The 57671-nt window shown below is 40.7% G+C and carries 59 protein-coding genes and 4 tRNA genes (2 of these 63 cut by a window edge); 17 read left to right on the forward strand and 46 right to left on the reverse strand.

The window, feature by feature from the left end:
* Positions 1-106, forward strand: the 3' end of a protein-coding gene (locus GC093_RS19125) for an ABC transporter substrate-binding protein (RefSeq protein ID WP_171653488.1). 953 nt of this gene lie to the left of the window's left edge; 106 of the gene's 1059 nt are visible here — the last part of the coding sequence; the start codon falls outside the window, past its left edge; it ends in the stop codon at positions 104-106.
* Positions 107-278: 172 nt separating this feature from the next.
* Here GC093_RS19125 and GC093_RS19130 read toward each other — a convergent pair whose 3' ends face one another.
* From GC093_RS19130 to GC093_RS19165, 8 genes are all read right to left on the reverse strand, one after another.
* Complete coding sequence (locus GC093_RS19130; RefSeq protein ID WP_171653489.1) at positions 279-2603, reverse strand: DUF4962 domain-containing protein; 2325 nt, start codon at positions 2601-2603, stop codon at positions 279-281.
* Positions 2596-4689 carry a heparinase II/III domain-containing protein gene (locus GC093_RS19135; protein ID WP_171653490.1) on the reverse strand — a complete coding sequence of 698 codons (2094 nt, stop codon included), beginning with the start codon at positions 4687-4689 and terminating at the stop codon, positions 2596-2598. The genes GC093_RS19130 and GC093_RS19135 overlap by 8 nt, the downstream gene beginning before the upstream one ends.
* Positions 4686-5453 (reverse strand): SDR family NAD(P)-dependent oxidoreductase, encoded by a 768-nt coding sequence (locus GC093_RS19140; protein WP_171653491.1) that lies wholly within the window; start codon positions 5451-5453, stop codon positions 4686-4688. The genes GC093_RS19135 and GC093_RS19140 overlap by 4 nt, the downstream gene beginning before the upstream one ends.
* Before the next feature lie 54 nt (positions 5454-5507).
* Positions 5508-7358 carry a sensor histidine kinase gene (locus tag GC093_RS19145; protein WP_171653492.1) on the reverse strand — a complete coding sequence of 617 codons (1851 nt, stop codon included), beginning with the start codon at positions 7356-7358 and terminating at the stop codon, positions 5508-5510.
* Entirely contained in the window at positions 7358-8395 is a 1038-nt protein-coding gene (locus GC093_RS19150) for a response regulator (RefSeq protein ID WP_171653493.1), read from the reverse strand. Before GC093_RS19150 ends, GC093_RS19145 begins: the two co-directional genes overlap by 1 nt.
* A 161-nt stretch (positions 8396-8556) precedes the next feature.
* Complete coding sequence (locus GC093_RS19155; RefSeq protein ID WP_171653494.1) at positions 8557-10119, reverse strand: extracellular solute-binding protein; 1563 nt, start codon at positions 10117-10119, stop codon at positions 8557-8559.
* Between the two features lie 159 nt (positions 10120-10278).
* Positions 10279-11157 (reverse strand): carbohydrate ABC transporter permease, encoded by an 879-nt coding sequence (locus GC093_RS19160; RefSeq protein WP_171653495.1) that lies wholly within the window; start codon positions 11155-11157, stop codon positions 10279-10281.
* Between the two features lie 13 nt (positions 11158-11170).
* Positions 11171-12127, reverse strand: coding sequence for an ABC transporter permease (locus GC093_RS19165; protein ID WP_171653496.1), 957 nt, complete (start codon positions 12125-12127; stop codon positions 11171-11173).
* Between the two features lie 253 nt (positions 12128-12380).
* Here GC093_RS19165 and GC093_RS19170 point away from each other — a divergent pair, with 253 nt between their 5' ends.
* The 3 genes from GC093_RS19170 (at position 12381) to GC093_RS19180 (ending at position 14958) form a co-directional block, all read left to right on the forward strand.
* Positions 12381-13010 (forward strand): YktB family protein, encoded by a 630-nt coding sequence (locus GC093_RS19170; protein ID WP_171653497.1) that lies wholly within the window; start codon positions 12381-12383, stop codon positions 13008-13010.
* Between the two features lie 99 nt (positions 13011-13109).
* Positions 13110-13856, forward strand: a complete 747-nt coding sequence (locus GC093_RS19175; RefSeq protein WP_312886564.1) for a hypothetical protein — start codon at positions 13110-13112, stop codon at positions 13854-13856.
* 166 nt (positions 13857-14022) lie between these two features.
* Positions 14023-14958, forward strand: a complete 936-nt coding sequence (locus tag GC093_RS19180) for an S-layer homology domain-containing protein (RefSeq protein ID WP_171653498.1) — start codon at positions 14023-14025, stop codon at positions 14956-14958.
* Between the two features lie 119 nt (positions 14959-15077).
* Here the strand turns inward: GC093_RS19180 and GC093_RS19185 are convergent, their stop codons facing one another.
* Positions 15078-16286, reverse strand: coding sequence for an MFS transporter (locus GC093_RS19185; RefSeq protein WP_376768665.1), 1209 nt, complete (start codon positions 16284-16286; stop codon positions 15078-15080).
* 257 nt (positions 16287-16543) lie between these two features.
* Between GC093_RS19185 and GC093_RS19190 the strand changes: the two genes are divergently transcribed.
* Positions 16544-18013 (forward strand): aminotransferase class I/II-fold pyridoxal phosphate-dependent enzyme, encoded by a 1470-nt coding sequence (locus GC093_RS19190; RefSeq protein WP_446686372.1) that lies wholly within the window; start codon positions 16544-16546, stop codon positions 18011-18013.
* 98 nt (positions 18014-18111) lie between these two features.
* On the opposite strand, the gene GC093_RS19195 is transcribed toward GC093_RS19190, so the two are convergent.
* The gene (locus GC093_RS19195) at positions 18112-18930 is read right to left on the reverse strand and encodes a Cof-type HAD-IIB family hydrolase (RefSeq protein ID WP_171653500.1); all 819 of its coding nucleotides are present in this window, start codon (positions 18928-18930) and stop codon (positions 18112-18114) included.
* 115 nt (positions 18931-19045) lie between these two features.
* On the opposite strand from GC093_RS19195, the gene GC093_RS19200 reads away from it, so the two are divergent.
* On the forward strand, positions 19046-19465 hold the full coding sequence (locus GC093_RS19200; protein WP_171653501.1) for a DUF1885 family protein: 420 nt from the start codon (positions 19046-19048) through the stop codon (positions 19463-19465).
* 110 nt (positions 19466-19575) lie between these two features.
* Here GC093_RS19200 and GC093_RS19205 read toward each other — a convergent pair whose 3' ends face one another.
* Both GC093_RS19205 and GC093_RS19210 read right to left on the reverse strand, forming a co-directional pair.
* Complete coding sequence (locus tag GC093_RS19205) at positions 19576-19875, reverse strand: DUF1292 domain-containing protein (protein WP_171653502.1); 300 nt, start codon at positions 19873-19875, stop codon at positions 19576-19578.
* A 96-nt stretch (positions 19876-19971) separates the two neighbouring features.
* A complete protein-coding gene (locus tag GC093_RS19210) occupies positions 19972-20589 on the reverse strand; it encodes a stalk domain-containing protein (RefSeq protein WP_171653503.1) in 618 nt (205 codons plus the stop codon).
* 391 nt (positions 20590-20980) lie between these two features.
* Here GC093_RS19210 and GC093_RS19215 point away from each other — a divergent pair, with 391 nt between their 5' ends.
* Positions 20981-21727 (forward strand): MBL fold metallo-hydrolase, encoded by a 747-nt coding sequence (locus tag GC093_RS19215; protein WP_171653504.1) that lies wholly within the window; start codon positions 20981-20983, stop codon positions 21725-21727.
* A 233-nt stretch (positions 21728-21960) separates the two neighbouring features.
* On the forward strand, positions 21961-23574 hold the full coding sequence (locus GC093_RS19220) for an ATP-binding protein (RefSeq protein ID WP_171653505.1): 1614 nt from the start codon (positions 21961-21963) through the stop codon (positions 23572-23574).
* An 88-nt stretch (positions 23575-23662) separates the two neighbouring features.
* Here GC093_RS19220 and GC093_RS19225 read toward each other — a convergent pair whose 3' ends face one another.
* The 4 genes from GC093_RS19225 to mobA all read right to left on the reverse strand — a co-directional run bounded on the left by GC093_RS19225 (position 23663) and on the right by mobA (position 27454).
* Entirely contained in the window at positions 23663-24160 is a 498-nt protein-coding gene (locus GC093_RS19225) for a divergent PAP2 family protein (RefSeq protein WP_171653506.1), read from the reverse strand.
* Positions 24161-24218: 58 nt separating this feature from the next.
* Complete coding sequence (locus tag GC093_RS19230; protein ID WP_171653507.1) at positions 24219-25694, reverse strand: hypothetical protein; 1476 nt, start codon at positions 25692-25694, stop codon at positions 24219-24221.
* A 219-nt stretch (positions 25695-25913) separates the two neighbouring features.
* Entirely contained in the window at positions 25914-26825 is a 912-nt protein-coding gene (locus tag GC093_RS19235) for a sugar phosphate isomerase/epimerase family protein (protein WP_171653508.1), read from the reverse strand.
* 59 nt (positions 26826-26884) lie between these two features.
* Positions 26885-27454, reverse strand: a complete 570-nt coding sequence (gene mobA / locus GC093_RS19240) for a molybdenum cofactor guanylyltransferase (protein WP_171653509.1) — start codon at positions 27452-27454, stop codon at positions 26885-26887.
* A gap of 208 nt (positions 27455-27662) precedes the next feature.
* Here mobA and GC093_RS19245 point away from each other — a divergent pair, with 208 nt between their 5' ends.
* A complete protein-coding gene (locus GC093_RS19245; protein ID WP_171653510.1) occupies positions 27663-28379 on the forward strand; it encodes a Crp/Fnr family transcriptional regulator in 717 nt (238 codons plus the stop codon).
* On the opposite strand, the gene GC093_RS19250 is transcribed toward GC093_RS19245, so the two are convergent.
* Positions 28376-28675: a DUF1811 family protein gene (locus GC093_RS19250; protein WP_171653511.1), complete on the reverse strand. Its 300-nt coding sequence runs from the start codon at positions 28673-28675 to the stop codon at positions 28376-28378. The two genes, GC093_RS19245 and GC093_RS19250, sit on opposite strands and share 4 nt — an antisense overlap.
* Entirely contained in the window at positions 28672-29691 is a 1020-nt protein-coding gene (locus GC093_RS19255) for a phosphotransferase (RefSeq protein WP_171653512.1), read from the reverse strand. Before GC093_RS19255 ends, GC093_RS19250 begins: the two co-directional genes overlap by 4 nt.
* Positions 29692-29798: 107 nt before the next feature.
* Here GC093_RS19255 and GC093_RS19260 point away from each other — a divergent pair, with 107 nt between their 5' ends.
* The gene (locus GC093_RS19260; RefSeq protein ID WP_171653513.1) at positions 29799-30026 is read left to right on the forward strand and encodes a hypothetical protein; all 228 of its coding nucleotides are present in this window, start codon (positions 29799-29801) and stop codon (positions 30024-30026) included.
* Positions 30027-30038: 12 nt separating this feature from the next.
* On the opposite strand, the gene GC093_RS19265 is transcribed toward GC093_RS19260, so the two are convergent.
* Complete coding sequence (locus GC093_RS19265; RefSeq protein WP_171653514.1) at positions 30039-30977, reverse strand: hypothetical protein; 939 nt, start codon at positions 30975-30977, stop codon at positions 30039-30041.
* 178 nt (positions 30978-31155) lie between these two features.
* On the opposite strand from GC093_RS19265, the gene GC093_RS19270 reads away from it, so the two are divergent.
* Positions 31156-31228 (forward strand) — tRNA-Val (locus GC093_RS19270).
* Positions 31229-31272: 44 nt separating this feature from the next.
* Here the strand turns inward: GC093_RS19270 and GC093_RS19275 are convergent.
* From GC093_RS19275 to GC093_RS19300, 6 genes are all read right to left on the reverse strand, one after another.
* Complete coding sequence (locus GC093_RS19275; protein ID WP_171653515.1) at positions 31273-31593, reverse strand: hypothetical protein; 321 nt, start codon at positions 31591-31593, stop codon at positions 31273-31275.
* A gap of 47 nt (positions 31594-31640) precedes the next feature.
* Entirely contained in the window at positions 31641-32756 is a 1116-nt protein-coding gene (locus tag GC093_RS19280; protein WP_171653516.1) for a tyrosine-type recombinase/integrase, read from the reverse strand.
* A 3-nt stretch (positions 32757-32759) separates the two neighbouring features.
* Positions 32760-32960, reverse strand: a complete 201-nt coding sequence (locus tag GC093_RS19285; RefSeq protein WP_171653517.1) for a helix-turn-helix domain-containing protein — start codon at positions 32958-32960, stop codon at positions 32760-32762.
* Positions 32961-33416 (reverse strand): hypothetical protein, encoded by a 456-nt coding sequence (locus GC093_RS19290; protein ID WP_171653518.1) that lies wholly within the window; start codon positions 33414-33416, stop codon positions 32961-32963. It abuts the gene before it with no gap.
* A gap of 41 nt (positions 33417-33457) precedes the next feature.
* Positions 33458-34582, reverse strand: coding sequence for a replication initiation factor domain-containing protein (locus GC093_RS19295; protein ID WP_246314782.1), 1125 nt, complete (start codon positions 34580-34582; stop codon positions 33458-33460).
* A gap of 366 nt (positions 34583-34948) precedes the next feature.
* Entirely contained in the window at positions 34949-35209 is a 261-nt protein-coding gene (locus GC093_RS19300; protein ID WP_312886565.1) for a helix-turn-helix domain-containing protein, read from the reverse strand.
* A gap of 123 nt (positions 35210-35332) precedes the next feature.
* On the opposite strand from GC093_RS19300, the gene GC093_RS19305 reads away from it, so the two are divergent.
* Positions 35333-35794: a helix-turn-helix domain-containing protein gene (locus GC093_RS19305; protein WP_171653519.1), complete on the forward strand. Its 462-nt coding sequence runs from the start codon at positions 35333-35335 to the stop codon at positions 35792-35794.
* 213 nt (positions 35795-36007) lie between these two features.
* Here the strand turns inward: GC093_RS19305 and GC093_RS19310 are convergent, their stop codons facing one another.
* From GC093_RS19310 to GC093_RS19330, 5 genes are all read right to left on the reverse strand, one after another.
* Positions 36008-37699 (reverse strand): AIPR family protein, encoded by a 1692-nt coding sequence (locus GC093_RS19310; RefSeq protein WP_171653520.1) that lies wholly within the window; start codon positions 37697-37699, stop codon positions 36008-36010.
* Positions 37700-37900: 201 nt separating this feature from the next.
* On the reverse strand, positions 37901-38197 hold the full coding sequence (locus GC093_RS19315) for a hypothetical protein (protein WP_171653521.1): 297 nt from the start codon (positions 38195-38197) through the stop codon (positions 37901-37903).
* A 513-nt stretch (positions 38198-38710) separates the two neighbouring features.
* Entirely contained in the window at positions 38711-41833 is a 3123-nt protein-coding gene (locus GC093_RS19320; protein WP_246314803.1) for a hybrid sensor histidine kinase/response regulator, read from the reverse strand.
* 219 nt (positions 41834-42052) lie between these two features.
* Positions 42053-42208, reverse strand: a complete 156-nt coding sequence (locus tag GC093_RS19325) for a hypothetical protein (RefSeq protein ID WP_171653522.1) — start codon at positions 42206-42208, stop codon at positions 42053-42055.
* Positions 42209-42347: 139 nt separating this feature from the next.
* Positions 42348-42578 carry a helix-turn-helix domain-containing protein gene (locus GC093_RS19330; RefSeq protein ID WP_171653523.1) on the reverse strand — a complete coding sequence of 77 codons (231 nt, stop codon included), beginning with the start codon at positions 42576-42578 and terminating at the stop codon, positions 42348-42350.
* Positions 42579-43501: 923 nt separating this feature from the next.
* Here GC093_RS19330 and GC093_RS19335 point away from each other — a divergent pair.
* The 3 genes from GC093_RS19335 to GC093_RS19345 all read left to right on the forward strand — a co-directional run bounded on the left by GC093_RS19335 (position 43502) and on the right by GC093_RS19345 (position 44950).
* Positions 43502-44005, forward strand: coding sequence for a C40 family peptidase (locus GC093_RS19335; protein ID WP_171653524.1), 504 nt, complete (start codon positions 43502-43504; stop codon positions 44003-44005).
* 110 nt (positions 44006-44115) lie between these two features.
* Complete coding sequence (locus GC093_RS19340) at positions 44116-44568, forward strand: hypothetical protein (protein WP_171653525.1); 453 nt, start codon at positions 44116-44118, stop codon at positions 44566-44568.
* Between the two features lie 124 nt (positions 44569-44692).
* Positions 44693-44950, forward strand: coding sequence for a hypothetical protein (locus GC093_RS19345; protein ID WP_171653526.1), 258 nt, complete (start codon positions 44693-44695; stop codon positions 44948-44950).
* Between the two features lie 64 nt (positions 44951-45014).
* On the opposite strand, the gene GC093_RS19350 is transcribed toward GC093_RS19345, so the two are convergent.
* Entirely contained in the window at positions 45015-45218 is a 204-nt protein-coding gene (locus GC093_RS19350; protein ID WP_171653527.1) for a hypothetical protein, read from the reverse strand.
* Positions 45219-45786: 568 nt separating this feature from the next.
* Positions 45787-46017 (reverse strand): hypothetical protein, encoded by a 231-nt coding sequence (locus GC093_RS19355; protein ID WP_171653528.1) that lies wholly within the window; start codon positions 46015-46017, stop codon positions 45787-45789.
* Positions 46018-46314: 297 nt separating this feature from the next.
* On the opposite strand from GC093_RS19355, the gene GC093_RS19360 reads away from it, so the two are divergent.
* Entirely contained in the window at positions 46315-46743 is a 429-nt protein-coding gene (locus GC093_RS19360; RefSeq protein WP_171653529.1) for a PilZ domain-containing protein, read from the forward strand.
* A gap of 105 nt (positions 46744-46848) precedes the next feature.
* Here the strand turns inward: GC093_RS19360 and GC093_RS19365 are convergent, their stop codons facing one another.
* The 11 genes from GC093_RS19365 to GC093_RS19415 all read right to left on the reverse strand — a co-directional run bounded on the left by GC093_RS19365 (position 46849) and on the right by GC093_RS19415 (position 53411).
* Positions 46849-47109, reverse strand: coding sequence for a hypothetical protein (locus tag GC093_RS19365; RefSeq protein ID WP_171653530.1), 261 nt, complete (start codon positions 47107-47109; stop codon positions 46849-46851).
* A 190-nt stretch (positions 47110-47299) separates the two neighbouring features.
* The gene (locus GC093_RS19370; protein ID WP_171653531.1) at positions 47300-47506 is read right to left on the reverse strand and encodes a hypothetical protein; all 207 of its coding nucleotides are present in this window, start codon (positions 47504-47506) and stop codon (positions 47300-47302) included.
* Between the two features lie 69 nt (positions 47507-47575).
* Positions 47576-48724: an acyltransferase gene (locus GC093_RS19375; protein WP_171653532.1), complete on the reverse strand. Its 1149-nt coding sequence runs from the start codon at positions 48722-48724 to the stop codon at positions 47576-47578.
* Positions 48725-48770: 46 nt separating this feature from the next.
* The gene (locus tag GC093_RS19380) at positions 48771-49163 is read right to left on the reverse strand and encodes a VOC family protein (RefSeq protein WP_171653533.1); all 393 of its coding nucleotides are present in this window, start codon (positions 49161-49163) and stop codon (positions 48771-48773) included.
* Positions 49164-49384: 221 nt separating this feature from the next.
* Positions 49385-50173 carry an anti-sigma factor gene (locus GC093_RS19385; RefSeq protein ID WP_171653773.1) on the reverse strand — a complete coding sequence of 263 codons (789 nt, stop codon included), beginning with the start codon at positions 50171-50173 and terminating at the stop codon, positions 49385-49387.
* A gap of 6 nt (positions 50174-50179) precedes the next feature.
* On the reverse strand, positions 50180-50758 hold the full coding sequence (locus tag GC093_RS19390) for an RNA polymerase sigma factor (RefSeq protein WP_312886566.1): 579 nt from the start codon (positions 50756-50758) through the stop codon (positions 50180-50182).
* Positions 50759-50935: 177 nt separating this feature from the next.
* Positions 50936-52546 carry a plastocyanin/azurin family copper-binding protein gene (locus GC093_RS19395; RefSeq protein WP_171653535.1) on the reverse strand — a complete coding sequence of 537 codons (1611 nt, stop codon included), beginning with the start codon at positions 52544-52546 and terminating at the stop codon, positions 50936-50938.
* 277 nt (positions 52547-52823) lie between these two features.
* Positions 52824-52908 (reverse strand) — tRNA-Leu (locus tag GC093_RS19400).
* A 91-nt stretch (positions 52909-52999) separates the two neighbouring features.
* A tRNA-Ile gene (locus GC093_RS19405) sits at positions 53000-53073 on the reverse strand.
* A 9-nt stretch (positions 53074-53082) separates the two neighbouring features.
* Positions 53083-53159, reverse strand: a tRNA-Met gene (locus GC093_RS19410).
* Positions 53160-53246: 87 nt separating this feature from the next.
* Positions 53247-53411, reverse strand: coding sequence for a hypothetical protein (locus GC093_RS19415; protein ID WP_171653536.1), 165 nt, complete (start codon positions 53409-53411; stop codon positions 53247-53249).
* Between the two features lie 355 nt (positions 53412-53766).
* On the opposite strand from GC093_RS19415, the gene GC093_RS19420 reads away from it, so the two are divergent.
* Positions 53767-54279, forward strand: a complete 513-nt coding sequence (locus tag GC093_RS19420; protein ID WP_171653537.1) for a 2'-5' RNA ligase family protein — start codon at positions 53767-53769, stop codon at positions 54277-54279.
* A 118-nt stretch (positions 54280-54397) separates the two neighbouring features.
* Here the strand turns inward: GC093_RS19420 and GC093_RS19425 are convergent, their stop codons facing one another.
* The 3 genes in view from GC093_RS19425 to GC093_RS19435 are tightly spaced (at most 37 nt apart) and all read right to left on the reverse strand, a layout consistent with a single transcriptional unit that may run on beyond the window.
* Positions 54398-56131 carry a hypothetical protein gene (locus GC093_RS19425; RefSeq protein WP_312886567.1) on the reverse strand — a complete coding sequence of 578 codons (1734 nt, stop codon included), beginning with the start codon at positions 56129-56131 and terminating at the stop codon, positions 54398-54400.
* A gap of 25 nt (positions 56132-56156) precedes the next feature.
* Positions 56157-57407, reverse strand: a complete 1251-nt coding sequence (locus GC093_RS19430) for an efflux RND transporter periplasmic adaptor subunit (protein ID WP_171653538.1) — start codon at positions 57405-57407, stop codon at positions 56157-56159.
* A 37-nt stretch (positions 57408-57444) separates the two neighbouring features.
* On the reverse strand, positions 57445-57671 hold the 3' end of the coding sequence (locus GC093_RS19435) for an efflux RND transporter permease subunit (protein WP_171653539.1). It continues 2887 nt past the right edge of the window; only the last 227 of its 3114 coding nucleotides appear in the window; its start codon lies off the right edge, out of view; its stop codon occupies positions 57445-57447.

Raw genomic sequence — 57671 nt, forward strand, 5'->3', positions numbered from 1 at the left:
AGTGTCCATCGATGCTGGTTATATCAAAGACATCAAAAAAGAAGAATTGGATTTGAGTAAGTTTTTGGATCTGAGCTTACTCGAAGAAGTAAAAGCTGGAAAATAATTAGCTCATCATATTAGCTCTTAGTTTCACCGCTTTTACATCAAAAGCACTCGCATACCATCATCTTGCTGGGGGCGGGTGTTTTTTCCATATTAAAACAGCCCCAAATTTGCATGAACAAGCAAATTCGGGGCTATTCAATACTGCAGGCGCTATTCAGCACCCCTTCGTTCTAGTACGGCTTTGGCACTTCAATCTTATGCGTAATGCCGTCCTCAGTGAAGTACAGATGGACACCATGTCCCTGATCGTCCATAAAATAGGATACGTATTTCGGTTCATTCTTACGGATTGGTACAAGCAAGGTTGCAATACGATGGCTTCGAGCGACACGGGTTGAAGCTGACAAATGCCATTGGCGATCCAAGCCTTCAATTTCTGAAGGGTCCACATCGGTAAATTCGCTAGTCTGTGATAGCTCCAGATCACCGGAGGAGCTGTATACAAAGCGTCCGTCCATATCGGCCTTCTGTCCTTTAACTTTGAACGACTGTCCATCCAGCTTCATCTCATATAAGGTATGGAATAACCAATCAATCTTGCCAGGCTGCGAGAGATCCACTTGATCAACAACTACGATATAAGACTCGTTGATGAAATACAGCTCTCGTACATAGCGCTCCAGGTAAGGCACATTTTCCTTATAAGCCGCTGTTGCATTACAACGAGAATAAGTATAAGCCGGATGTGTCTGCACATCCTCCACTATTCCGGATGCGGCCATATTCAGCACTTTATTCGTTCCCGCATATTGCCCTAAACCGTCAATGAGCAGGTTATTCGTTGAGCGTGTCTGCCTGCGCCAATTCATATGCATCGTGCTGTTAAAAGCAACATAATAGCCGCTCTCAATCGCAAGCGGTTCCCCATATGCATGGAGGAGGAAGCCGTTCTGATCCCCATGACTGTGACTAATGGAACCATATGGACTGCTTTTGGTCAACAGCATGATATGACGGTCAGGTTGGTCCATCTTGGCATGAAAAGCTACCCATCCAATATCACGGAACCATTTGACCGGTTCAATTTCCTTAGGCTGCTGGGCAGGAACAGATGGATAGTCATTCAGGTAAACCATCTCGTCAAATCTGAAATCCCACCATCCGTAATTGTAGAACTTCATCTCTGAATCCGTATCGATGGATTTGGTTTGCTCAAAATACCATTGATACAAACCATTCCCCGTAATACCTGCAAACTGACGAATGTTGAAGCCTGTTTTCAAGCTGACCGGATCCCCCAATGTTGACTGATCGCCAAAGCTTGTGCGGAGTGTGTCCGGACTAAAGCAATATAGAGGGTAATCGCCGGTTTTTTGAAAAAATGGACGTTGGTAAAAATCAACTCCCGTATATTTTTTCAGCAAGTTGATCGCTTCGGTTACGAAAGCCATTCCTGTAGTCCAGTACATCGGCCCTTCGGCCCAACCACCGTCAATCCCTCCCCATGGAGAATAGAGGCAAGCGTAGTACTCTAAAGTGTAGTTAAGCCATTGCTGTGCCTTCTCTTCCTCACCAAGCATTGCAATACAGCCGGGAACAAGTACAGAAGATAAGGAGCGTACGGCATGGCTGTCAAACGGTACATGATGGATCTTGCTGCGCTCGATAACATGAAATGCAATCTGCTCTGATCTTCGCAGCAGGTTCTCCCTTACTAGCTCACGCTCTTCCTGAGACAACTCGTTGTACAGCCAATCGTAACCCCATGCCAATGCTCCAGTAATACGAAAGGACGCTTCATCGTTGTAATCACGGCTTGTAGTTCCGTTAACATCCCAGCTTGTTAGATGAAACAGCCAAGCTTTGGCGCGCTCTATCAGGTTCTGATCCTCAAGAACTACACCAGCTACACTTAGATGGCGAACCGCATAAAGTGCTTCTTGACAGTCAATATACATTTGACGCCACAGATTAGCTACTCGTTTATTGTTAGGATATGGTTGTGGCTCGGAGATAAGCTCACGTTCGATCCAAGGCTTAACAGAACGCTCGTAAAAGACATCCCATCCTACAGAAGCAGGGTTTTCATTGACTTTACGTCGAAAATCTGGCAATTCCTTAGCTTGCAGCCACAGCCTTGGATGCTCCTTAGCCGCTTGCGCGTACCGTTCCCCTCTGCCAGCCAAAGGCGTTTCAGGTAAACCCTCAGTAACCGTAAAACAACGAACCGTACTCCATTCGGTTTGAATATCCGATATATCAGTGCCAGGAGTCCCCTCTTCTTGTTCAAGAAGAAGGGCATAGCGCCAGTAATAAACTCCAGGCTCCAATACATGATCTGGTGTGTATAAATTATAATCAATCGAGAGAACCGTTACAGTTGCCTCCAAGTCGAATTGTGATGACTGTGAATACTGCAAAATATAGCGATCATGCTCCAATTGAGCAGGTATCCAAGTAAAGCGCGGCGGGTTTTCAATCAGAACCGATTGCTCATTCGGGGCATATTGTACAGTTAATACGCCGCTCTGCGGCTGATATAAGGGTTTACTCATTGTCTTCCTCCCATGTCACTTTCAGTCCTTGTTCTGCATCCAATTCACAAACAGCTCTCTTTTGTTGATCCCCAATAATAATTCGCCCTGCACCTATCCCACCATAAGCAGCTGCTGACTGCCAGCTTACAGCAGGAGCAGAACCAAGCTTATAAAGATGAATAAAGCTGACCTTACGGCCGTTACGCCGATGCAATAATCCGCTCAGCTTCTTGCTAGGATCAACGGACGTTCCCGGTGTTTCGACCCGGTAAAGTGCATCTACTTCTCTATCGAACATTACTGTCGATTGATACAATGTACCAGATTCTGAGTTGTCAAGGTTATAGCGAACTGTTAACAAGGAAGTCGTATCTTCCGTCCCTGTTCTTGCGTTTGGCTCGTAGCGTCCCAGCAGCTCAATGCGGTCATAGCCGCTTTCCTGAGAGCCTAATATTTCTCTAGCGTCACCCTCTATACTTGCCCATCTTCCACCGATAGCTTCTGGTGCAGCAATCGCGTGCATCCACCAATCAATCGTCTGCTCGCTATTCAGATTAACTTCAAACCAGTCCAACAACCATTCATCCGTCAATAACAAATGGCGTTCAAGCAAGCCTCCCTCATAAGCAGCGTCAGATTGCAGCCAAGCATAGACAGAATCTTGGCTTTCAGTGAATTGCTTGCAGCGGCCTTCGTGAATAGCTTGAGACTTACCTCCAACGGACACTGTGTTATGGCTTGCCGTTTCTGCAAACCATTCTTTACGCAGTGAGGAGCCATAAGGAACCATTCCAAGATCAGGTGTAAACGCTCCTCCTTGATGCTGCAAGCTCAAGTGCAGCTTGTCATAGTGCCCATGAGAGCCGCCATGCGGACCGAAATCTACAAGAAATGATAACCCGTTATTCGGATTCCTGCCGACAGCAAATCCGGAATCAGCTAGAAGTAATGAGCTTCTTCCAGGCATAGGTCCAGTCAAATCGGCATTTCCTTCACCGTAAACCAAAGCTTCCAATGAGATACGGCAGCGTTCTCCATCCATTTGCCGATAGGCTTCTCCCAAGATTGGCGCATAGGCTTCGTTGCCATATGCAGCAAGTCCTATCTCCATAATCTCTGCAATCTCTCTAGCGAATGGTACTCTAGCTAGCGGACCGTCATGCAGTGCAGGTAGAACACCTTGATCATCGGATAATCCAACAAGTACGTCGAACATTCCCTTCATCGACTGCCCCTGTTCACCTTGGGCATGATACAAGTCAATACCGAAACGCTCCGCCATTTCTGCAGAGATCAAATAAGCGCGCAATACAAAAATATGATAATAAGTGCTTCCTTCAAATTCGAATTGATCCGGCTTTACACCTATGGATAAATGATGCTTCCAACCACCCTCACTATCAATGAGGTCTACTAGCTGCTCACGCTGCCCTCTTATTGTGTAGACGCAGGAAAGGGCAGCATTTAACCATGCTGTATAATTGTTCTCGGCATTTTTACGTTCATGGATTAATATATAACGATATTGTGTCATGCTGGATTCCAGCATGGAAAGAAACATATCCAATGCGGCTTGTTCTATCTTATTAAGAGTTATGCCTTCATCCTGCAGCAGCACATAGGCACGCAATAGCGTTGTAGACCATATAGCTTCCGTAAGCGCTTGATGAAATGCTCTACCCTTAAGCATCCAAGGCTGAGCGTCTGGATGCACCGGATACTGCGGAAACTGATCCGCATAGCTTACAAGGATCCGCTTCGCTAGATCCGCATACGCTTGCTCCTTCGTTCCCGCGTACACCGCTGCCGCTTGGAGTGCGACCCGCGCCATGGACTGGTGTTTGAACACCAGCCATGCGCCGCGGTAAGCGTCTCCCTCTATGCGGCACCCATGAGGGCAGAGGAACACTTGAGCATCGCGTTCAGTCGGGTCAAACTCGAGCTCCGTGTGATGAGTCGGGCATACATACTGATGCCACCAACCACCGGGCTCATTAGGGATATGCAGGCTGCCGCTGGCTTCCAGCTGATCGAGCTCTGCTTTCAATGCTTGTAACGTTGGGGCTGCCCAAGTTGTGTTAGTTAGCTTCTCTGATATTCTCATCGCATGAACATCCCCCCGTTGATTTCTAGCGTCTCACCTGTCAAATATGATGCCAGATCAGAGACCAAGTACAATACGGCTCCGGCAACATCCTCCGGTGTACCCTCCCGCTTCAAAGGAATACCGTTAACTGTTGATTTTCTAGCATCTTCACTAGTAAATGTAGAATGGAATGCTGTCTGTCCAATAAAACCAGGAGAAACAATGTTTACAGTAATCCCGTCGCCCGCAACTTCCTTAGCTAAGCCTTTGGAATAACTAGCTACTGCCGCTTTGCTTGCCGCATAAATGCTGGCACCAGGTCCACCGCCATTGTAAGCAGCAATAGATGACATGTTCACAATTCGACCTGTCCCCTTAGCTTTCATTCCTGGAAGCACACGCTTGCACATGAATACAGTACTCTTCAAATTAACATTCAGAATTTTATCGTAAAGCTCCTCAGTCATTTCCGCATTCGAGATACGTTGAACCAAATGACCTGCGTTATTAACAAGAATATCAATAGTGCCTCCAAACGCACTTTCCACTCCGCTAACCAAGCCTTCGATTTGTGCCGCAGCAGTCACATCTGCTTGAAATAGTTCAGCTTGTCCTCCTGCTTGACGGATCAGATTTACCGTTTCTTCCCCCTGCTCCTTGTTATTTAAGTAACTGACACCTACTTTGGCACCATTCGCCGCTAACAGCATCGCGATGGCACGGCCGATTCCTGCATTCGATCCGGTCACAAGTGCAATTTTTCCATGTAATTGTGTATTCATTTACTACTTCCTCCTATTATATGAGCTGTCCTATAAGCAGCATTTTCTTTATATTTAAATAGATCTCTTATTGGGCTTATCGGGCATTGTTAATATAAATCGGCTCCCCTTACCCAACTCACTTTCTACGCTCAACCCGTATTGCTCACCAAACACCATTTGAATTCTACGGTGAACATTCATCAAGCCTATACCGCCACGGCGATAGTAGCCGGACTGAGTTTCTTCCTCAGCCAATCTATTAAGCATTAATTGCTCCTGAAGCTGCCTCAGTCGATCGGGTGCAATGCCAACTCCATTATCTTCAACAATGACCTTGAACAATCCATCCCCCTTATGTGCATCAATGCTTATCGTATGATGAGCCTCAATGCCATTAGGAAAAGCATGCTGAAAGCTGTTTTCAATAATCGGCTGCAAAGTCAACCTTACCATCTTCTCTAGCAACAGAGAGGGTGGAATGATTACGTCGATCTCAAATTCCCGATCGATCCGATGCTGCAAAATGATTAAGTAATTACGTACATGATTCAATTCATTAGCTATAGTTATCTCTTCCAAATTTGTTTGAATCGAATAGCGCAGCATAAAGGCCATCGCTTCAACCATCTCTGTAATTTCATGCGAGTCTTGGACAATAGCATAGCAATTGATCGTTTCCAGTGTATTGTAGAGGAAATGCGGGTTAATTTGCAGCTGTAGGGTTTGAAACTCAGCTCTATGCCGTTCAAGCTCCGCTTCTTGAATTTGAAGAGCTCCCTTCTGCTGTTCAAGCTCTGCCGCATACACTTTATCAATCATTTCGGATAAACGCGTAACCATTAAGTTATAGCTATGAATAAGACCACCTAGTTCATCGGTTCGCCCATTCTCATCCAAGTGCTTCCAGTTCCCCTTTTCCGTTTCCCGCATGCTTTCTTTCAACTCACGAATTGGAGCCACAATGGACCGTCCAAATCGTGAAGCAAGCAGCAAGGCTAGGATTAGAGTTACCAAACCAACTACCAAGGTTACTGTGCGGATCGTAGAGATCGGCTTGCGCAGCTCATCTAGTGGCATCGAAACAACTAATCGCCAATTGGAGTAATCCGATTTACGTGCTACAAACATGCGATTTTCACCTTGATATTTCGTTGTAAACACTTTGTTTTCGCTATCGGAAATATGGGTTGAAATTTCTTTAAACATGGCTTCATCAGGTTGAAAATTCGGCGGATGGTAAATCGAATTCCCATTGTCATCCATAATAAAAAAGTACCCGTCCTTGCCAATATTCACACGATCCCAAATTTTGGCTAGCTCCTGCAGCTTAAACTCAATGGCAACAAGCCCCCTATTTCGGTCGTAAGAAGCGCCGCGAACCTTCCGCACCATAGTAACAACAGTTCCCTGATCCTCAGGACGGATGCTAGTATTAAGCAGAACTATTTTATTGTTATCAGGTGCTGATTTCATCAAGAAGTCGTATTTCTCTGGGAGCAGGCTCGCATCTAGAGACAAAAAGTTCTGATTATCATAAATAACCGACCTGCCCTGTTGGCCTACAACGTAAATAGCATTGAGCTGCTTGTAAAGCGTAATAATAGACTGTACAGATTTTGAAGCAAACGTCCTGATTTGATCCGAATAATAATAATACTCATACACATCTTCTTTTCCGATTTCAAAAAAGGCCCTTACATCGGAATTGGATGAAAATGAATTGCTTAGCAGCTCATAGGTTTGTAAATAAATATCAGTTTGATACGCTGCGTTATCAATCATTTGATCCATATACTGCTCAACCTGATGATCCAACGCGCGTGACGATTGGACATACGAGACTATCCCGACGGATGCTAAAGAAAGTACAATAACAATTGAAAAGTAAAAAAAAACTTGCCCGGACAGCGATCGTCTCTTCATTATTCAATCCCCAGCTTGTTCCGGAATTCAGATGGCAATAAGCCTGTGTATTTTTTAAACGTTTTAGTAAAATGAGGATGATCTGCATATCCTACTTCACCTGAAATATCTGTAATTCGATAATGCGGCTGTGCGAGTAATTTTTTGGCTTTTTCAATTCTTCTGCGAGTACGGTATTGTACAAAGGTTTCCTGTGTCGACTGTTTGAACAGCTGGCTAAAATAAGAGGCATTCAGTCCAATTCGGTCGGCCACCTCCTCTAGCGATACTTCCTCAGCCAAATGATCTTCAATATAATGCTTAGCTTCCTCTACAGGATCCCTAAGCTTCCCCTTGCGCTTAATTCGCAAATCCTGAAATAATAGCTCCAGGCTAGCTTCAAACCGTGTCCATGCTTCATCTATGGTCGAAACGTCAAACAGCTGCAGACGCTCCGAGAATGAAAATACGTCTCTTTCATTCAATCGTTTATTCAATAATGCAGAGAATTCGCCCAACAAATCTACCAGCTGGTTCAAACGGAGATTATATGAAGTAAGCTCACTTCGAGCTTTGATTATCATCTCCAATAAAACCGGATGCTTAAGCGACCAGATCGCATCCTCTGCTATAGAAACCCATTCTTCCAACCGGTTAACAGAAACAAATGCCTGAGTCATTTGCTTCGCATGAAGATGTGCAAGCTTGACCAAAGCCGTATCAACTGCTTTTTTATTAATTGGCTTTAAGATATATTCCTTAACTCCATAGGAAACACACTTTTGTGCATACTCGAAATCGTTATAACCAGAGACTACCACTATATGGATATCAGGATCGAGCTCTGAAACTTGTCTGCACAGCTCCAACCCGTCCATTTTAGGCATACGGATATCGGTAAATAAAAAATCGGGACGCTCCTCTTGAATCTGCAGCAGTGCGTCCGCTCCGTTCTCTGCAAGCCGTAAGCTCGCAATAGGCTGACCGGATTGCTGGATCAGCTTCTGCAGTCCTTTACGGATCATCGGTTCGTCATCTGCAATCAAAATTCTAAACATGAGGAACACCCCTTATTCTGGTGTAGTAGCTAGTAGTTAATCTAAGTATAGTATACAGAAGTTGGTGAATGGTTGGTATAAAAATTCACTCCCCACGCTGGTTAGGCGTGAGGAGCTGAGGACGAATGTCGTAAGCCCATTCGCGCTTAGTAAAGTTACTACTAACGGCGCGGCATGCTGATCGTTACACTCGGATCTTTTTTATTAAATTTCTCAGTTGCTTCTTTAATAACGTCGTTACCGCCTTTGGATTTCCACTCTTCAAGAACCTTCGGCCAATCGGAGATCGGCTCTTTACCGTAAACCATTTTAACCATATGCTGTAAGATTACAGGAGGAGCAGTATCTGATGCAGGCGTAATATCTGGATTTTTCATGTAAGCATCTAGACCTGGATCGATTTGAATACCATCGCGTCCCTCTTTTGCAAGCATATTATCATAAACGCTCATCAGTTTCTTACCTTCGTCTGTCATGCTAAGAGTGCCTTTGTTGTAGGTTGTGTCTTGTACCATCCACAAGAATGCTTGACGGTAACGTTCTTCGTCTACAGCTGCAGGATCCGTAGGTGTTTTATAGTTGATTTTACCGTTTTCAGTTGTGTAGTTTTGACCTTCAACACCAAATGTAAAGAATTTTTCAGCTTCATCAGACAGCATCCAATCATAGAATTTAATGATGGCTTCTGGGTTTTTAGCTTTTTTATTAATAAACCATGCGCGGGTTACAGAATTGTATAAATAATGGCCACCCTTGCCATCAGGACCTGTAGGAGATGCAATAAGTTCAATTTTGGCAGTTGGTACGTTAGCCTTCAATTGTTGCTCCCATTGCAAAGCTTCATTAGCATTCATAGACCAAATTCCTGATTTACCGGCAAGAACCGAGTTCTTATAAACAGTCGGGTTGATTGTAGCAAATTCTTTATTGATCAAACCTTCATCAAACATAGTTTTATAAGTCTGCAACGCTTTCATCATGTTATCACTGTTGAAAAACTTCGGTACGATTTGATCGCCTTGCTGCGTCAACATGGATAAGTAAGGGAATGCATCATAGGCGCCAAAGAAAGTATCTGCATATTTGAAATTTTCACGGCCTTGGTATGGATTCTCAACACCCATTTCCTTGAACTTTCGCATAACATTCAAATACTCGTCAACCGTTTTCGGAATTGGCAAACCGGCTTTATCCAGCAAGTCTTTACGAATTGCAGTAGTACGACGGGACGGATTGGATAAGAACTCAGGAATTGCATAAATCTTGCCATTCAAAGTTTCCTTCTGCCATGCTTCTTTTGGAATCTTTTTCAACAAATTTTGGCCATGCTTTTGCAAAAGATCGTCAAGCGGTAAGAAAACTCCAGCTTGTACAGAACCAGCCATCTCTTTACCCGTTGTACCTCCACTACCTTGTACAACATCAGGGATGTCGTTAGTTGCAAACATCTGCGCCATCTTCTGCTCAAACTCTTTGTGAGGCACAAGCACGATATCTAAGTCCGTATTTGTTTTTTCCTCTAATAGTTTAACCCATTTGTCCTCATTAATATTTGGAGACTTCTCCACGTGGTTAAAAGCCAGTGTACGCATTGAAATGGAGAACTTCGCTTTTTCACCTGGTTTGCTCCCTTGTGCGGCTGGAGCTTCCTGTGGCTTGGAGCAAGCAGAAAGCGTGCTTACTGCCAACACAGATACCATACTTACTTTTAACCATTTTTTCATTTTTAAACCCCTCTTCTCTCAACATGTTTGTACTTTACAATTAAGTTAATAGCGCTTTCACAGTAACCACATTATAGTGTGCTCTTCTACGATGAACAATGGAGTGACTTTAGTTGCAGTTGTATTTTCTTTAGGTTAAAAATTTAATGCTATTAGTCTTTAGGACTTAACCGAACCGATCATCATCCCTTTAACGAAGTGCTTTTGCAAGAATGGATAGATCAATACAATCGGAAGCGTTGCGATAATAATAGTCGCCATTTTAATCCCTTCGGGATTGGAGTGAACCAATGAACTGAATTGGGATGCTGATGGATCGATATTAATATCGTCAGCTGTAATTAGTTGGCGAAGCTTTACCTGTAGCGGCCATAGAGTAGGCTTGTTCACGTAGTATAGAGCCGCCATATAAGTATTCCAATGTCCTACTGCGTAAAAAATTCCTAATGAAGCCATAACAGGCTTGGATAGTGGCAAAACGATGTTCCAAATCATTCTCAGCTCTGTGCAACCATCAATACGACCAGAATCAATGATTTCAGGAGGTATCTGCATAAAGAAAGCTCTCATTACGAAAAAGTTGAAAGCACTGATGGCTCCAGGAATTAAAAGGGCCCAAAGCGAATTGGTCAAATTCAAGCTTTTCATCAAAATGAAGTTAGGTATTAGCGGTACGCTGAACACCATCGTGATCAAAACAAAGAATACTACGAATTTTCTTCCCATATACTCTTGTCTTGAAACAGGGTAAGCCAGTGATGCTGTTGCAATCAAATTAATAATTGTACCTACTACTGTAATATAAACCGTAACAGCAAACGATCTCCAAATGGATGCATCGCTAAACACATACTGGTAATTAATCCAAGTAAAATCGACAGGAAGGAAGAACACTTTTCCCGTAACAACGGCTTCCGAGTCACTTAACGATTGAGCAAATACATTCAAAAAAGGTAGAAACATAAGCAACGCCAAGATGGTTAAGAATGTAATGTTAAATACATTAAAGGTTTGTTGCCCTGCGCTTATTCTCCTCATTCAAGTCACCCCCTTAATAAAGGCTCTCGCCTGTTGTTTTTTTGCTTAACATATTACCTATGACGATTAGGAGCAAACCTACAATGGATTTAAAAAGCCCAACCGCTGTTGTATAGCTGTATTGTTGGCCTAACAAGCCGGCCTTGTACACATACGTATCTAAAATTTCCCCATTATTGATATTCAAAGGATTCAAGAAAACAAACACACGCTCGAAACCTAAATCAAGGAACTTACCGATATGAAGCAGGAACAAAATCATAATAGTAGGCATTAAGGAAGGTAATGTAATGGAAATTGTTTGTCTCCATCGACTTGCTCCATCCACTTCAGCAGCTTCATACAGATCCGGATTAATGCCAGCCAATGCTGCCAAGTAAATAATCGTACCATAACCGGAATCTCTCCAAATACCAGAACCAATCAAGACAGAACGAATGTAGGATTCCTCACCCAAGAAGTAAATAGGATCATATCCCAGCCAAGCAATGAATTGATTCACAATCCCTGTAGACGGAGACAAAATACCAATAGCAATCCCGCTGACGATAACCCAGGACAAAAAGTGCGGCATATAGACAATGGTTTGCAATACCCGTTTAAAGAGTACCAGTCTCAGTTCATTCAAAAGCAGGGCCAATACGATTGGAGCCGGAAAACCTAATACTAAGTCGTACAAGCCTAGCAGTAAAGTATTATTCAAAATATTAATAAAATCATAATGAGCGAACATCCTTTGAAAATGTTCAAAACCAACCCACTTACTCCCCATTATACCTTGGAAAATGTTGTAATCTTGAAATGCGATAATGGATCCAAAAAGTGGAATGTACTTAAAAATAAAGAAATAGATGATACCTGGCAGTGAAATCAAATAGAGCGCTCTATATTTCCACATAAAGCTTAGAAAGCTCTTTTTCGTTATCGACTTGTAGTTTACGTTATCAGATGCCTGTACTTTACTAGCCATTGAATGGCCCCCTTCTTAATTAATGTCATTTGCTTATTTGGTTAGTCTTATCCTACCTTGATAAAAGCAATCCAACAATGGAATCCCTTTTTCAACACTTGTGTTTTTTTTAGGTCTTCGGTCAAATTTCGACAAATTCACTTAGGGCTCCCCTGTATTCCTTTTTGTATGCTATAGTGAGGATTAGCAATGTGAAGTACATAAAATAGATTTCAGATAATACTTATGAAGTAATTTCTAGGAGGACCCTATAATGACATTTCCAGGCTTTACCCAAACCGACTTTGATGTATTTACCATTCCTGGTCTGGAAGCACGTATGGAAGGTATTCAAGGCCATATTCAACCTAAATTTAAAGTGCTTGGCGAAGAGCTTTGTGATGAAGCTGCTATGCTTGCAGGTAATGAAATGTTTCTGCATATTGCTAAGCATGCCCGTCGCAAGGTAAATGCGCCTGTTGATACATGGATGGCTGTATGTGATAATAAACGCGGCTATAAGCAGCATCCACACTTTCAGGTAGGGCTTTTTGACGATCGGGTATTTATATGGCTTGCTCTTATCTACGAGCTTCCCAACAAACAAAACATCGCACAGCGCTATTTGAACAACCTGAAGCAAGTCCGCAGCAGTATTCCCCAGGAATATGTATTATCTTTTGACCATATGAAGAAAGACGCTGTTGCCTTTCATGAATTAAACGATCAAGAATTAACAGAAGCATTGATCCGATTCCGTGATGTCAAAAAGGCAGAGCTGCTAATAGGGCTTAATCTTGATTCTTCCAACCCCGTGCTAGCTGACGGCGATGCTTTTGTTAAGCTTGTTAAAGAAACCGTTGCATCATTGATGCCTTTATACAAAATGGCTTGCCAAGCCTAAAAAATTAATCCAATCCTAATGTTTCCTTAAAGTCCCTTTAAGCTTGCCTGCATACGCTAGAGATGGTAAAGTCCCAAACTAACCAATAATTAGTGAAAGGTGGCAGAAATCATGAAAAACTTGTCTCCCAAAAGAGTCATCGTTACCAGCCTTGCGCTTGCCCTCATGTTGGGCGTAAGCGTCCTCTATGCTAATAGACAGCCTGTATTGGCCGATCCGGTTGATAATCCCGCTTTACAGCAGCCCGCTCCGCAGGATTCTAACAAGCAAAAGAAAAAGCAATTCAAAGAAGGCCACGGCAATGAAGTCAAAAAGCACCTTAAACACATGCCAATTATCGAAGAATCCTCTACTATTTTGGGAATCGATAAGGACACTCTAAAAACTTCCTTAAAGGAAAAAACGCTGGTCGAGATTGCAAAAGAAAAAGGGATTTCCGAAGCCGATCTAATTGCAAAGTTGCAGGCTGCACGAAGCCAAAAGATCGATGAAGCCGTACAAGCTGGAAAGTTAGCAGCATATAAAGCTGAGAAAATCAAAGCAAGCATGGAAAAGCATTTGAAGTTTATGGTTAACCATAAAGGCTCCAATTTTTCTGGGAAGCATGATATGAATCGCAAATCCATGATGCCTGCACCCGAAAAATTGTCTGCACTGCTTGGTATTACAGAAGATGAACTGCATGCTCAGCTGAAAGAAGGTAAATCGTTAACAGAGATTGCTCAAGCCAAAGGAATCAGCAAGGATCAGCTCATCGCAAAAATTAAAGATGAAATGACTCCTTGGATCGAAAAAATGGCAGATCATAAACGTGGGTCCACTTCTGACAAACCGAATTCTAAGTAGTACTGCTAAATAAAGCCGTCCTTATCAAAGGGCGGCCTTTTTTCATCCACTTGTTTTCCCATAGCTCAATCATTTCACAATAAATTCTCCACTTTTTCACACATTCGTCATATTATTCATTTATAATGAAGAATAGAATCGAAACGTTCAGGAGGACCGCACACAAATGAAACCCCAATTTTTTAGTAAGCCTACCTCTATTATTGTTGCACTAGGTGCGATTGTTTTGATTACCTGTAACTTCCTTCTATTGCCTACCCCAGCCCGTTCTTCCGAGTTATTAAATACCGCAGCTTCAACGTCTTCGTCAATAAATAATACGGCTCAGAGCGGTAAGGAAATTTATGAAATGCATTGCCTTTCTTGCCATGCAGCCGAGGGAAAGGGATTGGATAAGTACCCTTCCTTAGTGAGCGATCACGCCAAAAAGAAGCTTGCGACTTACGACAAGGCCTATGAGTTTATTTCCCGCAACATGCCTCAAAATGCCCCAGGCTCGCTAAGGGAAGATGATTATAAAGCAATAACCAATTATGTTCTTTCTTTGAACGGTACTCCCACTGGATTTAACGATATTGAAGGTCATTGGGCACAGAAGGAAATCAATGAATTATTCGACAAAAAATTCATTGACGGTTATATAGACAAAGCAGCAGGCACCATGGCGTTCAAGCCTAGCCAGAACATTAGCCGTGCCGAATTTATCCGTTATTTAGTTAAAGCTAAAGAGCTGTTCTTATCCAACAGCACGGATTCGGAGTTCACGGATATTGCGGATAATAAATCCGATAAGGTTTATATCATAACAGCAGTGGAATATGGTCTAATCAACGGTTATCCCGATCAAACGTTTCGGCCCAAGAACAGTATCACCAGAGCTGAAATTGCTACCATTCTCTCGCGCAGTGAAATGCTAAAGGCCAACTCACTAAGTACTTTCACCGATGTTGCTGCCGATTATTGGGCTGGTGATGCAATCCGGGCTGTTCAGCAGGCTCATTTATTTAATGGTTATGAGGATGGTTCCTTCCGTCCGGATCTAAAATTAACAAGAGGCGAAGCAGTCGCTGTCATCTACCGGTTAATCCATCCTGCTCCATGACTTATCTTAGAAGGGTTACCCGCCTTCAAAAGAAAATCCGCCGAAAGCTCATCATTCGAGCCCGGCGGATTTTTAAGTATATACATACCTTCATACTTTTATGAAGATAACTTCTTCCTTTATCTAGCAAGTGCTGCCTGTTCTCCATCTGCGGATATAAAGCGGTATAACAGATAAAGAGCTGCGAGCGACAAGGCGGCGCCTATGTAAAAAGGAAGCTGCAAGCTATACTGATATACCCCGACACCTAGCAAAGGCCCGGTAATTCTCCCCAAGCTATCCATGGATGAGCTCAGTCCTGAAGCCACACCTTGCCCTGCCTTTGTTTTCTGTGTAATCAGTGAGGTCACACAAGGCCGGATCAAAGCATTCCCTGCGGCGAACACGGATAAGTAAACAGATGCAGTAAACAAACTTGATGAAAAGATGATCAGGATAAACCCTAGCGCTGATAGCACCAAGCCATAACCAATCACCTTCGCCTCATCACCCTTTTTAATAAAGCGTCTAACTACTCCACCTTGAATCAAAGCACCGACAATACCACTGACTCCAAACATGATCCCAAGCTCAAGTGAGGTGGCGTGAATCATATCTTTCTCAAAAAGAAGCAGCGTAGCTTCTAGACCTGCTAATGTAAACGATACGAAAAAGGAAAGCACATATAAATATTTAACGGATCCGACAAATGCGGACCATCGCGATGTCTTCACTTTCTTCTGCTCGCGGCGCTTCTCTTCACTCAAAGATTCAGGAAGCATGATCAAGGCGAATACAAAAGTGCATAGAGCCAAGCCCGCCGCTGCGAAGAAGGGTACTTGATATCCCCATTGACTCAATATACCGCCAACCGCCGGTCCGAATATAAATCCAAGTCCGATCGACATCCCTACCAGGCCCATACCTTTCGTACGGTTCTCTTCTGTTGTAATATCGGCAACATAAGCTACCGCACAAGCAGTTGCAGCTCCTGAGAACAGGCCTCCAAGAATACGCGATACGTACATGAGCAGCAGACTCTCACCAGATATTCCGAAAAGAAAGAAGCTGACACTAAATCCTAACGTTCCTATAATAATTAGCGGCCTTCTGCCGATTCGGTCCGAAATACTTCCCCATACTGGCGACATCAGGAAAGATGCCAACGAATAGACGGACAAAAGCATACCCAGATGAAAGCTGCTTGCACCTGATCCCGAAATCGCGTCGGGCAGCACCGGAATAATGATGCCGAATCCGATAAATATCGTCATCAGCAGTACCATAATTATGGCCAGCTGTTTTTTCATAAATGATTCCAGACCTCCCGAGAAATTGTAATCCAGCATCTTGGTGAACATGCTATCTTATCGTATCACAACTTTTTTCATCATGGAAACAAATCAGGATAAGATTAACAAAATGGACAAACCCCGACTGCTTATTTGCCCCACTTTTGACAAAAAACCTAATAATAAGAGTCCCTATGACAAATACTGAGAAAACTTAACATAATGTTTAATAAAAACCGCTTGCATCGTTGACTGATTATCGTTACTATGAATTAGATTTGGAGTTTTATATTATAAGAAAGGTAGGGATGACAGTGGATCATCAACGTACGCCCCTATTCTCCGCTTTAAAAGAGCATGCAGCACGCAATCCGGTTCAATTCCATATTCCAGGCCATAAAAAAGGAGTCGGGATGGATCCGGAATACCGCCGTTTTATCGGCGATAACGCTCTATCCATTGACCTTATTAATATAGCACCTCTGGATGACCTACATCAACCGACCGGAGTTATTGAAGAAGCACAGCAGCTCGCTGCAGATGCATTCGGAGCCGATTACACTTTCTTCTCTGTTCAAGGTACCAGTGGAGCCATTATGACAATGATCCTTACGGTATGCTCTGAAGGAGATAAAATCATCGTGCCTCGTAATATTCACAAATCTGTCATGTCGGCAATAATTTTTGCCGGGGCAAAGCCGGTGTTCATTTCTCCTGTGCGCGATGCCAATCTTGGGATCGACCACGGAATCACGACTCGCTCCGTCAAACGGGCCCTAGAGAGACATCCGGATGCCAAAGCGGTGCTAGTTATCAATCCGACTTACTACGGCGTATGTGCCAATCTGAAGGAAATTGTCGAGCTGGTACACAGCTACAATATGCCTGTATTGGTCGATGAAGCTCACGGAGTTCTAATTCACTTCAGCGATAAGCTTCCAATGTCTGCTATGGAAGCAGGAGCTGATATGGCAGCTACAAGTGTACATAAGCTTGGAGGCTCGCTGACGCAAAGCTCCGTGCTAAATGTTAAAGCAGGACGGGTTAATGCCGGACGTATAAAAACAATCCTAAGCATGCTGACCACTACTTCCACGTCCTACATCCTGCTGGCATCTCTTGATACTTCACGCAGACATCTAGCATTGAACGGAGCGCAATTGGCTGATCAAGCCATTGAATTAGCTCAATTTGCCCGTAAAAACATCAATGAAATTCCGGGCTTAAGCTGCTTCGGCGAAGAAATTCTGGGCACTGAAGCGACCTATGATTACGACCCTACTAAAGTGAATATTCATGTTCGACATCTTGGTATTACTGGATACGATGCAGAGAACTGGCTTCGAGAGCATTACAATATCGAAGTTGAGCTCAGCGATATGTATAATATTCTCTGTCTCTTTACGCCAGGGGATACACATGAAAATGTGGACACGCTGCTCAATGCTCTTCGTGAGCTTTCCAGCCAAAATTACAATATTCGACCTGCCACAGATTTGGTTATTAAGGTTCCGAAAATTCCTCAGCTGACACTTACTCCACGCGATGCTTTCTACGGTGACACTGAGGTCATTCCGTTTAAAGAATCTGCCGACCGCATAATAGCTGAATTTATTTATGTTTATCCACCTGGAATTCCCATTCTTCTCCCTGGGGAAGTTATTTCACAGGACTTAATCGACTACATCACCGAGCATGTTGAAGTCGGTCTACCGGTCAAAGGTCCAGAAGACCGTAGTATAGAAAATGTAAAAGTAATTGTAGAAACCAACGCCATTTTCTAAAGTCCCATTACTGCTTTCAAAATAGAAAAAGGGAATAAGCCTGCCTTCAAACCAGCAGAAGCTTATTCCCTTTTCTTAATTCCCTTTAATCCTTGGCATTATACCCGACTTTCCAACCATTCTATAACATCAGCTACCGCATGCTCATCATGATGTTTACAGGAACGATTCGATACGCTTACAAGCGACTGATGGGCATTGGCTACAGCAATACCAATCCCAGCTCTTCTCAGCATTTCCAAATCGTTAAGATGATCACCCATCGCGATACAGTTGGCTCGCTCAATACCAGTAAGCTCCATAAGTTGTTCCAAAGCATGTCCCTTTGTGGCGTTTGCCGGCAAAATCTCAAAATATTTATCATCCGAACGAACCCATGTGATATCAGTCACCTGTTCGGATTCCGCATAAGCTTCTACCTCATCCAAAAGCTCGGGCTCCCAGGCAAGCAGCACCTTGAACCAGGGTTCATTAATGTGATTAAATCCATCTTTCTCCAAGGGTCTCGAAAAGCCCTCCATTCTCCGATGATGCTCTGTAATCCGGTTCTCCCTTATAAAATAAGGCTCCTCTCCACAATAAATCTCTACAGCAATCTGTGGAAATCGTTTCATAAGCCTGTCCAAGACGGGTCTTACGGAGTCACCTAATGTTCGGCTCCATACATTCTCACCTTTACTAAAATCATGGATAACAGCACCATTATATAGAATGGCAGGCGCACCAATAGGAAGCTGATCTGCATACTTCTTAGCAGATGACGCAATCCTACCCGTAGCCAGTGTAAAGAGGCCTCCCTGCCCTACAAAACGTTCAATCGCGTCAAGATTCTCTTTGCTGATTGTTTTACCGCTGCTCAGCAACGTACCGTCCATATCCGTAACTAACATTGTGCCTTGGAACCTTTTCGAATTCATCGTTTCCTCTCCTCTGATTGTCATATTGTCAAATGTATACGCTTAATGCTATGATGTTCATGGCATCCCATGGGATGAAAACCTTTCCAGTCCATATACAGGCAGGTGTGTCGGCATGGCTCAAAGCGCTTATATTAAATTTGTAGATGGCTCCACAATACCTTCATTAACTCTTGATGAACTAAAAGATCAACTGCTGCACTATAAGGAGCAATTGAATCTTACCGGCAAGCAATTAGGATGGGATTATGATGACGCTGGATTTCCGTATACGATCGAAACAAAGCCGGAGGCGGAAGGCAAGTGGTTTTATCTCAAAGGAAAAGATCAGCTGTATAAATACATTGTCATGGGTACAGGCAATGATCAAGACGGTGATAAGGACCGATATTACGTGCAAGTAGTGCTTCCAGATGACAGTACACATGGTGATAAAGCCAAGGGTAACGAGTTTTGTAAATATTTGGCAAAGCTTTGGAAGGCTGAACTCCATTTGTTCAACGGACGCATTATGTATTTTAACCCGCGTAAATAGCAGGTCACCCACTAATAAACCGTTTTGCCGAATAATTGGCATAGCGGTTTTTCTTTGTTACTGAACAACAAAACCCCCTCCTGTCCACACAAGAAGGGGTCTGGTTATTCTTATTCCTTTTCTTGTTCCTCTACAATTTGATTGTAGATTTTCACTACACGTTCCCACTCTTCCTCATCTTCGATACTGGCCAAGAACGCATCCTCGTCCTCTTCTTCGATTCGGAAGATTACACCATCAGCCTCTGGATCATTACGGTCCAATAATACTGCATACGGTTGATCGTTAGCCTCGAATGTGTATACCATCACCATTTCGTGCTCTACACCGTCTTTATCGGTAACTATAAAAATATCATCTTCGTGGTCGTGGTCATGATCGCAGGATTCATCATGAATATGATCGCTCATGGGAAAACCTCATTTCGTGTAAATTAGTCATCCCACGTATCGTATCATGTTCCCTCATACAGGTCAAACTAAAGCTACATACCATGTAGACTCCATTTATTTGGATGTGATCACTTTCTGCGATACAGTAGTATATTCCCCATCCTCATCAACCTTAATGGAGAACTTAACCTTATAATTACCTGCTTCACTGAATGTAAACCCGGTAAACGGCCATGGATACCAGAAATTTTCCTTCTCCCCGTCTACAACTTCCTCATGATAAGCACTCTGTTTTCCACTTGGTGTTTCAATCGATATTTTAAATGAATAAAAAGGTGTATTTAAACTATCCACTTGAGCAAATACCGCAAAGTCCATTCGAGTTCCCTTTACAACAGCACCAAATGGAGTTTGGATTGAATAGTCATCTTTAACCTTCTCAGCAACGAACATATGAACATTAGGCTTAAAAACGGATACGGTTTTGGTACCATTATCCCACCGTACGAGGGATTGGAGCGAATCTGCCAACGTACGAACGGGCATTGTCGCATTTCCTTTAATTAAAAAAGCAGGCGTTTCGCTGTCCGAGTATTGCTTTTCAACACCATTAATAAGCAGTTTGACTTTACCAAATCCCTCGTAGTCGCCCCACATCGAACTGGCAAATGCCCCCGTCGCACCAAAAAGCGAAAGTGATAGCACTAGAGTTAGCAATCGTGGCACTTTCATTCTGTAACCTCCATCGTGACTTGTACTTGTATTCTATTATTTTATACTCCTGATGTTGGCAAGAGTTGCGCTCATTTCCTGAAACTCACAAAAATAATTTTGTCATCGCACCTAGATATAGTGCTTAATTTAAAACATAAGCAATTACACTACAAAATATGCCAAGCCCATCATTAGTTGCAATAACAGTCGTCCCTTGTACTTTTACCGTATAAGAAAAATCAAATTCTACTTCGCATCATTACTAATATGGTGAAAAATAACACATAATTCATAAAATAACGATAAAATTTGACTAAATGTGTCAAAACTATCTTGAAATATTTGGCTAAACCATGATAGATTGATAAAGATATGTATGCGCTATGGAAGCATGAGTGGAGGATCGTACGTGAGCCTGCAAATCCAAATGATTGGCACAGGAAGTGCCTTTTCCAAAAAATTTTATAACAACAATGCATTGGTTTTTTGCAATGGTTTCACTTTACTGATTGATTGTGGAGCGACGGCTCCGCGCGCATTATACGAACTCGATTTCCCACTTACCCAGATTGACGGCATTTTAATTACCCATATTCATTCCGATCATGTAGGTGGTTTGGAGGAATTCGCGTTTCGTCTTCATTATGCTTACAACAAGCAACGAATGAAACTGTTTGTACCGTCTACTCTGCTCTATTCTTTATGGCACCATTCGTTACGGGGAGGCTTGGAAAATAAAGCTGAAGGTTTGATGCAATTGGAAGATTATTTCGAAGTTATTGTATTGGATGAGGCTGTTACCACAAATCTTTCGCCTGATCTAAACGTTGAATTAATTCCGTCCCAGCATATTCCTGAGAAACCCAGCTATTCTCTCTTGCTTAATGAAAAGGTTTTTTACAGTTCAGATGCTCGATTCGATGGGGCCTTATTGGTTGAACTTCACACAAAAGGTCGTTGCGACTACATTTTGCATGATTGCCAGCTTACATCACCTGGTGTTGTCCATGCTTGTCTGGATGATCTATTAACTTTACCCGAGTCTGTTCAAGAAAAAGTAATGCTTATGCACTATGATGACAAAGTGGATCAATACATAGGGATGACCGGGAAAATGACCTTCATAGAGCAATACACATTATATGATTTCCGATAAAAACCTATCCTCGGTTGAGGGTGGGTTTTTCCCATAAGATTGTAAGAAAGCTGATATACTTTCAGCCTCATGCTACAAAGGATCGCTTGATTGAAAGCGTTTCCTGAAAGCGATATAAAAGTTTTATGCAAAATTGAGCATAATCCTGACTAATGAAGCAGGATTTAATATGTATATAGAGAATTCCATTAATATCCTTTCATCTCTACAATTTGAGTAAGGAGTTTGGAAGCATGAGCTATAATTGGATCCTATTTGTATACACGACTGTTGTCTGTGCATCTTCTATCCTTTTCGATCAAACCTCAAGCCCGATTTTACTTAGCATTATTGCCCTATTGTACATAATCGTCCATTTTGCTGAAAAGAAGATTGTCGCCGCCACCGTTTTTCAGATAAGTCTATTGATCGCCTTTCATTTGTATAGTCAGATGGACTGGTGCCTCCCTCTCTACTTAGCACAAATGGGCAAGCAGTTTTACAAAATACGTAATATTAATTCCGCCTCTGCAGTTAGCTTGCTCTATACAATCACTTATGCACTAATCTCCTTTACTTATATGCCTTATTCCATTTACGGGATGATTACCATACTGTTTAGCTCTTTTAGCTGCCTCATATTTACTATTCTTTTTTTTCGTTACATTCACGTCATGGAAGATCAGACCCAATTGCTCGACAACGAGAAGAAGCATCTAAGTACCCATGATGCCCTGACAGGTTTATGTAATTATGAGGAGTGCCACCGACAGTTATCCCAACTAGTAACCGCTCGCAAACCAATAGCACTGGTATTAATCGATTGCAAGGATCTCAAATCCTTAAATACTACAAATGGCTTTATAGGCGTCAATCGAATATTAAAGCAAGCCGCGCAGCAATTGCGAATGATGTTCCCTAATGCACTAATTATTAGTCGTTATGGAGGCGATGAATTTGCCATTGTACTTCAATCAACCGACACCTTACAACCTATAGAAACGTTCTCCGACCAATTTGCTCAAGAGTTTCCTAAGCTTACAGGCATTGAAATTAATTACGGAATGGCATTTTATCCGAACGATGGCTCATCCAAAGACGATCTTATTTTTATTGCAGAACGAAATTTATATACAATGAAGAGAGAATCCTGGCTCAAGCGGGAAGAGCACATGCTCCGCTCCGAAAAACTGAGAGTTGTAGGCGAGCTAGCCTCAGGCATGGCTCATGAAATTCGTAATCCGCTGACAACAGTCAAAGGTTTTTTACAGCTTTCCAAAGCAGATAATTTCAATGTAGGCCCCTGGTACGATCTCATTATGGATGAAATTACAAGAATGAGTATGCTGACGGCGGAATTTCTTCAGTTCTCCAAGCCTCATGCTACCAAGTTCAAAGTCCATCCTATCGAGCCCTGCATTCAACGGGTTATATCTCTTCTTGACTCTGAATCCGGACGTCTTGGCCACCAAATTCATTTCAATGCTGACCCGCAGCCATTCCATATGATGATGGATCAGGATAAGATGCTTCAACTTCTGCTTAACTTAATTAAAAATGCATTCGAGGCTATGACCGACCAAGGAAGCGTAAGCATTCATTTATACTCTAGCGATAAAAATGCGGTAATTGAAATAGCAGATACAGGAAGCGGAATCCCAGGCACTGAGCTGGATAAAATTTTCCTTCCCTTTTATACAACAAAAGATTCGGGAACAGGTCTCGGGCTATCGATATGCCATAAAATAGTTCAAGATCATGAAGGTACTATGGAAGTCGAAAGTGAATTAGATAAAGGAACCAAGTTCATTATCACGGTACCCTTGGTTTTCCCAGACGAGCTGCATAACTCTATTCAAGCCTATTAAGCATACTTATATTCAATTTAAAGCATTTAGACAAACAACCCTATCACAGCCGTTATGTGAAGGGTTGTTCTGTTTTACCTAATGTTTCTTACAGCCATCGACTTAGCAGCCTTCGCTTGGTGCTCTGCTTCTCAAACACATAACTAAGTGCTCCAGTACATATGCCTAGAATGGCACCACCTAAAACTTCTACTGGCAAATGACCTAAGCTTTCTTCCAAGCGGTCTTTTGATTCCTTTTCGTCCATTGAGGAGAATGAGCTTTCTTCCATAAGTCGATCAACCGAGGCTTCCAATGAGTTAACCTCTGTAGCAATGTTTCCGGCATGCCTTCGAATTCCCATTGCATCATACATGACAATCACGCTTAACATTCCTGCTAGGGCAAACGGGATTGTATCAATCCCCTTTTTCAAACCAATATAGGCGGCTAAAGAGGCTACACCAGCTGAATGAGAGCTTGGCATCCCTCCTGTTTTGAACATTTCCGGCCAGTCCCATCGTCCAGTTCGCTGCTTAGCAATAGGAATCTTGATCAATTGTGCCAAACCAATTGTAGCGACTGATGTAAGCAAAGCTCGGTTCATCTTATCACCTCTTTCTATAGAATCCTTAATCGATAAGTATTCTATACACAGGCTTTTCTTAATTAAGCTCAATATACAAACCAGTTCCGGATTCATCCAATTTTACTGACAGACCAAACATTTGCTCAAGATCATTTATATAAATGAAAGGCTCATTCCCTACCCATTTCAAGGGTTTAAGGAGCTTAGTATAGGTGCCATTAACCAAGAAGTAATCATTATCTATAATATATTCCACATCATGTTCATTATAATTAGCCGTAAGTTGCCAAACATTCTGAAATCTCAAATCATTCGTATTATCCGTCGGCAATTCCTCTTTATTGAACAATCGCCATGAAACATATACCCTGAAATCCTCGCCTTCATGTCTTTGAGTAGCCGTAACAGGCTTACCATTAATAAAAATATTAATAAGAGGCCATTGTTTCATTCCTTCCCTCATTAGATTTTCTTGCCATCCGTAGTTTTCCATAGGGGGAGAAATAGCTTTGAGCTGCTGAGATGAAGCGTTATATTGGAGCCAGTTCATATAAAATGGTGTATAGGTAAGCTGTTGGTTCGCCCGATCCAAAGACCAGATTTGAATATAATAATAATTTGGCGGGAATTCTTGAAACAGATTAACATCCAGTTGTGCCTCCACCAAGTCATTGCCACTTCCAGTCACCCCTGTCGTCCATTTAACAGGAATACTAACTCTTTCCCCAAAGCCCATCACATTAATGCCATACTCGATTTGCTGCTGTCCGTCCGCCGCTGCCGGTGTGAATGTCATATGCAACGAACCGTTATCCTCTCCTTTTATCCCTACGGCATCCCACTGCTGAATGATAGGAACTCCAAGCGGCACCTGGGGTGTCAAACCAGCAATCCCCTCCCAGAAGCTTCTAAGAGCAGGAATAGACTGTGGTGAAGGAATGTATTCGTTTTCGTGACGAAGTAAATTGACTACATCCTTGGCTTGATCAGGCAATGCAATACCAGCAACTCCGAATAAAAGAACATAATCCTCTGCCATTATTTCGACTGGATCCCATTTATGATTATATGGTAATTTACTTCCAAACCATCGTATTGGATAACCTTCTAACTGCCGTATTTTAGACCATCCCGATAACTCAGTTAACAGATTAGGATAATACCCCTCTTTCTTTTGAAGCCAATAAAATGTAAAATGATGCCCGTATTCGTGAATCAACGTACGATTAACCTCAGAAGAATCCACCTCATATAACTGAATAGTCTGAGTCTTGACATTATAATTCCCTACTCGAAATCCGCTCTTACCCGTGCTTGATTTGGGATTTAAAATAACCTCTTTAAGTTCTGCGAGTTCTTCACCATGCGCGCATTTCAATAACATTTCATAAAGCCCCTGCAATTTCTCTGCATTCCAATGCTGACTATAGCTTGAAAATCGGATCCCCTCTGGACTAACAAAAACTGCTGCTTTGTCCTCCTCAGCATGAACAGGCAATGAAGCATACAGGCAAATAAATAACAAAAATCCCCAAATCATCGTATTCTTCAAAGCCGATTCCCCCACTTATGCCGAAGTTTTGTATGCGCTTACAAAATTGTGATGAACTATAGGTATATTGTACCATATTCGACAATAAAAGTGACTCTATGTAAATAACTATCTTGACTATAGACTTTACATTGAATGAACAAAGTCGCCGCTATCGACTTAAGACTGGCGACTTTGTTTAAAATCTAAGTAATTTGTAATACCGACTTCCCATTAGCACTAAGTTTTATGGTTTTCTATCGCACGCTTCCAAGCCTCTTCTCCCAATCGCTTTAGAAGCAAAGCTTGCTCCCAACGGTCCGATATCTCTAATCGTTCACCGCCTGCATACTTGCTCTCAGTAATCGCATAGTCAGGAGGTCCAAGCTCTGTTACAAAAGGTAAAACAGCCCCTGCCTTTGCTTCGTCTAACCAATAGCTCATACCTTGCTGCCACCACTTCATAAACGGTTCCACCATACTGTGCTCAGCATTGGGACCTATATCCACCTGAACTTGCTCCCCATTCGAGATTCTTGCATGGATACTCGAGGTACGCTGTAGTAAAACATCAAACAACTTCCCAGCCATCTCCAATTCTTTAGAAGCTGCCGCGGTCAATTCACCTGCCACTATGTAATGCGAAAGATCAATAGTTAAACGCAGATCAGGAATCGCTTTTACATAATCCACGGTGCGGTGAAGATCTTGTGTCACACGTCCTCGGTGTGTTTCCACAGTATAAGGCATATCAGCTAATCGAGCTTCTTCAACAAGTCCTTGAAGCAACTCAACAGCTTGCTGGCCCATTACGAAAGAATCCATAACTTGAGAATTAACATACAAAACACCAAATTGCTTAGCTTCCTTCAAAAGTTCGGTGATATCCTCCGGTTTACGCGGGAACGAATGAATACCGAAATTAAAGCTGTATTCATCAAGTAAGCGCCTCCATTGCTCGGCCTCCTTTTCTTTCGGAAGATGAGCCATAATACCGGTGAACCCAGCTTCAGCGATTTTTTCGAACTTTTCCTCGATCGACCACTCCTTACCCCCACGGCCGATGCCATTCATGGCCCACCACGATTGATGTATTTCTATTCGCGGCGGTTTGGAGCCTCCATCCACAATTAGGTTGACTCTCTCGTTCATAAATTCACCTCTTTAACAACAATCACTTTCCCAAAGAATACGATAGATTACTAAGTCTGTCACGTAATTTTATCAAATTTGACCTCCCTTTCCAATGACTCTTGGAACTCGATCTTAGGTCCGCTAAATAAAGCTTCATCCACAACACCCCATGAGATATGCTTCAGCAACTCACTAATCCGATGTTCCTTCGCATGAATCAGTTCAGTAATGGATTCTAAACAACTTTGACTATATACTCCATGAAAAGGTATAGGATTGGCCTGTATTAATGGAAAAGCAGCTTGATACTCGATAAGCCTTTTACGCTCGCATAATAATCTCGCCGCTGATGATGATACTGTTCGCATATAGCAAGCCGTTACCCATAATTCATTATACTTGGCTAATGTGAATGCCGCATGCATGCTGCTTAATACGCCAAAACCTGGCACAAAGTCAGTAATAACTCGAACCCAGCGCGGGAGAACAGGCAATAATAGCCTAGGTTCATTGGCAACAACAATAATTTCTTGGCATATCAATTGCATTTCATTGATGAGGCGGTTAATCTGTGGCTTACCGTCAATTAAACAAAGCGCTTGGCCGACATCATCCTTGCCACCGGCCAATATGACTCCAGTCAGCATAGGGCGAACACAACCTTTCCGAAAAAAAGTTTTCTTATTCTTAATAAATATAGCGAATTAGACAGCTTCTGGATGTTATATTTATCACAGCACAGAAAAAAATTGAGCACTGTAGATGATCTAAGTGTGATTATTGTCACATCAATTAATAGGGAAATACATTAAGGTTATCTTAACGAATGTTTTCTAATTATCAGGAGGAATCCAAATGAAGGATCTAGGCCATAAAGCGGAAGGAATTCATAATACCGAATGCTTCTCCGAGGACAATCTTGCCAGATTAAGAGAAATCATGTATGAGCATAAGGTTGAGGCGGGTTCCCATTTGTTCTGGGAAGGGGACATTGCGGATAAGCTGTATTTCATTAAAAACGGACGCATCCAAATTACCAAAACCAATGATGATGGGAAAAGTTTTATTTTATATATGTACGGAAAAAGTGATCTATTTGGTCAATTGGATCCTTTTAACCACTCCATACACAGCTTTAATGCTGAAGTTATGGAAGACACGGTGATCGGTATCATTCAGCAAAAGGATTTGGAGATACTTCTGTGGCAGCATGGGGATTTAGCGGTGGAATTTATGAAGTGGATGGGGCTCATGCATCGTATGACACAGACCAAATTTCGCGATTTAATGATGTTCGGCAAGCCCGGAGCGCTCTGCTCCACATTAATTCGTCTAAGTAATTCATACGGTAAGCCTAACGGCAGCGACATTCTTATCACAAAAAAAGTTAGCAACAGCGAGCTGGCCGATATGATCGGCGCAACCCGCGAAAGTGTTAACCGCATGCTAAGTGACTTGAGGAAGCTCGACATACTAGCTATGGAAAATAATTATATAATCATAAAAAATATCGAACATTTGAGAAATATTTGTCAATGTGAAAATTGTCCAAAAGATATTTGCCGCATCTAATTAGGTAAAAGCATGGAAAGGGGGAAGCTTGATTCTAAGTCTTCTCCCATTTCACCCCAACCCATAATGCCATTGACATAGTTCAGTTTGAAAATAGCCCCCTCGGGATGTCCTATTACTTGATAAATTCCAGGCGGATAATCCAACGGATTGAGTGTATAGGCTTTAGCCGTGTAATATTTCCGCTCCAACATCTCCTTATGACTTGGAAACTCAGCTTTCTCCATTGCTTCCAAACTTTGCAGCATCTCCAATTCCAGTTCTTCGCGTGACATTTGGCTATATAGCTTCTTCATTCACTCACCTCCTGCTCAAAACATAGATAACAAAGTTTCAAGATCCGCTCCTGATTAAGACTTATCCATTTATGGACTTTTACAAAACTATCAAGGTACGGCTCCGAATCATTAGGAGGGTCTATTCCAGCCCATTGCCGCCCTAAGAAATGAATACAGAGCACTATACTTCGGAGTAAAATCAGCTGAGGCAGCGCCTTAATCTCAGCCGTATTTAAATCTGCAGTTTCAGCATAACCTTTTATGAATGCTTCTAGAAGCTCCCATCGATCACTGTGATACCGTATTAATTCATTGATGAACACCGCTGCATCCATTGCACGCAGATCAGGAGTAACAAATTCAAAATCAAGAACAGCCGAAACCTCATCTTCTTTCGTAAGCACATTGCTGGCTACTAAATCAGAATGTACGAGCTGAACGGGCAGTTGTTTCAAGTTTGAAAGATTATTCAGGAGATTATTAATTTCGGTTTCAAGAAGCATAGCTTCCTTTTTATATTGACCTTCCTGCATGCTTAGCAACCATTCTGTTAGCTTTTCCCGCGTAACCAAAGGGTGTATCTCATATAGATCGTAGTAGGGCTCGTAAGCAGCTTCTAAGCCAACGTTAATATATGCTAATGCTGTAACCAGGGCACCCATAGCACTACCAATCGAGGTTACATGTCCTTTGTCAGTCAGAACGGCTCGTGTACCTTCCAAATATTCAAATAAGATCGAAATCTTACCGGTTGGCATAAGGGTATAATACTCCCCATTAAGAGCTCGTACAGGTTTCGGTATTTGAAAAGGCAGCTTAGATAGTTGAAGCTTTTGCAGTATACTATATTCAAACCGCACCTTATCCAGATCGGCATGATTTTCATAGATTCGCATTACAAACTTATAGTTGCCATAACTAACGAACCGAGTCGTATTATTCACTCCGCTTTCATTAGCATCAACATTCCATTTTCCATCGTCAAAATATTGTTCTAACGCTGCATAAATTTGTGCATCTAAATCTATTGCCACGAATACAACTCCTAAATTCACCCAAAATTAATATAATATTCAACTTTTCTATATGAAAATAAGATATACTAGATATGTATTGAAAAATTGGGAAGGGAGAATCGTCCATGACAACTGAAATTATGTTTCATGATCAAAAAATCCCCGTCCGCTTTATTTCTAGTGATCAGAAAGCGATCCCCATGTTGATTCAAGTGCTTGAAAGCTGCCGCACCCACCCTGCCAACAAGCAACAAGACTATGTTTACCACATCGATCTCATTGAAGTTGTAGGCAACAATGCGATTTTGTATACTTCTATAGAAGATGAAAGGATCCATCTGCCGCTCTATTAGAGCGGCTTTTATTTAACTGACAGGTGTTCCAGAAAACCCAGCGACTATGAACTTCTTCTCACTACCAGGAAGCCACACCCAGCTTTTAAACAATTGACCGTCCTGCTTCATTTGATCATGCAAATCCTTAAGCCCGAGAACTGCCGATTCAATCCCATATTGCCCAAAAGCACGGAATAGAAAGCTCATCCTCTCTGTATCGCTCTTAAGCCCGTATAAATGATCAAATATCCCCTCATTCTGCTCATCCATGCGGATCATTTCCGACCACATTACCAGTTTACCGTCTGGCTTTAATAAGGATAGCAGAAGCCTATTGTAGTCCAACACAAGACTATTACGCAAATAGACTAGCGAGTCTATGATTTGGCTTATTTCCTGTTCCGTATACTGACTGGCATAGCTTGCGAATTGGGATAATGCATGAATATAAAATAATTGCGTATGTACCGAAGAAGAAACAACTAAATTAAAGCTTTTCTTCAAGTGAGGCAATGCTTCATGTCTACGTGCTGCAAATGCGCTGTCCTTCAAATACACAACAATTTCCCCAGCGGGAGCTTGGTTTAGCAGCATGTCTTCCCAAGTTTCATAGAATTGAATCTGATCCAAGCATGTGTAATCCACATTAGTCAATGATTTAATCTTAGTTGATATGCCTGTACCACTCTGCTCCAGAACCTCTTCAATAGAGTTAGCTTCCGTGTCTAGCACCGTAACCTGAGAGAATTGGCTTACTAAGCCTGGCAAATCCACATCACCATGATTACCCGCCCCAAGAACTGCAGCTTTATCTTTCATCGTCAGTAAGTCTATAGCATTCTCCAAAAGCTGACGAATTTGAAAGCGGTGTGTGCCCCATTCCTGACTACCCCAATCAACAGCATTCTCAGCATCCAACTGCTGCTGATGCTGTGCCGGATGTATGGGTGATCGGTTAAATTCCTTCATCTTATACCCTCTTCCTACTCTTTTATGATATCTTGTATTATAACACAAGGGTCTAAATTCCGCGCAGGTTGATCATTCCGTATAGTAAATCTCTAAAAAATGCTTAATTAATATAATGTAAATAAACTATTGACAAGCGTCCATCTCGTTGGTATTATATTACTTGTCGCTAAAACATGACTTGTTAGCTCAGCTGGGAGAGCACTATCTTGACAGGGTAGGGGTCAGTGGTTCGAGCCCACTACAGGTCATACGCAGAAAGCCTTGAGAAATCAAGGCTTTTTTTGATTGTTCTTTAAATCAAATGGTTATGATTAACTTCTGCATTAACTTCATTGGTCACCGTATGGTCACCACACCTTATTTGACTAACTTCATTCGCCAAATTACCAAACGATATTTGTCCTACTCTTTTGTTATCTAAGTATTTTATTTTCGCTTTATTATAATATCCATTACGATCCATAATGAAATCCAATATTATACATTCCCGATCTAAGTTTTTTAAAGACTTACTATTTAATAAGCTTGGCTGTACTACCTTATATTTTCTTCCAACAACTAAATCTGTGATCCTAAAACAATCCTCTGTTTTCTTGAGGTATCTTACCGCCACTCTATAGCCACCTATTAGAGGACCTATCCATAATCCCATATATTCACCTACTCAAATAATAATTTACCGAATTCAGCAGCAGCTTCTTTTTGTATGCTAGGCATTAAGTGACTGTATGTGTCCAGTGTGATTCGAATGTCTGCATGGCCTAATCTTTCTGCAACGATCTTAGGGTTAACACCTTGCTTCAATAATAGTGTTGCATGAGTATGTCTCAAATCATGAAATCGTATTTTCTTGAGTTTCGCGTTTTTCATTATTCTATAATAAGTACGCATTAAATTTCTTGGAATTACTGGTGTACCTACTGCTGTACAAACAATAAGATCGTTATCCGTGTACAAAGGGCTATTTTGCTTCTTCTCTAACTCTATGAGCCGTTTATGCTTTTGAAGAATTTGCAGGGTTTCTAGAGGCAAATGTACCTTTCTCATGCCTGCTTTGGTCTTTGTCCCTGTCTTAAGTGTTTTTCCATCATGACTTAATGTTTGTATGATACTAATCGAAGAATCTTCAATGTCTAGATCCTTCCATCTAAGCCCCAGAACCTCTGCTTGTCTCATTCCAGTAGTAGCGGCTAAGATAAATGCTACATATAGTCTATCATCTTTGGCAGCGATCAGAAATTCTTTGACTTCCTCTATAGTCCAAACACTCATTTCCTTTTTATAAGCTTTTGGACGATCAACTAGGGAGGCCACATTCTTGGAAATCAACCCCCAACGTTCAGCTTTATTTAAAGAATCTTTGATAAGAGAATGTATTTTTTGTATATTTTCTTGAGCAAGACTTCCCTTACACACCAGATCATTATAAAATTTTTGAATAATCATAGGATTAAGTTTTGATAATTCTACATTTCCCAAGTACGAATTGATATGTTTATCAACTAACCACCTGTAGTTACTGTATGTAGAAGGCATAATGCTAATTTGTTTGTCATTAAGCCATTGGTTCAAATAGTCACTAAATAGAATTTTTGACGGTTCTACATAGCTTCCTTTATTAACCTCGCTTAGTGTTTCTACTAGTGCTGCATTTGCCTCCTTCTTAGTCTTAAATCCTCTTTTCTTTTTCTGAATTCTTTTTCCTGTTAACAGATTCTTACCAAGATCAATAACAAAATACCATGTGTTGCCTTCCTTTTTTACTGATCCAGACATCTTTTATTCCTCCTGGAGCGGCAAAGCACCTATAAGCCATTTTTCAAATACTGATTTTGCTACCTTTATTCTTTTACCTGCACGAACTACATGAAATTGTCCAGAATTAACTAATTCATATGCTTGCCTTCTTCCGATACCAAGAATATTTTGAATATGTGTAACATCTAAAACGATGGGGAGCATTTCTAGAGTAGGAATCATTTATTCAGTCTCCTTTGGTTTTTCCATTAATGACTTCCAAAAAGCCTCTTCTTCTTCGTCTATTTCTTCTTCTTGATCAAGAATATTTATAAATTCAGAATTTTTATGAAGATTGCTATTCAAAAAATCTTCTATGAATTCTTTGACAATATGAATGTTAAGTTTATCTTTTTTATATGACGAATTTTGTTTTATTCGCATGCCGATGGTATCAATTATTGAAATCATTCTCTTTTCAAAACAATATGGATCATCATCAGATTCAAACTTAAAATCCATTGAATCTACGAGTCCATTAATGACCTTTAATTTAGTATCATTACTGCCAAATTTTTTTTCACTAGCACAATCCTGAATAACTACGGTTATTTTGTTTCCATCAAAATCACCAAAAGTAACTAAATCTACGGGAACATTTTTCTCGAAAACTTGTTCAAAGAAATTTTTTTTGCTCATTTGTATTCTCCATTTTGAATTTGAATTTTCAATTTTTATTATTAATCATCTGCACTTGTGGTATCAGGATGCAAAAATCTGGTTTTTCTCCGATCTTTTTCAACCTCAAAGGTTGTGTTCTTTTTCAGTAGGTTTACTTCAAACCATGACTTAATGACATCAGATGTATTCGTGATGGATTCATGGTCACTTATTGATGCAACGGACATCATTAACCCTGCTGCTTGATCAAGAAGTTGTTTTAAATTTCCTTGTTTAACTGATTCCCGAATTAAGGGGGTTGGTTCATAAGCTAGATCTGCCTTCTGAATATGTTTCCACTTTCTTTTTATTTTCCATCTAGAGACATTATCGCTACTGGGTTGTCTAATCGTTAGCCAATCAACTGTAAGGTACACCCATAATTCATCAATTTTTTTAAATAACTGCTCAATATTATCAATTGTTAACTCCTTTAAAACTTCACGTCTTAATTGGAATTCGACCCTCCAAACTTCGTTTTTAGAATTCCAATCATTTTCATTCCACACATCATTAAACCATGTTTTACCTGATTTTTTAATTTCTAGAGATTTATTATAGATTCTTGCCATCATTGGATTTCCTCTACCCACAGTGAACCCACTAAATTTACGTCCATTTGTGTATTCTTCATTTACAAAATGTTCTGTTTTACTTTTAGCCCTAGTAACTACACCCTTAACATCATTTTGAATAAATTGAAACTGATCTGTATCAGCGCAAATGTCAGCCCTTGAAAGTCTATTACTTATTGGCTTAACACCAAAGCATTTAAACCAATTCATAAAATGATCGTATGCCTTCTTATGACCATATGACCAGATATAACTCGACATAAACCTTACAAATATCGGTGAGTTTGATTTCATTTCACTTTCCGCAAATGCAATTGAAAAATCCTTGCAAGATAATTTATACGCATAAAACCTTTGTCCATTTCTATGTACCGTAAGAAGCATGTCGCCTAATGGAACTGATTGCTCTATACCCATCATTTGAGCAAAGTCTTTTAGTTTTCTGAATTCGAGAATAAATGATTCAAAGGAAGAATTATAATTTTCAAAGTCTAAACCGAACTCTAAAGTGTCAAAACCCTTTAATAACAAGGCTCTAAGCCTCCTCCTGTTGTATTTTGCACCCAGCATGTTATATGGTTGCTGGGAAGACCATTATCGTATCTAGTTACCTAGCCGTAGTCTTGACACGGAGCCTCTACGAGGGATGCAGGACAGGCGATGCGGTCAGTCCCCCAAAGGGGGCCTGTCCACAAGGAGCAAGCCTAGCACCCCTCGTCCCTCCATATCAAGACCAAGCCAGTTCGTCGCTTTGCTCCTCTCTGGTACGGCTGATCTTACTCCAATGTTTTACGAATTTTTAAAATTTCCTCCAATAATTTTTTTTCATTTTTCATTTGGATAATTCTAGTTTTAATTTGCTGTTGGAGGTACTTTTCAATTTCATTTAGAAAATTTACTAATAAAGTTATAGTCATCACCTTCTTTCGTTATAATCTAAGTTTTCGAGATTTCTTTCTTTAAAAGCAATTCTTTTATAACGTTTTCCGTTAGTTCTGTGTTAAAAAAAATAGCCGGTTCAACATTAAAAAATTTCGCAATTACTTGTAAGCGTTCAACATCTAAACGAACATTGCCATAAGCAATATGCCTATAACCTTGCAATGAAATATCTAGCTCTTTTGCCAATTTGGTTTTGGTAATACCTCTTACTTTTCGCAGTCGCTCAATATTTTCATAAATTATTTCAATCACCACCAACTGGAAAGATAAACATATTATACTAACGGATTCCGTTAATTTCAACCTTTATTTTTATATTATTTATAAATATAAAGTTAAATGATAAAATTATCGTAAATAGGAAAGGAAGATGTATCCGTGTCTGAAACAATTGGTACTAGGATAAAAAAATTAAGAAAAGAATATAAATGGACTCAACAGGATTTAGCAGATAAAGTTAACGTAACATCACAGGTTGTTTCTAATTGGGAGAGAGGGTACACAAATCCCGACAAGTCTGATCTAAGTAACCTATCCAAAATACTTATAGTTACAACCGATTATTTAGTATTAGGCGGGGAAAAAAATAACAGCAAATTTATATTAAATATTATGAGAGAACAACAAGAAGAGAAAGATAAACTATTTACTGAACTTGAATATTATCTTTATGAAAATGATAATAATTTAATAAAACAAATTGTACTGGAAAGAACGGTTAAAATCGAAGAATTATTTACCTGGAAGCATATTGATCTTAGTTATAACGGTAAGACACTTACAGAAAATGAAAAAAAAAAGATAATCAATCTAATTAATGTTATTTTGACTGAGAATTGATATTTTAGTAATTGAGATATCCCGCTATATTGTTTATACTCGCAATTACAAAAAGTTATTATAATTTTGCTGTCTCAAAAAATGCAAAGGGGGAGTCGAGGGCTATATCGCCCTCTTCCCCCCTTTGTCATATTTTTCGACCACAAATATACTCAATAAATAGTTTGGCTATTTTCTACTAACAATGATACGCCTCATAAGTAACCGCATGTTTTATAGTTTTTTTTCACGAAGCTTTTCTTTAAGAAGCTCTGTAAATTTCGAGCTCTTTGCTATCTTATCAGTTCCACCAAGTGTTTTATAAAGATCATAGACAAACTCTATTGTAGTATTAATAAGATCTTTTCTTACTTCATTTTTCGTTAAAATAGAAATTTGTTTATTTGAGGGATAAATACTGGAAGCTAATTGGGCACATACTGCATATAGAACATAAAACTTAATATCATTGATTTCAGAAGAATTAATTGGGCTCTCTTCTTTGAGAATTAGTTCAACAAATCTTCCTATATAAGCTAGAAGGTAATATGTATTTAAGTCATTGTTCTTATGATAAAGGCTATTATATGCCTCATCATTTTCAAGAAGAGTTGAGGGCCTTGCTCTAGCAAAGTCAGGTTGTTGGGTTAGTACAGACATTAGACATTGCGCTAAAAACGATACACTAATTATATCTTTTGGTTTTTTTCCTTCGTTTTTGTAATAATTCTTTCTACGATCATAAAATAAACCACGCGGTTTCATGAAATCTTCAATTTGGCGGTGAATGGTATCCGTAGCCCTTAAAGAAGATTTTGGTATGGGAGTTTGGCTATTAGTTGCTCTTATAATTTTATCTCTCGTTTCTTCCGTTTCTGGAACAATAACTCTAACAAGAATATTTCTTTTTTCAGTTACTAAATTATTTGGATTGGAAGAATAAAATTTGAAAATTTCACTTGAAGTCTGTAAACCGTTCACAACCTCGGGATTGTGAATAACTAGTTCTTTTCCTCCCGGCGCGGATGCTTCTGATGCAATTATTGTTACACCATTGTTAAGCCACCAAAATTCTTCTTCCCCTGTGATCTCCAGAGTTTCCTGAATCTCGTTGTTAACATTTGTTTTTCCTTGGTAATCTCTTACATTGGATTCAAAAATGTGTTTCATTAAATTGTTATTTTCATCAGTAATAAACTTATAATAATCAGCCAAGTTGGCAAGTGAAATAAAAACTTGTCCCGAAGATGACATTGGATTTTCAGATACTTTCAAGCGATAAACGTCGTTTGTTCTTGACTGTATAAGTTTAATTAATTGTTCTGCACCAACAAAAGTAACTTCAACTGATGCATCTGTAAGTAATGTCTTTACATCGCTAATTAAATCTTCGGCTTGCTTTTTAACATTTGGATGGACTTCAATACCCTTAGATGCATAGTAAAAGCTTATCTTTAATTTTGGTTTTTTTGTAATTAATGCTATATATGTTTCACGGAAAAGTTCAAAAGCATCTAAAACTTTATTGTTATATCTACCGATAAAATCGTTCCTATCAAAATCAAGATTAAATAAGTTTCTAGATAGTCTAGATAACTTGAGTAGAGGCTCTTCCGAAAAAGAGTTAGTATACTTCGATTGAATAAGGACTAATTCAACATCTACATTTTTTCTATACTTTTCTTTAATATTTTCATCTTCTTTAACTATATCTCCGTTAACAAGGAGATATATCGAATCAACTCCACCATCATGGCTATCACCAGATAGGCCAAGTTCTAGTTCATCGTAACTTAATTCGTAAGTTTTTAATATTTGATTGGCGGAATAAAATTCAAAAAATTTCTCTATTGATATGGATTCTTCGATGTTTTCTCTTTCTTGTTTAATTATTTCTTCTAATAAAATTTGGTTATTTTTAGACATAATGAACCCTCACCATCTGAAAATATGTATTAAGTTTACTATACCATATTTAACCAATACTTGCCGTTATAGACAAAACAGTGAGCAGTACCATAAGATATAGAGTTAACGGGTAAAAACAGTTAAATAAATGCATCTACCAGTCTGAACATTGTAATCAATTATTCTTTTTTAAAACTCTAAGCTCACATTATAAAATTTTTAATAACCAATTTGATCTAAATAGTCCCATTCAGCAGCATCAAGATCTAGAGTTTTTAGAATCTCCCATCTTTGATCATAAAAACAAATTGAGGTATCTTGCATTATCATATACTTTTTCATACATTCCCTTGCCCTCTTTTGAATCTCCAAATCAGTAGAAATTGAGAAATCATAACCTGAGAGAAAATCGTGATAAGAAAAAATCAGAGGTTCTAATATTCCATTAAAATCAAGATCGTCCATTACTTCTAAAAATATAGCTTGTTCACGATTCATTAATTTGATACTTTCCATAAGAAGCACTCCTTTGTTATGGTCACACTATTGGTCACAAACATCTAATAATCGAAGTAAATTAAAGTGCATTTCACTATGCATATTGATAATAATTACAGTACTAAAACTACATAAAGTCTACTTTGGTATATAAGAGGACATTAACCATGATGTCTTGACAGGGTAGGGGTCAGTGGTTCGAGCCCACTACAGGTCATACACGAAAGCCCTTGATAATCAAGGGCTTTTTCTTTATTTTCAGGGATTGAAAAGATGACCACTGTTTCGATACTGGGGACGAAACGGAGACGGTTCGACCATCTCTCATTTTAACAAAAAAAATAGACAGAGACCTTGAATACTCAGGATCTCTATCTTATTCAGTTCCGAACGATTTTTATATGATAAGTTCTGTCAGGTACCTTTACAAATTCAGACCTGTAAAAGGATAGGGACTTTTTAATATGACTCCTATGTTCTACATCTACACAAGTTTTTGAATGATACATGAGCTTGGCTCAATAAAGTAACCTACTTAGTTCGCTTGTCCGGAATGACAAACCACACGGTTGTTCCTTCATTGGGCTTACTGGAAATAGACAATCCTTGGCCGTACAATTGCATCAAGCGTCGATGCGTATTGGAAAATCCAATTCCACTCTTTCCTTTCCTGGTCGAACTCAACAGTTGAATAACCTTTTCTTGCTCCATACCCTTTCCGTTATCTTCTACTTCAATTAGTGTGGAGTCGATTTGGCGGGTTATCCGAATATGGATTGTACCGCCTTTGTGCCGGCTAAGGAGGCCGTGCTTGACAGCATTTTCAATCAGTGGCTGTATAGAAAGCGGAGGGAGAAACAAGTTGATGTTAGGTTCAACTTCCCATACGATAGACAACCTGTCCTCGAATCGTACTTTCTCAATATACAAATAGGCTTCAGCAAGCTCTAGTTCATGAGCAAGCTCGACCAACTCCCCTGTATTTAGAAAATCAAAGCTGATCCGTAAAAATGATGTAAATGCATCACCCAGCTTACGCATCTTTTCCGTATCTATATCGCTTAGCACCATAATTGAATTAAGCGTGTTGAATAGAAAATGAGGTTGAATCTGAGCCTGCAGATAGGCGGCCTCCATGCGCAATCGTTCGTTTATGGATTGCTTCAGCGCGGTCAGCGCCCTGATTCGATATTTGAGTTCCAGAGCATCTACAGGCTTGGTTACATAATCGTTGGCTCCCGACGAGAATCCTGCGTAGATGTCAGCGGTCTGACTACGCGCGGTCAGCAGCAAAACGGGAAGCTCTGATACGGAATAATGCTCCCGTACTCTCTGCGTCAACTCGTAGCCTGACATATTTGGCATCATGACATCGGCAATGAGAAGATCCCATTGTTGGGTGTCCAGCAATTCCAAAACCTCGCGGCCTGAATTAGCTGTTGTGATGTGATATGGCTCCGCCGAAAGAATTCCAACAAGCACATTCAGATTGACGGGGTCGTCATCAACTACAAGAATATTTACCTTCCCATCATTCAATACTGGTGGGATAAGTACGGAGGCTGCCAATTCGCCGATTGTAGTATCCGGAAAAAAGAAGCGTGAGGACAAATATTCACTTTGTTCCGTTATCTGGTGAAATTGAAGTTGGTTTTGCACTGACCCGAGGTTCGACGAATTAGCTAATAACGGTAGATTAAAACTAAATACAGAGCCCTTACCAGGTTCAGAGCGAACGGTCAGTGCACCCCCGTGTAGTTCTACCAACTGCTTGCATATGCTTAAACCAAGTCCAATTCCTCTTCCATCGCTTATCCCATAATCACCTTGTTCATAAGGAAGAAAGGCCCTCGCCTGTGTTTCCTCATTCATACCAACCCCTGTGTCGGAAACGTGTATGACAGCCTGTCCGTTCACCGTCTCGGCGGAAACTGAGATTGTTCCTGCTTCCGTGTATTTGAGGGCGTTATGCAATAAGTTATACAGCACTTGCACGAGTCTTTTCTCATCGGCCATTACCAGCGGCATAGAGTCCGCGATATTCATATTTAGTTCGATAGGCTTGCCTTCAACCATAAATTTAAGCATACCGATTACACCGGGAACGACCGTTTGAATCTGCAATGGCTTTTGCTGCAGCACAATGCGATGCTCCTTAAGACGTGCGACATCAAGAAGATCACCAAGCATATGAGACATTCGACGACTTATCGTTATTAGCAGTTCCATATCCTTAAGGCTGCTCGCATTCAGCTTCTCTTTCTCTTTGGCAACAATTGTCTGGGCGATATTCATAATGCCATGCAGCGGCGTTCTTAGTTCGTGCGATGTATTGGCGAGAAATTGGTCTTTCAGCTTGTCTGCTTTTTTTAACTGCTCGTTTAGTCTGGTGTTTTCGTAAGAATGACGGAAATATTTTTTGAACCAGTAAGTAGAAAAACCAATAATAGCTGCCAGTATATCGAATGGATAGTAAACAACAAAAAAAGAATTCCATAAGCTCCAGACAAAACTAGACATAATACTTGCCGCAGAAAGCAGCAAGAAGACATCATCAATTTCAGCCTGCTTTCTGAAGATCATTGTTCCTACTGTATAAATAAACCATGCAAAGGGAAATAAATATAAAAAACTAAGTACCTTTAGTTCAACCGATCCATACACCACTGGGACCGTTGCAACCAACAGAAATCCTGAGTAAGAAATGAGTGCCGCGGTGAATACACGTAACCATACGCTCTTCGGAGGAGCTGATGAGAACCTTCTGAAGACTATTAGAATAAAATAAGAATGCCAAAGGAGAGCAAGCAGTCTTATCTTTAGCGCCCAAGTATAGTTGATCGGCAGCCATAGCAAGAGCAGGTTATCATGGCCGGTCATAATCGAAATCCCGGTAGCCAGCGTTAGTAGAGAGACAATGAACAAAGTCCGTTCATGCGGATTAAACCAATACAGAATAAAAGCATACAATCCGTGAAGCAGCAAAACAATAAACGTGACTAGTTGAAACCCTATAGAATACCAACGTACATAATCGATCGCTGCCTGAGAGCCAAAGCGAATGGGTCTCAAGATACCCCCGTCATATGGATTTTCGAAATTAGCTACCCGAATGAGTACTTCTAGCTCTTTTGCTCCTTTCTCAGAGTAGGAAGCTGTGTAAGAGATACTTTTAGGTATGTACTCACTAGTGTTTTCGGCAGGTTTTCCTATGTCCCCCTCTGTGAACCCATTGATTTCCACAGCAGATGAAGCTTGTATTCCCTGAAGCCATAATGCGATTGGCTGTTCCAGCGGATCTACTAGAATTCGCAGTCGGTAAGTTCCGTATCCAATAGAAGATCCCGAGTCTTTTGATAGCACGCTGCTCCAGTCTCCAGGGACTTGAATATATCGTGATTGTTCTTCAGTATTCTGCAGATCCTGATGAGCAACTAATTTTCCAGGGTAGAACTGCCATTCGCCATCTAATGGAAAAGAGGAAGTTTTCCTTAAATCCATTCCGCGTATGTCGAGTATACCGCTAACTGCATTTGGGTGATCAGCCGCAGAAAAAATCTCAAGCCAAGCCCATCGCAGGCCGAGGAGAATGCTAAGAAACAATAATATTGTGGCCACATATTTGAAGACGGTTTTATTTTCTATTCGCATCATAAAAAAAATTTCGACATTAATAGCATTTATTCCTTTATTTACTATCCACCTTATTTTCACCAATTACACCAGACATGGACAATGAACTACCAGACCCGTTTAATGCAATGAGGAAATGGGTAAATACAGGTATGGTTAGCCATGACTTTCAAAGCTGTCAAGTATGTAAATAACCTCCATTGTAAGTGGAGGCTGTTGTTAACTGTTAAGTTAAATGTCTCAATATTCAATTCCATCTACGTCTTCATTTACATCTTCATATCGAATCTGGTCCGTATCTTCAACCATAAACCCTGTGCGCTCATGTGCAGCAGTATCTTCATATACCGTTTCTGGGTTGCCATCTGTTTCTTTATCGATTTTTTCATTAGGCATTTATGATATCCCTCCTCATTTCTAAGGATATTTTTCCCAATGTATTAAGATTTATTCCTTCAACTATAAACGAAAATAGCCCATTCGTAATAAATGAGCTTCAAGATGTGTTCTACAATGATGAATGAACTATTTTCAATTAGCGTTCTGTTTCTAGTAGGGCTTCGACTTCACTTTTTAATAACAAATATCTATGAGCACTTCTCATAACTTTAACTTTTGTAAGTCCCTTTTCAACTACATATTCCTTCATTTTATCTTTGGACAAGTTAAATAAAGTTCCTGCCTCAGTAACTGTTAATACTTCTTTGTTACTGGTGTTTTCGAAAGTTTTTTTCAACTTCTGATTCCAATCTTCAAAATTAGCCATAATCCTTCGCCCCCCTCTTTATTTTTTTCTACAGTAGCCTATTCATGTGACCACTTTCTCACGACAATAGGTTAAAGTCAGCATGAAAAGAATATAACTGCTTGTTGTAACACAGAACTATTCTCCGCATCTGTTGATCTTTTATCTAGTATACCATGTAATCACCTATAAACTAAAAAACAAACAAAAACTTTAACTTCTTGCTTACGTGTTTCTATATTATTTAGATAGTCCAAGCTATTCTCCCCACCCAAAGTATTAAACTGTCAATCAATTAATATTTCTTTTACTTATGGCTAATACTCCATTTACATTCGCCAATTACAATGAAGACATATTAGGTGCTGGAGGTTTTCGATAATATGAGAAGAACAAAATCACTTGCGATTATCTGCTTGGTTTCATTATCTATCTTGGTAATAAATGAACTAAAAAGTAATTTCGTAATCGTAAACCCTATCCCAGCCGACCCATTTGAATATGAATTCGAGTTATTAAATGGGCAAATAATAGCCAATCCTTATGGAATTACAAAATAATCATTCAACAGCATCTCGCTTAAGAAGAGGGTCACTAAAGTGACGCTCTTTTTTTATTTTTTTAGTGTGAATGTCTTGTATATTTGGTAAAATAAACCTAATCTAACTTAATATATAAAGGAGATGTTTATCATGATTAATGAACCCCAAAAACCAGTTTACTATGATGGAAGCGGCATCCTCTCATTACCTGTTAAAAGCCAGGATGTAGTAGTCAAGCCGACTAATGTAACAATTGAACCCACGCCCTTTCCCGTATTTCCGTATCCTATCCACCTCTAAAAATCCTTCCATTTATTCACATGGTTAACTTAATGTTAATTTCATATTATTTTGTTACAATTCCCCCTAGATCAAGTTGAGTTGATATTTGGGAGGGACTTCATGAATAAACTACTAACTAGAACCCTTGTCGGTGCAGGCTGTCTTACTATCGCTTTAACGGGTACTCTATCTCTCACGCCAAAAGCTGCTTATGCGGCAACTACACAAACAACGGATAGTCAGAAGGCAGATAAGATTATTTCATTGTCCAAATCATTAGAAGGAAAAGTTCATTATATATTTGGCGAAAATAACCCTTCCCGCTTTATATTTGATTGCTCATCTTTCACAAAATATGTATTTGAATCTCAGGGAATAAGCTTGAAATGGGATTCTGAGATCCAAAGCACTCAAGGTACCTTTGTAAACAAAAGAAATCTACTAAAAGGCGATCTAGTCTTCTTTAGTGTTGGCACACCTGGACAAGTAAATCATGTTGGCATCTATACAGGCGATGGTAAGTTTATTCATAACACCGTCAGCAATTCCTTTAATGGTGTAAAAATCAGTAACTTAAGTGATTATAACGACCGATATATTACAGCTAGAAGAGTTATTAATTAGGGGGGCTTGATGCCCTCTTTTTTTATTTCAGAAAAGTTCATTAACGCCTTGGATATTCAGTTTATATTTGGTTACTCTAAGATTAAAACCAAAGTGTGTAAGGAGAACTTATGATTAGTAACCGTGAAATTAAAGGACAAATTGATGAGCTGACTGAGCATAATCAAATGTTGACCCAAGAGCTGCAGGAAATTAAAGAATTACTACAAAATCAAGATTCTAATCAGAACCAAGCATCAAATAAAAATAAAAACGATGCCCAAAGCCAAAGCAACCAAAGCAGCAATAGCAGCAATGAAAATCAAAGTGATAATAGCGGAAGCAAAAATGAGAATAATGATAATCAACTGTTTAACATCGCCAATGATTTTATAAAGCTCAAAGGGTTAATAAGCAGTCTAGAGAAAAAAATGCAGGAATACACATCCAATGGTTCCAAAAATAAAAGTTTAACCGAGGAAGATGTTATTAACTTAATGCTTGCTATGATGAATGGAATGATTGATTGGACAGTCGATTTTGTATCAAGTCAGAATAATAAAAAGTCTACTCCACTGCAGTAGCTTCGACCAAGCGATAGCAATAGACCTTACCCAAAAAGGGAAAGGTCTATTTTTCATGGCAAATAAATATTTATTAGAAAATCTGTTAATAATGGATACTATCTGCTGGAAGGATGTGTTGTTTATGAAAACAATCAAGCGTATTCCGTTGCTGTATCCTATTTTTTTAACCACACAGCTCGTTAAATATACGGGAATTATTGTTTTCCTTATTGTCTGTTCGCTTCCTAAAGGAGCCTATCATCTCACCCGTTATGCTTTGGGTTATTGGAGATGTGACTGCTGCAACAAAACCTATTGGGCGAACCACGAATACTCATTATCAGGACATTCCGATCACAAAAACTGCCGCAATTGCTATAATCCCAAGTATTTGGACTAGAACGAGTATATGTTTGCAAAAGAAAGGCCCTCAACCCTTTATGCTAGAAGGATCAAGGGCTTATTTATTTGGCTTTGCCAAAACTATTAATACCTACTACTTTGCAAACATAGCGACCATCCAGTTCTTTGCGTAAAACTTCCCAAAAGACATTCAATTGCCCCTCCATCTGACCACGTGATTTGAAAACTTTTCCTATAGTTAATTCTATATTAGATCTCACTTTAAGCGTCTCAATATCTCCAAGTTCGTAGCCAATTTCTATCATCATTTTCTCCTTGTTGTGGGTACCGGTTATTTGGGTTTTGTAAACCTAGTTTGTTTAAATTAAACCTCTTACTTACTAAAACTATTCGACAATATTTGGAATTTTCCTTTATTATTAAATATTTTTAAAATTATCAGAATATTTAAAATAATGTCTTGACTTGAAAATGCTTACAATAATAAGCTTTATTTATATTATTTTCGAGTTGAAATTAGGAGAGTGACTGTTATGAGTAATTATATGTTTAAAACTGAGGTCGAGATCGATCCATTAAACAGCTGCCTTGATGATTACAACAGATTCATAACTCTAACATCTAAAGAGCTCGATACTCTCTATAATGATTACTCCTCAGAACTTCATAAACTCCAAACTGAATTTGACAATCTTCTGGATGAATTAAGATCAATGATCAAGACTTATCCTTCAACTAGCTACCTAAATTGTGCATAAACCCAGCCATGTTTCCTAAGATTAATCACAGTAAAGACCTGATCTCGTTAACGAGTCAGGTCTTTTAAATGCTACAACCCCATCTAATTGGTGAAGGGGGTTATCGTCGTTTATTTTACAAATTGCTCATTCGTTCGGTTTTGTATTTCTTCAACCCATTACAGGCCGTTTCCAATTGACTATACACATTAGCCTCACGGGATGAATCTGTCATCATCTCACAGGCCCGTACCAGACTATCAATGACACTAAATAGCTCAGGGTCAGTTCGATAACAATCGAATGCTAAATCCTGCATCTCTTCAAGTTTTTCCTTATATCCTGCATAAGTATTCCATTGCATCATGTTAATCAATTCCCTTCTCCCAAGAGTGAATTAAATTAATACATAATATATAAGGTTTAGTGTGTCTTAATTAATATTGTAGCGCTTTCAATAAAACTTTACAATATCTTTCAATAAAAATATACATGGAAGCTTGTCTTCATAAATCCAGTGGTGTCTCCACATTAGTCTCATTTTTTCCGTTTTAATAGGCTAAAAATATGCTATAATCAAAGAATTAAAAGGAATACAACATACCAACGAATTTCTAAACTTTAAGCATCACAATTATAAAAAAAGGCTGATTAAATTATGTCTATGGCAAACAAAAGAGAATATTTCCGGATAGGACTAAAAATTCCGCTCTCCGCTCAATTAAAAATTGTCGGCATCAATAATATTTTAGTCGATACCAAGTATGCTAGCATTTGTGTAACCGATATTAGCGCAGGCGGCTTACGTGTTCATTCTAAGTTAGACTTGCCATTAAATATTGATTTGCTATTGGAATTCATTTTTTCATTGTTTCATAAAGATGTGAAGGTTTTGGGCACAATCGTCCGTAAGACTAACATATCATCCTCCATGTACGAGTATGGTATTCGCTTTTCCTTGGATGAAAACCAGCATACATTGCTAATGGGTCATTTGAACCTTTTAAGCATTCGTCTGCGGCAATCCAATATCATTTCAAGCTGCAGCTTTTGTAGCGAGGAGGAAATGAGAGAGTTTTATTCCACAAGCTAACTACGCATACTCATCAATTATCTCTCAATAATGAAAAAAGAAGCAGCCATAAGAGCTGCCCCTTCATTCTCCGATCGTTCTTTTTCATTCCCACCAACAAAACTACTACTCCCTTAAAGCGTCCTGCAATTTAGTTGACATGCTGCTAAGTGTCTTATTGTAATATAAATCCCTCAGCTTCTTCACTTCCTGCTTTAAACGAGCATTCTCTGTTTCCAGCGTACTTAGACGTTCAAGCTCAAGGGCCTGTTGTTCTGCGGCATCAATCAAATGTAATAGATCAGGGGATTCATAGCCTGCATCTTCACACAACTGCTTTAATGAAGTTCTTAATTGTTCATAATTAGCTTGGTCTGTCTCTGGCATCAGTTGCCTCCACTTTATATTACTTCATCTTTAAGTCCATTCTCATCCTACCTCATTTATTCAGAAGATGGATACAAAAATTTTACCACATTCCCTCCATCCCCTCCACATTCTAAAATAAAAATCCTTTTGAGACAAAAAAAGCATCTCCCTATTAGAAGAGAGATGCTTTTACTAAGCTTTATTAAGGCTATACGTAAGCCTTGCCTCTTGTAAGAATACAGGGAACACCTTTGCCTACCGCACCAGGCTGTGACATTTTTTCCAAATAACGAAGCCCACGTTCACACTTTCTGCACTTATTGCAAACATCGGAGGTCACTACCTTCATGTTAAATCGTTGCTTATCACCATTAGGCGGTGGCGTATTTTTCTTCTTCACTTTTTTGCCGCTCATCACGTTCACCTCAACATAAGTATTGATGTATACTATGTGACTTGAGGCGAATTGGCTACAGAAGGACCTCTACGCAGCTGATTTACGAGGAGCAGGCACTCCACTAAGTAGACGTCCGATACGAAAGCGACTTAGCAATACTGCCAAACCAACCGATAACCATGTACATATGATGAAAGCAATAAGGGTGCGCACAGATACATTCCAACCTGGAAATAAGAAATCTGCCGTATAAGTTGCTGCATTAAGCATCAGAGCATGCGCTAAATACGCGCTGTATGAATAATGTCCTAGAAATGTGAGCATCCGCTTAGTCCAATCTGCAGCCGATTGTTGAATAACAACCGTAGCAATGCTCATCGCGATCACAGATAGTATTAAGAATACAGCCATGAAAGGCTGCACCAGCGTCGTATCATTGTATTGGATAATCAATCCGGAATTCGTTTGGAAGCTCGCTGTAATTTTATAAAGCAGCACGACTGAAATTAACACATATAAGCTAATCCAGCCCGCTTTCCAGCTCATTATTCGCCTTTTCCAGCCTTCAAAATTCAATCCGACCACAGCACCCATCAGGAAATAGAGGTAGAAATACAATGCATTCCGATCCGCATATTCCGAAAATAATGAGCTCAAGATGGGAATATGGAGCTTCACAGCAATATTGCTAATCACCGAAACCTGATCTGTGAGCCCTACATAAGCAATTGTCAAAAGCCCAAACCCAACTATCAACTGCCAAGGCTTACATACTTGGCGGATTCTCAACAATGCTTTTTGAATCAATGGAAATAAGAAGTAAAGCTGGATGACCATCGCCACATACCAGGTATGATAGGATGCCGTTCCGGTGATTATGTACAAAAAGATTTGTTTAGTTTCCGTCCAGAAAGGAACAGGAGCACCACGAAACACCAGAGCATACACTATCGACCATACCACATAGGGCAGCACGATGTCCTTACAGCGTTTCCATACGAAAGCTCCATAAGGAATGTCACCTCTATAGTTGTAGAAAAGCACCAGCCCGGTAATAAAAATAAAAAGGGGGACTGCAAATTTAGCTGCAATCAACAATACCGCTAGCATGACGCCATCCTGTAAGCTGGCTTCAGGCAAATAAGCATAGTGCCCGATGGCATGCTGAAGGACGACGGCCAGGAATGCGAAGCCTCGCATGTATTGAATCTCTTCAATTTTGGCCTGCTTGGCCATAACTACTCTGCTCCTCTCGATGCCATCCTAATTGAATAGCCTATACTTAACGGGTCGATTGAAAAAATTCAATCCATTCCCCATCAGGTCCATGGAAGAAGAAATACCGTGAACCATTGGGCAGGGTAATAATCTCCGAATCGATGAGCTGTACATGCTTAAGCAGCTTAATACGTTCAAATTCTTCCTCGACATCGTCAACAGTGAAGGCTATATGATGAACTTTACCTTCCTGAGGCAGCTTATTATTATAGCCCTGGATCAGTTCAACCTCGGTTTCACCTGATTGATCGAATCCAAGAAATGCGAGCTGAATAACTCCATTGGTATGAAGCAGCGTGTCCTTTAACACCAGCCCGACAACTTCTCGGTAGAACCGGATCGATTGCTGTAAATCCGACACCATAATGCCTATATGCTCAATTTTTTTCCGTCCCATAGGGCCTACCTCCCAAATATTGTTTATAATCCATCTTAGCGGAAATTAGACAGGTATACAACTTACGACTGTCCCAGCTGGCACCTCTGTATCCTAATATTGTTTGGGAGCCGTTGTTTTCGCATAGTTGCTTACCTGTAGACGCTGTATCTTAGCTTACACCTACACAGAAATACCGCCATCATCTAAGCCCTCAGATGATGGCGGTATAGGACCGTTCTTTAGGAGCCTAACACCTTTTTACCGCGAGGCTTCGTTCCCAAAGCATCAGGCTCCAAGGTAATGCCTATCGTGTCGAATTCGCTTTCCATAGGATTAAGATCATACGTGAGGACTCCGCTCCCCTTCTCATTAACCCGGAAGGTTCCCCCATTGAACCTGGTTCCCTTTTTGACGATCCAGACCTGGTAGGCTTGATCTTCTGCATTTTCTTTAAGACCATTGACCTGTAACACCAGCTGCTGCTGTTGACCTTGCTGCTTGATCCAACAATGACCATTTGCCGCAGGCATATTAGGATCGAAGGCTTTCAATGTATACTGCTCTATCACCTGTGCAGGAGCCGCTATTTTACTCTCCAAAGGGTAATGTATCAGGCCGTACTCATTGAGGCCCCAGCCCACCGTAGCCCCTACCATAATGCACGCTATTCCCGCTGCCGCAAACGACCATAGTCTGCTTCGCCTTGTTGAAGGTCTTTTCTTCTGCACTAAAGGATTAGCTTCTGGAATAAGTTCTTGATCCATTATTACCGCTCGCTCGGCTGAATTCATTGGATCGTGAATGTCTTGTAAAATATTATTCAGCATCTGCGCTTTAACTGACTCCTGAATCTCCACTTCTTCCATCTCAAAAGGGAGTGCTTGCCAGATCTGCTGCAACTCTACTAATTCATCCCTACACGAATGACAAGATCTCAAGTGATGTTCAAAGGTTTCTTCGTCTTCGGGCGATAATTCCTTCAGAAAGTAGGGAAATACTTGCTCGCAGAGGTTATTTCTTTCAGTCATGGCAGTTCACTCCTCTCCGTCAGGTTTCAGTTGCTTACGTAAAGTTTTGAGAGCTTGATGCAGTCTGCTTTTTACCGTTCCCAAAGGCTCTCCGTAATTCTCGGCGATCTCATTTAATGTATAGCCTTCCCAATAAAAATGGCGAATAAGCTTTACTTGGCTTTCCGTTAAAAAGCTGTAGGCAGCCTCAAGCTGCTGTTTGAGCAGCATACGTGAGATTGCATCCTGCAGCACATCCTGCTTATAAAAACCTGCCAGCTCAGCTTCGGTCGATGAATGGTCAAAGGATACTAGACATTCCTGCTTACGCTGCTTTCTGAGTTGGTCTATAGTGACATTTCTTGTCACAGTAATAAGCCAGTTAACAAACTGGCCTTTGCTCGAATCATAGCCCTTCTCAGTCGTCCAGATGCGTGTAAAAACCATTTGAACGATATCCTGAGCGAACTGGGGATCACTTCCTGCTCCTGATTTGACAGCAAAGGAGTAGACGAGCCGCACGTAGCGTTCATATAACATACGCAGAGCAGCGCTTTGCTTTTCTTTTATCTGCTGCATCAATTGCTCATCCGAATATAGCTGCACGTGATCGGCGCTCCTCAAGTCGCAAAGGACTCCCTCAATATAAGTAACGAATAAAATGGCCATACAGTTTATTGTTATCTTCTTATATTTAGAATTTTTTTGCAATAGGTTGACCGATTGTTTAAATAAAAAAAGCCCGATAACCCAGGTTTCCCCAGTCATCGGACTTTTCTTGAATTACTTGACTATAATCGTAGCTGTCATTCCGCCCTTATGTGGAAGACAGTAGTAAGTATATACACCCGGTTTAGTGATCGTGATGGATTCAGATTCTCCCTTGCTGAGCAGCTTCGTTTCAAACACAGGCGTACCATCCTCCTTCAATAAATCGGACACCGCATTGTGCATGACTAGATCGTTATTTGTAAAAGTAATCGTTGAACCGGCTTCGACAGTCAGTTCCTTTTGGGAGAATGCAAATTTAGCCATTTCAATTGAATACGTTTTAGCCTCAACCTTTGGTGCAGGTTTGGCAGCTGCAGTCGGATCAATAACATACCACACCTTGCCCACATCTTGCCCTTTTACCTCGCCTGGCTTGGTGTCCTTAACATAATAATATAACGGCCAGCCTTGGTATGTAGTTTGCTTCGTACCGTCTTCACGAGTGATGGTTGCGAAATCAGCTGCTTTCAAGTCACCCATTACAGGCAAATGTTCCGTATAGAAGATCGGCCAGTTAACTTCACAGTTGCCTTTACAAACGCTCAAATTCGTTGAGTCCTTCGTATACAAATACAGCGCCATACCTCTGGAGTCTGCAATATATTTACCTAGACCTTCTTGACTGGCAACTGTAACAGCAGAATGATTCAGGACCATCCAAACTTGGTTAACACCCTGCCCTTTTACGTCACCAGCTTTCTCGTCTTTAGCAAAATAATAAAGCGGCCAGCCTTGGTACGTAGTCTGCTTCTTGCCATCCTCGCGCACAATCGTCTTGAAATCAGCAGCTTTCAACTCGCTTGGAACTTGGATACTCTCCGAATAATAAACCGGCCAGTTTGTTACACACTGGTCTTTACAAGTACTGACATCCGGTGTGTCCTTCATGAACATATACAACGTTTTGCCGGCGCCATCTACCAAATACGAACCAAGCGCAGCATCTGTTGCAATACGGATTGACGCATACTGTGCACCTGCGGCTTTAGCAGCATCAACGACCTTTTGTTCGACCAATGTATCGAGAAGCGTTTTGCTGCCTCCCTTTACTTTTACTTTCAAAGCTTCAACGGTTGCCGTTGCAATATGCCCGTTACGCAGCGAACCAGCGTTGGCTACTTGTGACAATCCTAAGCCACCTGAAAAGGAAACTGTCTTGTCATATGTAAAATCGCTATCCTGTTTGTAGCCTAATGATTCTAGCAGCACTTTATAGTATTGCTGTGCCGTTATTTGCCCAGCAGGCTCGAACTTGCCGTTGCCTGTACCGGACCAACCTAGCTGCGGATTCGCTTTTAAATACGCGAGAATCGCTTTGTTGCCGTCACTAACCAAACCAGCGTCAGTGAAGTTTTCTTTGCCAGTGAAGCTAGCAGCGGTCGCTTCCAGTCCTTTTAGACGAAGAAACAAAATAGCTGCCTGCAGCCTTGTAGTCGATTTTGCCAAATAGGCGTCACTAACACCGCTTCCATCACCTTGCAGCACGCCTAAATCTGCGACAATCTGTACATCCGTTTTAACTTTGCTTGGAGCTGGCGCTTCCGCCGCCCATGCTGGGAATGCGCTGCCGAGCATAAATGCACCCGCAAGCAACCATGCTGCTGCTTTACTTCTTTTTCCCATACAATTTCATACCTCCCAAGAATAATAAAATTAAGTTCAATTAATCTACTCATCTCAGGAAACGTAACCATTTATGAAATGGTTTTATCGTAGGTAAAATATATTCTCTGCAAGTTTACATTTTTTTGCGAATAAATAGGAGAGGTGTTTTGAAATTTACTGAAACCCTAGTGTGATGAGCATTGGAAAAAGAGCCCTTTGTGGTGATAAACCACACAAGGCTCTTTAGGTATGTTTTGTTTAGATGTACCTTTACTAGAAGAGTAAAGGTTTGTAATGCCGAAGGCGGGACTCGAACCCGCACGATAGTCACCTACCGCAGGATTTTAAGTCCTGTGCGTCTGCCATTCCGCCACTTCGGCAAAGGCTTAACTTGATAACCAACCGCTGTCAAAACTTCACGTTTGTATAGGATAAGTCCATACAATTAATAGTTCAAGGGATTTGGGGTTATGGGCCCTGAGGGACTCGAACCCCCGACCAATCGGTTATGAGCCGACCGCTCTAACCAACTGAGCTAAGGGCCCTTGATGAATTGGTTGCGGGGGCAGGATTTGAACCTGCGGCCTTCGGGTTATGAGCCCGACGAGCTACCGGGCTGCTCCACCCCGCGTTAGTTGGTTGGTTAGCCTGTCTTAGCGACGAGACTTATTGTACAACAGATGAAAAAGAAAAGTCAAGGAAAAATTTTCACATCCATTTAAACAAAATATCGTACGCCAAAACGACCCTTTTTCGAACGGAATACTTCAACCTCTCTGGGGCATTCGTAGCCGTAAATCCACCAATCCTCTTCCATCCTTTTAGCCAAGCACCCAGCTTGAAACTTACTCTCGTATAATTTGACCCAATAAATCCAATTCATAAGACTTCACTCCACTTTATAAAATGTTTTTACTGCTTATGGGGCATATGGTTAGCATAACCAAAAAGAAGACTCCTTATATGAGAAGGAGTCTTCTTTTATTAAAAAACGCACAAATTTATCTAGAATCATAAAGCTAAACAAAGATATTATTAATCCCGTATTAAATCCCCTCTTGGATGGGTGATTAATCAAAGGTATAATATTACATAAGATATGCACATGCTTACGTTAATACATGATCCATGTATGATGAAAAATCAGCACGTGCTTTCGATTCGAATGAGTACTAAGGCTTATGTATTTTCATCTCGGTTTAAGCCCGTTAGGGCATTTTGTTCAGGAGGTGATCCGTATGGTATATGGAATAGCAGTCTTTCCGCCAGATGAAATCAAAGAATTTGCGAATCATTACCGAAGAAGATATGACCCACAATTTTCAGTGATCGATCCACATTTGACACTTCGTGCACGTGAGGACTGGACAGAAGAACAATTGAATAATGTGATCAATCATTTGGAGCATGTTACGGCAACCATTAAGCCTCTAAAGCTTCATTTCAACCGGTTTTCCACCTTCTTTCCGGTTAGCAATGTAATCTACTTGGCTTTAACTGACCCAGAACCCATGAAAGCTTTATACAACATCGTATGCAGCGGTGTTCTGGAAGAAACGAACAAACCTTACGCCTTCACACCCCATTTGACGATAGCTCAAGATCTGGACGATGACGAGCTTCACGATGTGTTTGCCAGCCTTAGACCTCAATCCTTGGACATGGGCTGTACCATCGACCGTATAGAGCTTTTAATGCTGTCAGATAATGGTTTGTGGCAGGCATTGAATACATTTACTTTGCAGGTTTAAATCAATCCTAAGCACTCGTGATATGACTTCAGACTACATGTCATCTAAGCAAAGAAGCCGGCCCTCAAGGGCCGGCTTCTTTGCTTAGATGACTATTAATTTCGGATAAGAGCAGAGACTATTGTGTAAACACTCCGAGCAACCGTTTAGAGTTCCCAGCAGGTGTCGTGAAGCTTTCATACAGCTTAATAGTAAGCGGACGTTCCAGCTGATCCGAAGTTGCGTCAAGCATAATATTATTTTCACCTGATATTAGACGGTTAGCGCCAATAAAGCTAATTTGCTGCGTCCCTATCAGATTATTCGTAGAATTGTAAATCTCCAGCTGAAGCTTGGAGAAGCTTGCATCTACCTGAATTTGCTCGACTCTTTTCATTTCCAGATCAAATCTGGCTTTATAGGAATAAGTCAAATCTCCTTTGCGGTTATACATGGGTGAAACCGTCCAATAATTGACTTTCGCATCAAACGGATACACACTAAACTTCTCATTCGTATCCATCTGTTGCAGATTGATTCCATAAGCCGCGATTGATGTTTTGTATGGCGCTGCTTTTTGCGTATCATTAACTCTAATAACTAAACCGGTACCCTTTTCAGAAGAGGGTAGTGTATAAGCATAGTTGATAACCAATCCAGAATTTGGCAAGATACGCTGAGTTGTAATACTTTGGCGGTTACCTGTATACGTATACCCATCTGAGCTTATCAGATCGGTTTGAAACACAGGAACAGCTATCGGCAGATCGCTCTTATTAAAGAGCCTGAACTTAGCAGTCACACTCTTGGAGCCTTCATCTTCATTATCATTCATATGAAATTCAACTACCGAAACATTCAAATTTGGGTGAATTAACTGACTCAATGCATCAAACTTCATCGTTTCGCCCATTTGATAAGATGAATAAACAGCGGATGCCGAAGCATTAGGCAGAAGAATGTTCAATCTACCTACATTGTACTTGACTGTATCGGGCTGTCCCCCCTGACCGCCATTCGATTGCGAGAACTGTTCGGGTGTCAGTACATTGATGCTGGACAATACCGTGTCATTATCCGTGGGAACAGCATAGTGAACATATTTTTGCTCATTAGCCTCAAGGATAATCTGGTCTTGTTCAATTTTTTTACCGGAGTAGGATTGGCTATCCGTCTTACCATCAATTACAAATTCAGGCATTGTTTCGCGCTGTTGAGTCGGATTTGTTACGAGCAATTGAACGACTTGAACCGTTCCCTTATCCGTCACTTCCTTCTCAATGCTTACCGGCTGATATTGAAGGGGCGAAAGCAAGGATGGAACCGTAAACGATTCGCCCCACTTCTTTACAGCTGCTGGATTCGTAATCGGCATATCACTGCCCTTCCAAGCTTCGCCACTAATGGGCACCGCTAGCATTAAGGTTTCTTTCTTCGGATATACATAATAGTCTACATCAGTCCAGTTCACCTCAGATAGGGTCACTGAATCCGTACGATCAATATCACTCAGGTAACTTAGCTCTGTATTAGTCTTAGGCTGTATTGACTTTGGATTCGAGGCGCTTGCTTGCAAAGTATATTCAACGCCTTCATTCGTTTTTACACGTACTTCATATTCCGGTACGCGAGAGATCGACGTACCATTATTCTTCATTCTTACAATAACGCCAATTCTTGTTCCTCCCAGTACATGCTCATTCAAAACACTCTTAAGCTCCACGCTCAAAATATCATTCAGTTGATAATTTGCACTTGCTAGCACTTCAGCAGACGTGTCTACCGGTTCTGCTGCAATGGCTGCATAGCTTGATGTCATGAGTGAGGCAGATAAAACTACAGACGTTACTGTCTTTTTCCAATTTATTTTCACTTGTTTCTCCTCCAGTTAGTAGAAATTATTTCGCTAATTGTACCTTTTCTTTGTCTTTCAGCTGATTCTGACCCGATATGATTAGCTGCTCCCCTTCCTTAACCCCGGAGAGCACCTCCTGATTCGTTTCATTCAAGCGTCCAAGCTGTACCTTGCGCTTCTCCGCAATATCGCCTACAAGCACGAATACGAAAGTATCCCCGCCTTCTCGCACCACACTAAGCGTTGGTACTGTAACGACCACTTCATCCTTCTCTTCGGTCAATAAAAGCTGAACCTTAGTGCCTGGTTTAAGCTTCGTATCAGCATTGGGTACTTGCAGCTCCAGTGAATAAGATTTAGATTGAGTGCTCATGACATTCGCTAAATAGCTGACCTGTCCTTTGAGCTTTTCTGAACTGCCGGGAATATAAAAGCTAAGCTCGTTCTTGCCGCGAACGAGTGCAGCAGACGTTTCAGTTAATTCGGCTTTAATTTTAATAGGGTCTAATTGTTGAACTTGAGCAGCTCTAAACCCACCGGACAAACTCATACCTACCTCAATAGGGAGCTCAGTTAACACACCACTAACGGGTGCTTTAAGCTCCAGATTGTCTAACGTACGATCGGCCTCGCGAACCGAAAGGTTAGAGGACTCCATTTGAGTTTCCAGTTGGGATAAGGAATTAGTTGTCTCCAAGGTGTTCAGCTTATTTTTGGCGCTTTCCAAATCTAACTTGATATTGTTAAACTGCGTTTCAATTTGATCCAATTGGAATTTAGTAATAAGCCCCAAATCATAATCATTGCGCGCTTTGCTATAACTCTTATCCGCGTCTTTGACAGCCGTCTCTGTTTTGGTCACTGCATTTTGGAAATCAACCTTGGAGTTGGCCAAATCTTCCTTGGCTTTTGTCAATTGCTGTGAGGCACTTTTTACTCCGAGGACACCTCTTTGCTTTTGTAAAGCCACATCAGTAGGGTCTAACTTTACTATAATTTCGCCCTTCTGTACGGTATCTCCGCGCTTCTTATAAATTTCCAGCACATCGCCATTCACTTTCGTTACTATGTCCATGGAGATTGAAGAAACAACGTCCGCAACTTGCTCCTGTGGATCTCCTATTGTCTTCTTAGAAACCTTATCTACCTTTACTACTTTTAAGGCTACTTCCGCAGCATTGGGTTGGGGTTTGGCAGCTGGACTGGTGCAGCCTGCTAGTAGAGCTGCGCTCAAGGCAACGGCTCCCACCACTTTCGTGCTATGTTTTACTGATTTCATGAGTTTCAAGTTCATTTGCCGATTCTCCTTTTCCTTATATCCCTAATAGTTATTAGTGTGTAGCTGGGGTAGATTGGGATGCAGAATCCGTATCTACTAGTTTCTTCTTGTTGAATAGCCGTCCTGCTCTGCGTTTTAATCCCTCAATTAATTCATATACAATCGGTACAACAAGCAAAGTAAGGAATGTTGAAGTGGTCAAGCCACCGATAACTACAACTGCCAAGCCCTTCGAAATGATAGTACCTTTGGACAACCCAAGTCCTAGTGGTGTAAGGG

The organism is Paenibacillus foliorum (assembly GCF_013141765.1).
Classification (GTDB): Bacteria; Bacillota; Bacilli; order Paenibacillales; family NBRC-103111; genus Paenibacillus_S; species Paenibacillus_S foliorum.

Coding starts and splice junctions, on each gene's coding strand:
- GC093_RS19205 (WP_171653502.1), bottom strand. CDS start 19,875: ATGAGCGATCATATTCATGATGAATCCTGCGATCATGACCACGACCAC.
- GC093_RS19330 (WP_171653523.1), bottom strand. CDS start 42,578: ATGGCTAATTTTGAAGATTGGAATCAGAAGTTGAAAAAAACTTTCGAA.
- GC093_RS19220 (WP_171653505.1), top strand. CDS start 21,961: ATGAGCTATAATTGGATCCTATTTGTATACACGACTGTTGTCTGTGCA.
- mobA (WP_171653509.1), bottom strand. CDS start 27,454: ATGCTGACTGGAGTCATATTGGCCGGTGGCAAGGATGATGTCGGCCAA.
- GC093_RS19360 (WP_171653529.1), top strand. CDS start 46,315: ATGGCAAACAAAAGAGAATATTTCCGGATAGGACTAAAAATTCCGCTC.
- GC093_RS19260 (WP_171653513.1), top strand. CDS start 29,799: ATGACAACTGAAATTATGTTTCATGATCAAAAAATCCCCGTCCGCTTT.
- GC093_RS19235 (WP_171653508.1), bottom strand. CDS start 26,825: ATGAACGAGAGAGTCAACCTAATTGTGGATGGAGGCTCCAAACCGCCG.
- GC093_RS19195 (WP_171653500.1), bottom strand. CDS start 18,930: ATGAATTCGAAAAGGTTCCAAGGCACAATGTTAGTTACGGATATGGAC.
- GC093_RS19315 (WP_171653521.1), bottom strand. CDS start 38,197: ATGGAAAGTATCAAATTAATGAATCGTGAACAAGCTATATTTTTAGAA.
- GC093_RS19180 (WP_171653498.1), top strand. CDS start 14,023: ATGAAACCCCAATTTTTTAGTAAGCCTACCTCTATTATTGTTGCACTA.
- GC093_RS19250 (WP_171653511.1), bottom strand. CDS start 28,675: ATGAAGAAGCTATATAGCCAAATGTCACGCGAAGAACTGGAATTGGAG.
- GC093_RS19150 (WP_171653493.1), bottom strand. CDS start 8,395: ATGTTTAGAATTTTGATTGCAGATGACGAACCGATGATCCGTAAAGGA.
- GC093_RS19140 (WP_171653491.1), bottom strand. CDS start 5,453: ATGAATACACAATTACATGGAAAAATTGCACTTGTGACCGGATCGAAT.
- GC093_RS19395 (WP_171653535.1), bottom strand. CDS start 52,546: ATGGGAAAAAGAAGTAAAGCAGCAGCATGGTTGCTTGCGGGTGCATTT.
- GC093_RS19420 (WP_171653537.1), top strand. CDS start 53,767: ATGGTATATGGAATAGCAGTCTTTCCGCCAGATGAAATCAAAGAATTT.
- GC093_RS19385 (WP_171653773.1), bottom strand. CDS start 50,173: ATGACTGAAAGAAATAACCTCTGCGAGCAAGTATTTCCCTACTTTCTG.
- GC093_RS19280 (WP_171653516.1), bottom strand. CDS start 32,756: ATGTCTGGATCAGTAAAAAAGGAAGGCAACACATGGTATTTTGTTATT.
- GC093_RS19415 (WP_171653536.1), bottom strand. CDS start 53,411: ATGAATTGGATTTATTGGGTCAAATTATACGAGAGTAAGTTTCAAGCT.
- GC093_RS19155 (WP_171653494.1), bottom strand. CDS start 10,119: ATGAAAAAATGGTTAAAAGTAAGTATGGTATCTGTGTTGGCAGTAAGC.
- GC093_RS19200 (WP_171653501.1), top strand. CDS start 19,046: ATGGCTCAAAGCGCTTATATTAAATTTGTAGATGGCTCCACAATACCT.
- GC093_RS19320 (WP_246314803.1), bottom strand. CDS start 41,833: ATGATGCGAATAGAAAATAAAACCGTCTTCAAATATGTGGCCACAATA.
- GC093_RS19375 (WP_171653532.1), bottom strand. CDS start 48,724: ATGGCCAAGCAGGCCAAAATTGAAGAGATTCAATACATGCGAGGCTTC.
- GC093_RS19160 (WP_171653495.1), bottom strand. CDS start 11,157: ATGAGGAGAATAAGCGCAGGGCAACAAACCTTTAATGTATTTAACATT.
- GC093_RS19370 (WP_171653531.1), bottom strand. CDS start 47,506: ATGAGCGGCAAAAAAGTGAAGAAGAAAAATACGCCACCGCCTAATGGT.
- GC093_RS19265 (WP_171653514.1), bottom strand. CDS start 30,977: ATGAAGGAATTTAACCGATCACCCATACATCCGGCACAGCATCAGCAG.
- GC093_RS19380 (WP_171653533.1), bottom strand. CDS start 49,163: ATGGGACGGAAAAAAATTGAGCATATAGGCATTATGGTGTCGGATTTA.
- GC093_RS19170 (WP_171653497.1), top strand. CDS start 12,381: ATGACATTTCCAGGCTTTACCCAAACCGACTTTGATGTATTTACCATT.
- GC093_RS19290 (WP_171653518.1), bottom strand. CDS start 33,416: ATGAGCAAAAAAAATTTCTTTGAACAAGTTTTCGAGAAAAATGTTCCC.
- GC093_RS19310 (WP_171653520.1), bottom strand. CDS start 37,699: ATGTCTAAAAATAACCAAATTTTATTAGAAGAAATAATTAAACAAGAA.
- GC093_RS19130 (WP_171653489.1), bottom strand. CDS start 2,603: ATGAGTAAACCCTTATATCAGCCGCAGAGCGGCGTATTAACTGTACAA.
- GC093_RS19245 (WP_171653510.1), top strand. CDS start 27,663: ATGAAGGATCTAGGCCATAAAGCGGAAGGAATTCATAATACCGAATGC.
- GC093_RS19210 (WP_171653503.1), bottom strand. CDS start 20,589: ATGAAAGTGCCACGATTGCTAACTCTAGTGCTATCACTTTCGCTTTTT.
- GC093_RS19340 (WP_171653525.1), top strand. CDS start 44,116: ATGATTAGTAACCGTGAAATTAAAGGACAAATTGATGAGCTGACTGAG.
- GC093_RS19325 (WP_171653522.1), bottom strand. CDS start 42,208: ATGCCTAATGAAAAAATCGATAAAGAAACAGATGGCAACCCAGAAACG.
- GC093_RS19355 (WP_171653528.1), bottom strand. CDS start 46,017: ATGATGCAATGGAATACTTATGCAGGATATAAGGAAAAACTTGAAGAG.
- GC093_RS19225 (WP_171653506.1), bottom strand. CDS start 24,160: ATGAACCGAGCTTTGCTTACATCAGTCGCTACAATTGGTTTGGCACAA.
- GC093_RS19365 (WP_171653530.1), bottom strand. CDS start 47,109: ATGCCAGAGACAGACCAAGCTAATTATGAACAATTAAGAACTTCATTA.
- GC093_RS19145 (WP_171653492.1), bottom strand. CDS start 7,358: ATGAAGAGACGATCGCTGTCCGGGCAAGTTTTTTTTTACTTTTCAATT.
- GC093_RS19135 (WP_171653490.1), bottom strand. CDS start 4,689: ATGAGAATATCAGAGAAGCTAACTAACACAACTTGGGCAGCCCCAACG.
- GC093_RS19345 (WP_171653526.1), top strand. CDS start 44,693: ATGAAAACAATCAAGCGTATTCCGTTGCTGTATCCTATTTTTTTAACC.
- GC093_RS19285 (WP_171653517.1), bottom strand. CDS start 32,960: ATGATTCCTACTCTAGAAATGCTCCCCATCGTTTTAGATGTTACACAT.
- GC093_RS19350 (WP_171653527.1), bottom strand. CDS start 45,218: ATGATAGAAATTGGCTACGAACTTGGAGATATTGAGACGCTTAAAGTG.
- GC093_RS19335 (WP_171653524.1), top strand. CDS start 43,502: ATGAATAAACTACTAACTAGAACCCTTGTCGGTGCAGGCTGTCTTACT.
- GC093_RS19185 (WP_376768665.1), bottom strand. CDS start 16,286: ATGCTGGATTACAATTTCTCGGGAGGTCTGGAATCATTTATGAAAAAA.
- GC093_RS19165 (WP_171653496.1), bottom strand. CDS start 12,127: ATGGCTAGTAAAGTACAGGCATCTGATAACGTAAACTACAAGTCGATA.
- GC093_RS19430 (WP_171653538.1), bottom strand. CDS start 57,407: ATGAACTTGAAACTCATGAAATCAGTAAAACATAGCACGAAAGTGGTG.
- GC093_RS19295 (WP_246314782.1), bottom strand. CDS start 34,582: ATGCTGGGTGCAAAATACAACAGGAGGAGGCTTAGAGCCTTGTTATTA.